At 72.3% G+C, this 56,273-nt stretch carries 51 protein-coding genes (2 of these 51 cut by a window edge); 13 read left to right on the top strand and 38 right to left on the bottom strand.

Annotated elements, in window-relative coordinates:
- Nucleotides 1–1,023, bottom strand: partial view of an LLM class flavin-dependent oxidoreductase gene (locus E5082_RS27345; protein WP_135793927.1) — the 5' portion only. It extends 102 nt beyond the left edge of the window; 1,023 of the gene's 1,125 nt are visible here — the first part of the coding sequence; its start codon is at nt 1,021–1,023; its stop codon lies beyond the left edge, outside the window.
- A gap of 589 nt (nt 1,024–1,612) precedes the next feature.
- Between E5082_RS27345 and E5082_RS27340 the strand changes: the two genes are divergently transcribed.
- Together E5082_RS27340 and E5082_RS27335 are read left to right on the top strand one after the other, a co-directional pair.
- On the top strand, nt 1,613–2,602 hold the full coding sequence (locus tag E5082_RS27340) for an amino acid ABC transporter permease (RefSeq protein ID WP_135793926.1): 990 nt from the start codon (nt 1,613–1,615) through the stop codon (nt 2,600–2,602).
- Nucleotides 2,599–4,569, top strand: coding sequence for an FAD/NAD(P)-binding protein (locus E5082_RS27335; protein ID WP_229918981.1), 1,971 nt, complete (start codon nt 2,599–2,601; stop codon nt 4,567–4,569). Before E5082_RS27340 ends, E5082_RS27335 begins: the two co-directional genes overlap by 4 nt.
- Before the next feature lie 47 nt (nt 4,570–4,616).
- On the opposite strand, the gene E5082_RS27330 is transcribed toward E5082_RS27335, so the two are convergent.
- From E5082_RS27330 to E5082_RS27315, 4 genes are read right to left on the bottom strand one after another with little or no spacing between them, the layout of a single operon-like run.
- A complete protein-coding gene (locus E5082_RS27330) occupies nt 4,617–5,492 on the bottom strand; it encodes a TauD/TfdA dioxygenase family protein (protein ID WP_135793925.1) in 876 nt (291 codons plus the stop codon).
- A 60-nt stretch (nt 5,493–5,552) separates the two neighbouring features.
- Entirely contained in the window at nt 5,553–6,359 is an 807-nt protein-coding gene (locus E5082_RS27325) for an ABC transporter ATP-binding protein (RefSeq protein ID WP_135793924.1), read from the bottom strand.
- Nucleotides 6,346–7,401, bottom strand: a complete 1,056-nt coding sequence (locus E5082_RS27320) for a taurine ABC transporter substrate-binding protein (protein WP_135793923.1) — start codon at nt 7,399–7,401, stop codon at nt 6,346–6,348. The genes E5082_RS27325 and E5082_RS27320 overlap by 14 nt, the downstream gene beginning before the upstream one ends.
- A gap of 38 nt (nt 7,402–7,439) precedes the next feature.
- Nucleotides 7,440–8,216 (bottom strand): ABC transporter permease, encoded by a 777-nt coding sequence (locus tag E5082_RS27315; protein ID WP_135794027.1) that lies wholly within the window; start codon nt 8,214–8,216, stop codon nt 7,440–7,442.
- Between the two features lie 530 nt (nt 8,217–8,746).
- Between E5082_RS27315 and E5082_RS27310 the strand changes: the two genes are divergently transcribed.
- Together E5082_RS27310 and E5082_RS27305 are read left to right on the top strand one after the other, a co-directional pair.
- Complete coding sequence (locus E5082_RS27310) at nt 8,747–10,675, top strand: hypothetical protein (RefSeq protein ID WP_135793922.1); 1,929 nt, start codon at nt 8,747–8,749, stop codon at nt 10,673–10,675.
- Nucleotides 10,676–10,709: 34 nt separating this feature from the next.
- The gene (locus E5082_RS27305) at nt 10,710–11,156 is read left to right on the top strand and encodes an SRPBCC family protein (RefSeq protein ID WP_135793921.1); all 447 of its coding nucleotides are present in this window, start codon (nt 10,710–10,712) and stop codon (nt 11,154–11,156) included.
- 73 nt (nt 11,157–11,229) lie between these two features.
- On the opposite strand, the gene E5082_RS27300 is transcribed toward E5082_RS27305, so the two are convergent.
- The gene (locus E5082_RS27300; RefSeq protein WP_135793920.1) at nt 11,230–12,417 is read right to left on the bottom strand and encodes an MBL fold metallo-hydrolase; all 1,188 of its coding nucleotides are present in this window, start codon (nt 12,415–12,417) and stop codon (nt 11,230–11,232) included.
- Nucleotides 12,418–12,598: 181 nt separating this feature from the next.
- On the bottom strand, nt 12,599–13,384 hold the full coding sequence (locus E5082_RS27295; protein ID WP_135785307.1) for an SGNH/GDSL hydrolase family protein: 786 nt from the start codon (nt 13,382–13,384) through the stop codon (nt 12,599–12,601).
- A gap of 259 nt (nt 13,385–13,643) precedes the next feature.
- Here E5082_RS27295 and E5082_RS27290 point away from each other — a divergent pair, with 259 nt between their 5' ends.
- Nucleotides 13,644–14,441, top strand: coding sequence for a tyrosine-protein phosphatase (locus tag E5082_RS27290; RefSeq protein WP_135793919.1), 798 nt, complete (start codon nt 13,644–13,646; stop codon nt 14,439–14,441).
- A 3-nt stretch (nt 14,442–14,444) separates the two neighbouring features.
- Here E5082_RS27290 and E5082_RS27285 read toward each other — a convergent pair whose 3' ends face one another.
- The 20 genes from E5082_RS27285 to E5082_RS27195 all read right to left on the bottom strand — a co-directional run bounded on the left by E5082_RS27285 (nt 14,445) and on the right by E5082_RS27195 (nt 35,463).
- Nucleotides 14,445–14,567 (bottom strand): DUF6126 family protein, encoded by a 123-nt coding sequence (locus tag E5082_RS27285; protein WP_135793918.1) that lies wholly within the window; start codon nt 14,565–14,567, stop codon nt 14,445–14,447.
- On the bottom strand, nt 14,564–15,187 hold the full coding sequence (locus E5082_RS27280) for a helix-turn-helix domain-containing protein (protein WP_135793917.1): 624 nt from the start codon (nt 15,185–15,187) through the stop codon (nt 14,564–14,566). Before E5082_RS27280 ends, E5082_RS27285 begins: the two co-directional genes overlap by 4 nt.
- Before the next feature lie 82 nt (nt 15,188–15,269).
- Complete coding sequence (locus tag E5082_RS27275) at nt 15,270–16,655, bottom strand: aspartate aminotransferase family protein (protein WP_135793916.1); 1,386 nt, start codon at nt 16,653–16,655, stop codon at nt 15,270–15,272.
- Nucleotides 16,656–18,554, bottom strand: a complete 1,899-nt coding sequence (gene dxs / locus E5082_RS27270) for a 1-deoxy-D-xylulose-5-phosphate synthase (protein WP_135793915.1) — start codon at nt 18,552–18,554, stop codon at nt 16,656–16,658.
- A gap of 34 nt (nt 18,555–18,588) precedes the next feature.
- Nucleotides 18,589–19,722 carry a flavodoxin-dependent (E)-4-hydroxy-3-methylbut-2-enyl-diphosphate synthase gene (ispG, locus tag E5082_RS27265; protein WP_135793914.1) on the bottom strand — a complete coding sequence of 378 codons (1,134 nt, stop codon included), beginning with the start codon at nt 19,720–19,722 and terminating at the stop codon, nt 18,589–18,591.
- Between the two features lie 4 nt (nt 19,723–19,726).
- Nucleotides 19,727–20,749, bottom strand: a complete 1,023-nt coding sequence (gene hpnH / locus E5082_RS27260) for an adenosyl-hopene transferase HpnH (protein WP_135793913.1) — start codon at nt 20,747–20,749, stop codon at nt 19,727–19,729.
- Nucleotides 20,750–20,754: 5 nt separating this feature from the next.
- On the bottom strand, nt 20,755–21,396 hold the full coding sequence (locus E5082_RS27255) for a phosphorylase family protein (protein WP_135793912.1): 642 nt from the start codon (nt 21,394–21,396) through the stop codon (nt 20,755–20,757).
- Nucleotides 21,397–23,427: a squalene--hopene cyclase gene (gene shc, locus E5082_RS27250; protein ID WP_135793911.1), complete on the bottom strand. Its 2,031-nt coding sequence runs from the start codon at nt 23,425–23,427 to the stop codon at nt 21,397–21,399.
- 118 nt (nt 23,428–23,545) lie between these two features.
- Nucleotides 23,546–24,679, bottom strand: coding sequence for a polyprenyl synthetase family protein (locus E5082_RS27245; RefSeq protein WP_135786009.1), 1,134 nt, complete (start codon nt 24,677–24,679; stop codon nt 23,546–23,548).
- Nucleotides 24,679–26,097: a hydroxysqualene dehydroxylase HpnE gene (gene hpnE, locus E5082_RS27240; protein ID WP_135793910.1), complete on the bottom strand. Its 1,419-nt coding sequence runs from the start codon at nt 26,095–26,097 to the stop codon at nt 24,679–24,681. The genes E5082_RS27245 and hpnE overlap by 1 nt, the downstream gene beginning before the upstream one ends.
- On the bottom strand, nt 26,094–26,237 hold the full coding sequence (locus E5082_RS33795) for a DUF6380 family protein (RefSeq protein WP_350883836.1): 144 nt from the start codon (nt 26,235–26,237) through the stop codon (nt 26,094–26,096). Before E5082_RS33795 ends, hpnE begins: the two co-directional genes overlap by 4 nt.
- Nucleotides 26,237–27,187 carry a presqualene diphosphate synthase HpnD gene (gene hpnD, locus E5082_RS27235; RefSeq protein WP_167514153.1) on the bottom strand — a complete coding sequence of 317 codons (951 nt, stop codon included), beginning with the start codon at nt 27,185–27,187 and terminating at the stop codon, nt 26,237–26,239. The genes E5082_RS33795 and hpnD overlap by 1 nt, the downstream gene beginning before the upstream one ends.
- Complete coding sequence (gene hpnC / locus E5082_RS27230; protein ID WP_135793908.1) at nt 27,184–28,080, bottom strand: squalene synthase HpnC; 897 nt, start codon at nt 28,078–28,080, stop codon at nt 27,184–27,186. The genes hpnD and hpnC overlap by 4 nt, the downstream gene beginning before the upstream one ends.
- A gap of 360 nt (nt 28,081–28,440) precedes the next feature.
- Nucleotides 28,441–29,220: an ABC transporter ATP-binding protein gene (locus E5082_RS27225; RefSeq protein ID WP_135786013.1), complete on the bottom strand. Its 780-nt coding sequence runs from the start codon at nt 29,218–29,220 to the stop codon at nt 28,441–28,443.
- Nucleotides 29,213–30,142, bottom strand: a complete 930-nt coding sequence (locus E5082_RS27220) for an ABC transporter permease (RefSeq protein ID WP_135793907.1) — start codon at nt 30,140–30,142, stop codon at nt 29,213–29,215. Before E5082_RS27220 ends, E5082_RS27225 begins: the two co-directional genes overlap by 8 nt.
- A 76-nt stretch (nt 30,143–30,218) precedes the next feature.
- Nucleotides 30,219–31,091 carry a glycosyltransferase family 2 protein gene (locus tag E5082_RS27215; RefSeq protein WP_135793906.1) on the bottom strand — a complete coding sequence of 291 codons (873 nt, stop codon included), beginning with the start codon at nt 31,089–31,091 and terminating at the stop codon, nt 30,219–30,221.
- Nucleotides 31,092–31,096: 5 nt separating this feature from the next.
- Nucleotides 31,097–31,876, bottom strand: a complete 780-nt coding sequence (locus E5082_RS27210; protein ID WP_135793905.1) for a CDP-alcohol phosphatidyltransferase family protein — start codon at nt 31,874–31,876, stop codon at nt 31,097–31,099.
- Nucleotides 31,854–32,915, bottom strand: a complete 1,062-nt coding sequence (locus tag E5082_RS27205; protein WP_135793904.1) for an iron-containing alcohol dehydrogenase family protein — start codon at nt 32,913–32,915, stop codon at nt 31,854–31,856. Before E5082_RS27205 ends, E5082_RS27210 begins: the two co-directional genes overlap by 23 nt.
- Nucleotides 32,903–33,655: a phosphocholine cytidylyltransferase family protein gene (locus tag E5082_RS27200; RefSeq protein WP_135793903.1), complete on the bottom strand. Its 753-nt coding sequence runs from the start codon at nt 33,653–33,655 to the stop codon at nt 32,903–32,905. The genes E5082_RS27205 and E5082_RS27200 overlap by 13 nt, the downstream gene beginning before the upstream one ends.
- Complete coding sequence (locus E5082_RS27195) at nt 33,652–35,463, bottom strand: DUF5941 domain-containing protein (RefSeq protein ID WP_135793902.1); 1,812 nt, start codon at nt 35,461–35,463, stop codon at nt 33,652–33,654. Before E5082_RS27195 ends, E5082_RS27200 begins: the two co-directional genes overlap by 4 nt.
- A gap of 283 nt (nt 35,464–35,746) precedes the next feature.
- Between E5082_RS27195 and galE the strand changes: the two genes are divergently transcribed.
- The 3 genes from galE to idi all read left to right on the top strand — a co-directional run bounded on the left by galE (nt 35,747) and on the right by idi (nt 38,518).
- Nucleotides 35,747–36,718, top strand: coding sequence for a UDP-glucose 4-epimerase GalE (galE, locus tag E5082_RS27190; RefSeq protein WP_135793901.1), 972 nt, complete (start codon nt 35,747–35,749; stop codon nt 36,716–36,718).
- A gap of 160 nt (nt 36,719–36,878) precedes the next feature.
- Nucleotides 36,879–37,820 carry a cation diffusion facilitator family transporter gene (locus E5082_RS27185; protein ID WP_135793900.1) on the top strand — a complete coding sequence of 314 codons (942 nt, stop codon included), beginning with the start codon at nt 36,879–36,881 and terminating at the stop codon, nt 37,818–37,820.
- Between the two features lie 104 nt (nt 37,821–37,924).
- Nucleotides 37,925–38,518, top strand: a complete 594-nt coding sequence (gene idi / locus E5082_RS27180; RefSeq protein ID WP_135793899.1) for an isopentenyl-diphosphate Delta-isomerase — start codon at nt 37,925–37,927, stop codon at nt 38,516–38,518.
- Between the two features lie 13 nt (nt 38,519–38,531).
- On the opposite strand, the gene E5082_RS27175 is transcribed toward idi, so the two are convergent.
- Nucleotides 38,532–39,026: an ATP-binding protein gene (locus E5082_RS27175; RefSeq protein WP_229918986.1), complete on the bottom strand. Its 495-nt coding sequence runs from the start codon at nt 39,024–39,026 to the stop codon at nt 38,532–38,534.
- 280 nt (nt 39,027–39,306) lie between these two features.
- Here E5082_RS27175 and E5082_RS27170 point away from each other — a divergent pair, with 280 nt between their 5' ends.
- The 3 genes from E5082_RS27170 to E5082_RS27160 all read left to right on the top strand — a co-directional run bounded on the left by E5082_RS27170 (nt 39,307) and on the right by E5082_RS27160 (nt 42,773).
- Complete coding sequence (locus E5082_RS27170; RefSeq protein ID WP_135793897.1) at nt 39,307–40,062, top strand: enoyl-CoA hydratase/isomerase family protein; 756 nt, start codon at nt 39,307–39,309, stop codon at nt 40,060–40,062.
- A gap of 80 nt (nt 40,063–40,142) precedes the next feature.
- Nucleotides 40,143–40,262 carry an LPFR motif small protein gene (locus E5082_RS33505; RefSeq protein WP_268255644.1) on the top strand — a complete coding sequence of 40 codons (120 nt, stop codon included), beginning with the start codon at nt 40,143–40,145 and terminating at the stop codon, nt 40,260–40,262.
- 93 nt (nt 40,263–40,355) lie between these two features.
- Nucleotides 40,356–42,773, top strand: a complete 2,418-nt coding sequence (locus E5082_RS27160; RefSeq protein ID WP_135793895.1) for a Tex family protein — start codon at nt 40,356–40,358, stop codon at nt 42,771–42,773.
- 49 nt (nt 42,774–42,822) lie between these two features.
- Here E5082_RS27160 and E5082_RS27155 read toward each other — a convergent pair whose 3' ends face one another.
- From E5082_RS27155 to E5082_RS27140, 4 genes are all read right to left on the bottom strand, one after another.
- Nucleotides 42,823–44,463, bottom strand: coding sequence for an ABC-F family ATP-binding cassette domain-containing protein (locus tag E5082_RS27155; RefSeq protein ID WP_135793894.1), 1,641 nt, complete (start codon nt 44,461–44,463; stop codon nt 42,823–42,825).
- Nucleotides 44,464–44,476: 13 nt separating this feature from the next.
- Nucleotides 44,477–45,499, bottom strand: coding sequence for an oxidoreductase (locus E5082_RS27150; RefSeq protein ID WP_135793893.1), 1,023 nt, complete (start codon nt 45,497–45,499; stop codon nt 44,477–44,479).
- Between the two features lie 132 nt (nt 45,500–45,631).
- Nucleotides 45,632–46,459: an MOSC domain-containing protein gene (locus tag E5082_RS27145; RefSeq protein WP_135793892.1), complete on the bottom strand. Its 828-nt coding sequence runs from the start codon at nt 46,457–46,459 to the stop codon at nt 45,632–45,634.
- A gap of 62 nt (nt 46,460–46,521) precedes the next feature.
- A complete protein-coding gene (locus E5082_RS27140; RefSeq protein ID WP_135793891.1) occupies nt 46,522–48,465 on the bottom strand; it encodes a Xaa-Pro dipeptidyl-peptidase in 1,944 nt (647 codons plus the stop codon).
- Nucleotides 48,466–48,638: 173 nt separating this feature from the next.
- On the opposite strand from E5082_RS27140, the gene E5082_RS27135 reads away from it, so the two are divergent.
- Nucleotides 48,639–50,129, top strand: coding sequence for a M1 family metallopeptidase (locus E5082_RS27135; RefSeq protein WP_135793890.1), 1,491 nt, complete (start codon nt 48,639–48,641; stop codon nt 50,127–50,129).
- A gap of 12 nt (nt 50,130–50,141) precedes the next feature.
- Here E5082_RS27135 and E5082_RS27130 read toward each other — a convergent pair whose 3' ends face one another.
- From E5082_RS27130 to E5082_RS27120, 3 genes are read right to left on the bottom strand one after another with little or no spacing between them, the layout of a single operon-like run.
- Nucleotides 50,142–51,038, bottom strand: coding sequence for a PfkB family carbohydrate kinase (locus tag E5082_RS27130; RefSeq protein ID WP_135793889.1), 897 nt, complete (start codon nt 51,036–51,038; stop codon nt 50,142–50,144).
- Nucleotides 51,035–51,520, bottom strand: a complete 486-nt coding sequence (locus E5082_RS27125) for a macro domain-containing protein (RefSeq protein WP_135793888.1) — start codon at nt 51,518–51,520, stop codon at nt 51,035–51,037. Before E5082_RS27125 ends, E5082_RS27130 begins: the two co-directional genes overlap by 4 nt.
- A 42-nt stretch (nt 51,521–51,562) precedes the next feature.
- Complete coding sequence (locus E5082_RS27120) at nt 51,563–53,029, bottom strand: amino acid permease (RefSeq protein WP_135793887.1); 1,467 nt, start codon at nt 53,027–53,029, stop codon at nt 51,563–51,565.
- Nucleotides 53,030–53,236: 207 nt separating this feature from the next.
- Between E5082_RS27120 and E5082_RS27115 the strand changes: the two genes are divergently transcribed.
- Nucleotides 53,237–53,965 (top strand): MerR family transcriptional regulator, encoded by a 729-nt coding sequence (locus tag E5082_RS27115; protein ID WP_167514152.1) that lies wholly within the window; start codon nt 53,237–53,239, stop codon nt 53,963–53,965.
- 2 nt (nt 53,966–53,967) lie between these two features.
- On the opposite strand, the gene nrfD is transcribed toward E5082_RS27115, so the two are convergent.
- The 3 genes in view from nrfD to fdh are tightly spaced (each overlapping or abutting the next) and all read right to left on the bottom strand, a layout consistent with a single transcriptional unit that may run on beyond the window.
- Nucleotides 53,968–55,026, bottom strand: coding sequence for an NrfD/PsrC family molybdoenzyme membrane anchor subunit (nrfD, locus tag E5082_RS27110; protein ID WP_135793886.1), 1,059 nt, complete (start codon nt 55,024–55,026; stop codon nt 53,968–53,970).
- Entirely contained in the window at nt 55,023–56,042 is a 1,020-nt protein-coding gene (locus E5082_RS27105; protein ID WP_135793885.1) for a 4Fe-4S dicluster domain-containing protein, read from the bottom strand. The genes nrfD and E5082_RS27105 overlap by 4 nt, the downstream gene beginning before the upstream one ends.
- Nucleotides 56,039–56,273 carry the end of a formate dehydrogenase gene (gene fdh, locus E5082_RS27100; RefSeq protein WP_229918982.1) on the bottom strand. 3,056 nt of this gene lie beyond the right edge of the window, so only the last 235 of its 3,291 coding nucleotides appear in the window; its start codon lies beyond the right edge, outside the window — the gene reads right to left on this strand; it ends in the stop codon at nt 56,039–56,041. The genes E5082_RS27105 and fdh overlap by 4 nt, the downstream gene beginning before the upstream one ends.

The raw sequence follows: 56,273 nt of genomic DNA, 5'->3' as shown, positions 1-56,273 counted from the left end.
GATGGCGTCGCCGAGCAGGTCGTAGCCGCGCGCGGAGAGGATGTCGACGCCGAGGTCGTAGTAGTCGAGGAGGGCCTGGGCGACCGTCTCCGGGGTGCCGACCAGGGCGTTGGAGTTGCCCGCGCCGCCGGTGGCGGCGGCGGTCGGGGTCCACAGGGCGCGGTCGTAGCGCTCGCCCGCCTCGGCGATGGCGATCAGGCGCTGCGAGCCGGCGTTCTCGGGGGCGCCGCTGCGGTGGTGGCGGACGAGGCCCGCCTCGCGGCGCTGCTTGATCGCGCCGACCGTGCGGTGTGCCTTCTCCCAGGCCAGTTCCTCGGTGGGGGCGATGATCGGGCGGAAGGCGACCTGGATGCGGGGCACGTCGGTGCGGCCGGCCTCGCGGGCGGCGGCCTTGACCTTCTCGATCTGCGCGGCGGTCTCGGCCAGCGGTTCGCCCCACAGGCAGTAGATGTCGGCCTCGGCACCTCCGGCGGCGTACGCGGCGGGGGAGGAGCCGCCGAACGAGACACCGGGGCGCGGCTGTTGGACGGGGAAGACGTCGCTGACGAAGTCGTGGAACCGGTAGTGCTCGCCCTCGTGGTCGAACGCCTCGTGGGTGGTCCAGATCTTCTTGACGATCCCGATGTACTCGCGGGTGCGGGCGTACCGCTCGTCCTTGGTGAGGGTGTCGCCCTCCCGGCCCTGCTCGTGGTCGTTGCCGCCGGTGATGAAGTGGACGGTGAGCCGGCCGTCGCTGATCTGGTCCAGGGTGGCGAAGGTCTTGGCGGCGAAGGTGGGGTACGAGACGTTGGGCCGGTGGGCGAGCAGGAGCTGCAGCCGGTCGGTGCGGGCGGCGATGTACGCGGCGGCGGGCGCGGGGTCCGGGGAGCCGGAACCGTAGGCGAACAGCACCCGGTCCCAGCCGTGGTCCTCGTGGGCCCGGGCGAGGCGGAGGGTGTAGTCCCGGTCGAAGGCCGCGCCCGAGCGCGGGGTGGTTTCGGAGCCGTCGTTGGTCGCGGCTATGCCGAGGAACTCCACTGGCATGAGTGAGCCTTTCCGGCGATGAAGCGCAGGCGTGCAGGACAGAACAGCCGTGCGTACTAAGTAAGTTGATGAAACGTCAGGACAGTGACGTCAGAAATGCGGCGTGACGACGACGGGCGTCGGGTGAAAGTGGGACGGTGCGGCGGCAGCGCGCGGAAGGGTGGGCATCGGCCCGCGCCGGAGTTGCGCCGGCGGAGGGAAAGGGCCGGTCAGACGGCCCGCTGCCGAGTCAGGCGCAACACGAGGACGACCACACTCGACCGAAGTCGATGTGATCGCGCGTGACCAAGCGCTGCTGGGCATCCATGCGGTCAATTGAGCAGCGCATCTCGCTTTTCGTCAACCCATGACCGCATGTCGGACCACAACCGACGCCGTGTCCGGTGTGGTTGCCACAGGTGTGGTTGACAGACATGTGCGGTACACCCATACGATCGACGGCGGACGGGCCTGACACGCGGCGGGCTCATCCGGTCGCGTTGAGGGACGCGGCACGTGACGACGCAGGCCACCGGCCGCACCGTACGCGAGTACGTGTGCCACCGGGCGGTCGCCCACGTCCGCACCTCCCTCCCCGGAGCGTCTACCGATGGCCACGCCTTCCGATGTCACCTCTCCTTCCCTGCTGAAGCCCCCCGCGGCCGCGCCGCCCTCCGACGACACCGAGCTGCCCCGGATCGTGCCGCGCCGGCACCTCGGCCGCTGGGTCGCCGCGGCCGTCGCACTGCTGGTCCTGGCCATGGTGCTCAACTCCGTGGTGCGCAACGACGCCTTCCAGTGGCGGGTGGTGGGGCAGTACTTCACCACCGCCGCCGTGCTCGACGGGCTGCTGCTCACCCTGTGGCTGACGGCCGCCGTGATGGTGCTGGCGTTCCTGCTCGGCACCGGCATCGCGGTGCTCCGTCTCTCCGCCAACCCTGTGCTGCGCACCCTGAGCTGGGGTTATGTGTGGATCTTCCGCTCGACGCCGCTGCTGGTGCAGTTGCTGTTCTGGTTCAACATCGGCGCGCTGTATCCGACGCTCGGGGTCGGCGTCCCGTTCGGCCCCGAGTTCGTCACGGTCAAGACGGTGAACCTGCTCGGGCCGACCCTGACCGCGCTGATCGGCCTCACGCTGCACGAGACGGCGTACGCGGCCGAGGTGATCCGGGGCGGCATCCTCTCCGTGGACGCCGGGCAGACCGAGGCGGCGCAGGCACTGGGCCTCGGCAGATGGCGCACCCTGCGCCGGATCGTCGTCCCGCAGGCGATGCGCTCCATCGTGCCGACGGCCGGGAACATGCTGATCGGCACCTTGAAGGGCACCAGCATCGTCAGCGTGCTGGCCGTGCATGACCTGCTGTTCTCCGTCCAGTTGATCTACAACCGGACCTACCAGGTCATCCCGCTGCTGCTGGTGGCCACCGTCTGGTACATCGCGGTGACGTCGGTGCTCAGTGTGGGCCAGTACCACGTCGAGCGGTACTACGGCCGGGGCGCCGCCCGCGCCCTTGCGCCCAGTCCGCTCGCCCGGCTCGGCCCCTGGCTGACCGTGCTGCGCGCCCGGACCCGCCGCGCCTCCCCCGGCGGTGACCGGTGAGCACGCGCACCCTGGTGATCGTCGGCGCGGGACCTCGCGCCACCGGGCTGCTGGAGCGCATCGGCGCCAGCGCGCCCGAACTGTGGTCCGGGGCACATGAGTTGCGTGTCCATCTGGTGGACCCGTATCCACCCGGTCCGGGCCGGGTCTGGCGGCACGAGCAGTCGCCGCTGCTGCGGATGAACTCCATGGCCGAGGACGTCACCATGTTCACCGACGAGACCTCCACCGTGGACGGCCCGGTGCGCCCCGGCCCCTCGCTGGCCGAGTGGGCGGCCCAGATCGCCGCCCCGGACGCCCCGCGCTTCACCCCGTACGCGGAACCGGCCGACCCGGAGGTGCTCGCCGAGCTACGCACCCTGGGCCCGGCCGACTTCCCGACCCGTCGTGCCCAAAGCGCTTATCTGGACTGGGTGTTCCGCCGGGCGCTGGCCGATCTGCCGCCCTCGGTGACCGTCGAGTGGCACCGCACCACCGCGACCTCGGTCACCGGCCCGCCCGACGGCCCCCAGGCGGTCCGGCTGGCCGGCCGAAGCGACCCGCTCCGCGCCGACCTGGTGATTCTGACCCAGGGGCATCTTGGCTCCACCCCCGCCCCGGCGCACCGGGTTCACGCGGACTTCGCCCGGCGGCACCGGCGCTTCCATCTGCCGCCCGCCTTCTCCGCCGACGCCGACCTGTCGGGACTGCGGCCGGGCGAGGACGTCGTACTGCGCGGCTTCGGGCTCGCGTTCGTCGACCTGATGGTGCTGCTCACGGAGGGCCGGGGCGGCGCCTACCGGACCGAGCCGGACGGCACGCTGACCTACCTGCCCTCCGGCCGCGAACCCGTGCTGCACGTCGGCTCGCGGCGCGGGGTGCCGTACCACGCCAAGACCGGCTACCAGCTCCAGGGACCCCGGCCGCCGCTCCCCCGGTACTTCGGCCCGGAGGCGGTCGACGCGCTGGCCGCCGGGGACGGCCCGCTGGACCTGCGGCGCGACGTGTGGCCGCTGATGGCCAAGGAGATCGGGTTCGGCCACTACCACGAGCTGTTCCACGCCCACCCCGAGCGCACGGCCATGCCCTGGCCGGAGTTCCTGGCCGCCTATGACCGATTCGGCTGGTACTCGGCCCGGTTGGCCGGGCTGGTCGCCACCGCCGTACCCGACCCGGCCGACCGGCTGGACTTCGAGGCGCTGGACCGGCCGCTGGACGGTCTCGTCTTCGACACCCCGGACGCCTTCCAGGAGCACCTGCGTGCCTACGCCCGTAAGGATCTGGCCCGCCGCGAGGACCCTGAGCACAGCGCCGACCTCGGCGCGTTCCTCGCGCTGCTCTCGATATACGGCCAACTGCCCGGACTGGTGGCCTCCGGCCGGCTGACGGCACGCTCGCTGGCGGACGGCCTGGACGGCTGGTGGCACGGGTTCTTCAGCTTCCTCGCCTCCGGGCCGCCCGGCTTCCGGCTGCGGGAGCTGGACGCGCTGTCCCGCGCCGGTGTGGTGCGCTTCCTCGGCGCCGACATCAGGGTCGGCACGGACGAGGCCACCGGCACCTTCACGGCGACGAGTCCCACGGTGCCGGGTCACACGGTGCACGCGACCGCCCTGATCGAGGCGTATCTGCCGGGTCCGAACCTGGACCGCACCGAGGACCCGCTGCTGCGGCACCTGCACCGTACCGGCGCGCTGGCGGAGGAGGTGGTGGCCGACGGCACGCACCGGCACCGGTCCGGCCGGATCACCGTCTCCCTCGCCGACGGCCGTCTGATCGACCCCGGCCTGGGCCGGCCGCACCCGCGCCGGATCGCCCTGGGCGCCCCGACCGACAGCCGGGCCATCGCCGCCTTCGCCCGCCCCCGCACCGACGCGCCCGCCTTCCGGCAGAACGACACGGTGGCCAGGGCGGTGCTGCGGGCGCTGGACGCCGACCCGTCGGAGCCGTACGTGCCGGGTCCGGTCGACTGCGCGCGGGTCGGGGGCTGATGTACGAGGGGGCTGCCCGGACGATGACCGGGCAGCCCCCTCCGCAGTCACGCCCGCGGCCCCACGGGGATGTCGCCGCGCAGGGTGATCCGGTGCATCACCCGGTGCTGGTCGCCGTAGTCGCGGTTGGCGTAGTGCGAGGTGCTGCGGTTGTCCCACAGGGCCACGTCACCCGGCTGCCAGCGGTGCCGGACCACATGTTCCGGCTTGGTGAGGTGTGCGTAGAGAATGTCCAGCAGACCCCGGCTCTCGTGCTCGGAGACGCCGACGATGTGCGAGGTGAAGCCGGGGTTCACGAACAGCCCCCTGCGCCCGCTCTCCGGGTGCACCCGCACCACCGGATGCTCCACCGGCGTGAGCTGCGTGAACACCTCGCCCTCCCACAGGTTGCCCTTCCCCTGCCGGCGCTGGGCGAGGTAGTAGCCGAACTCGCGGGAGCCGTCGTGCACGGCGGTGAGGGTGTCGATGTGGGCCCGCAGCCCCGGCGACAGCGACTCGTACGCGGCCTGGCTGTCGGCCCAGTTGGTGTCGCCCCCGGTGGGCGGCAGCACCACCGCGCGCAGCACGGAGATGGCGGGCGGGCGGGCGACGAAGGTGACATCGGTGTGCCACACGTCGGCGAAGCCGTTGTCCTGGCTGTCCAGCGAGTACACCTCGGGCGGCACGTCGCCGGAGTCGTGCACCGGGTGCCCCACTGTGACCTCGCCGAGCCGGCGGCCCAGCTCGATCTGCCCGGCATCGTCGAGCAGATGCTGTCCCCGCACGAAGAGGACCTTGTGGCGCACCAGGGCCTCGCGCAGCGCGAGCACGCCGTCGTCGTCCAGGTGGGCCAGCTCGATGCCGTCGATCTCGGCGCCGATGTTCGGGCCCAGCTCGGTGAGCGGCAGCCGCGTCGCCACGGGCCGGTCGCTGAGGATGCTCATACGGGTGTCCTTTCCGGTACGGCCCCGTCCGGGACCTGGTTTCCTGTCGCGGTACGGCGGTCAGGCCGCGGCGGCGCTCTTCACGGCGTGCGCGACCTCGGCGCGCAGTTCCCCGAACTCCGGTGAGCCGCGCAGCTCTTCGGCGTCCACCTCACCGCGCGGCAGGGTGATCGGCAGGTCGAGCGCGACGGTCCCCGGGCTCCTGGTCAGCACCACGATGCGGGAGCCGAGGAACACGGCCTCCTCGGCCGAGTGCGTCACGAACACCGTGGTGCGCCCTGCCTGGGCGGCCATCCGGCGCACGTCCTCCTGGAGCCGTTCCCGGGTGAGCGCGTCGAGCGCCGCGAACGGTTCGTCGAGCAGCAGCAGCGGGTTGTCGGCGGCGAGCGCGCGGGCGATGGCGACGCGCTGCTGCTGGCCGCCGGAGATCTCCCAGACCCGGCGCGCCTCGGTGCCCTCCAGCCCGACCCGCGCCAGCAGCTCGGCCCGCCGCTCGGGCCATCGGGCGCGCTCGACACCCGCGTACCGGAGGGCCAGGTCGAGGTTGCCGCGCACGGTGCGCCACGGGAAGAGCCTCGGCGTCTGGAACACCACGCCCGCCGTGTCGCCGGGGCGGGGATCGGTGCCGGAGACCTGCACGGTGCCCTCGCTGGGCCGCTCGAACCCGGCGATCAGGCGCAGCAGGGTGCTCTTGCCGCAGCCGGAGGCGCCGACCAGGACGAGGAACTCCCCGGTGGGCACGGTGAGATCGACCGGGCCGACGGCGGTCACGGCACCGTACCGATGGGTGACGTGGTCCAGCCGGACGGCACCGTCCTCGGCTCCCCCTGACTCAACCTGCGCTTCCGCCAGTTCACTTGAGGACATCGGGCAGCCCCTTGAGGTAGAACGCCTTCTCGACGGAGGCCGCGGAGGGCGCCGCGTCGATCTGCTTCTGGCCGGCCAGGAAGCGGCCGGTGTCGCCCACGTAGGTCAGCAGCTTGCCGGGCTTGCCGTCGGTGCCCAGCCAGTCGGCCGAGGTCACCTGCTCCGGGGTGAGGAACACGCCCTGCGCGAGCTGGGCCCGGGCGTCGGCGGCGCTGATGTTCAGCTCGGCCGCGACCGCCTTCACCGCGCCCTCGTGGTCGGACCTCAGCAGCCGCAGCGCCTCCGCCTCGGCCTTGCGCCAGGCGTCGATCGCCTTCGGGTCGCGGGCGATCAGCTCGTCCGAGACGACGGCGAGGTCCAGGGTCGGCTTGCCCGAACCGGCCACCTGCTTGCTGCTGGTGAGCTGCTTGCCCGTCTTGCGCAGCTCGTCCAGCGTGGGCAGCCAGACGTACGCGGCGTCGATGTCGCCCCGCTGCCAGGCGGCGAGGATCGCCTGCGGCTGGAGGTCGATCAGCTTGACGTCGGACGGCTTCAGCCCGGCCTTGTCCAGCGCGGCCAGCAGGCTGTAGTGCGAGGTCGACGCGAACGGCGTGGCGACCGTACGCCCCTTCAGCCCGGCCACGTCCGAGACCCCGGTACTCTTCCGCGCCACCAGCGCCTCGTTCTCCCCCGCCACGTCGAGAATCCAGGCGACCTTGTACGGGATCGGCGACGGGCCGGATATCCCGCGCGCGAACGGGCTCGACCCGAGCGCGGCGATGTCGAGGGACTTGCCGAGGAAAGCCTGGTTGACGCTGGCCCCGGAGTCGAACTTGATCCAGGTGATGGTGTGGTCCGGCAGCGCCTTCTCCAGCAGCTTTCTGTTCTTGACGATCAAGTCGCCGCTGGGAAAGGCGAAGTAGCCGATGCGCAGCCGTTTCCCGGCGCCGGAGGCCGAGGCGGAGCTGTCCGTGGAGCAGCCGGTGACCGCAGCGGTGGCGGCGACGGCGAGCGCACCCGCGAGCAGCTGGCGGCGGGAGGGGCGGTGCGGGGCGTGAGACATGGAAGTGCCGTTTCTTCTAGCGGGAGTCGGTGTGCTTCTCAGGTGCGGCCGCGCCAGGGCACGACGGCCCGCTCCAGGCGCAGCAGCAGGCCGTCGATGATCAGGCCGGAGATGCCGATGGCGATGATGCCGACGAGCACGACCGGGGTGTTGTTGTAGTTGGCGGCGTCCTTGACCATGCCGCCGATGCCGGGCAGCCCGTTGACCAACTCCGCTGCCACCAGGGAGGAGTAGGCGACGCCCACGGCCAGCCGGACGCCGGTCAGCGTCTCCGGCAGGGCCGAAGGGACCACCACGTCCCGTACGACGTCCCAGCGCGAGGCGCCGAGCGCGCGGGCCGCCTCGGTGAGCGCCTTCGGCACGGCGGCCACGGCCGTGGTGGTGGAGACGGCGACCGGCGGGAACGCGGCCACGGCCAGCAGGGTGATCTTCGGCTCCTCGTTGATGCCGAGCCAGATGATCAGCAGGGAGAAGTACGCCAGCGGAGGCAGCGTGCGCAGAAAGGTGATCCAGGGCTCGAACAGCGAGCGCACCCAGCCGACGGTGCCCATCAGCAGGCCGAACACCACTCCGGCCGCGATGCCGATACCGGCGCCGAACGCGATGCGGCGCAGGCTGATGCCCAAGTGCTCGATGAGATAGGTGCCGTTGTAGCCCCGGACACCGTCGTGCGTGGTCGACACGTCGATGAAGGCCCGCCACACCTTGACCGGCGGCGGCACCAGCGTCTCGCTCCAAGTGCCGCTGACCGCGAGGAGTTGCCACAGGAACAGGAACAGGACGAGCGACCCGAGCGGAAGTGCGCTGCGCCTCAGGGCACTTGAGGATCGAGCGGGACGGGGTGCGACGGCGGCCGGGAGCGGGTCGGCCTTCTCCGGGCGCAGGGAAAGGGACACGGGCGGCCTCCATGGGGGCCTCGTAACAGCGGCGTCGTGGATCGGCGGGCACGGCGAAGTGCCGCCTGCACAGCGGGAGATACCGGCCCTGCGAGACACAGCTCGCCCGGAACCGCGCCGGGTTACCTCACCGGGCGGAGCGGACCGTCAGGAACGCGCGGACAACGGGGTCAGCGACAACACGCGGCCGGGCGGCGGCACAGGTCGATGACCAGGCGTCGCACCAGCGGCATGAGATTCATGGGGCCCTTTTCTACCTCAGCCGGGGCTCACCACCAAGAGGTGTCCAGGAAGTGGACCACAGGGTGAGAAGACGGGACCGAGAGAAACGTTCTGCCTGGACGGGGCTGCCCGGACAGGGCGCCGAAGCACGCGGTGACCCGAGCGGCGTTCACTCGTTTGCCGTAGCACCAGCTCCGAACGCCCCCGTCGTCGAAGGCAGTCGCCCGATGGTCCAGTCCTCGCCCAGTCGATCCCCGCACGGTTCGGGCAGCCGCCTGCTGCACGCCGAGCGCCGACTCGCCGAGCGGTACGCCGAGCTGGTCCGCCTCGCCTACCTGGTCCTCCCGGCCTCCCTCGGCCGGCACCGCCGGGTCCTCGCCGCGCACTCGCTGGTGCAGCGCAGCCTGCCCGACGCCGCGCCCGCCGTACCGGCGCCCCGCTCACCGGGGGCCGACCCGGACCGCTCGCTCCGGCTGGCGGTGGTGCGCGGGGCGCTCGCCCAGTGCCGGCGGCCCCGGCTGTGGCCGCAGGGGGTCCGGCCACCCCTGCTGCTGGTGCCCCGGCTGCCCGTGGTGTTCGGGCTGCGGCTGGCGCCACGCTCGGGCGGGGCCGAGGAGATGGCGCTCGGCCAGGCCCTCTCCGACCTCTCCGCCCCGGCCCGCGCCGCCTTCGTCCTTCTCCGCGTGGAGGGCCTCACCGCCGACCATGCGCGCGGGGTGCTGGAGGCGGCCGGGGTCGCGGATGCCCGGGTGGCGGTACGGGAGGCGGCTCGGCTCGACGCCTCGCTCGGAACAGCCGCCGCGGCGGTGCTCACCTCGGACGAGTTCGACGCGTGCACCCCGCGCGCCCGCCCCACCGACCTGGTCCGCCGTCGGCGCCGGGTGCGCGTGGCCACGCTCTCCGTGCTGGCGGGCGCCCTCGCGGCGGGCGGACTGGCCGCCGTCACGCACTGGGCACCGGACACGCGGGACGCCCGGAAGCCCCGGTCCGCCGATCTGATCCGGGTCGATCCCGGTGCGTGGGCGGACACCTCGCGGGTGGACTTCACCGCCTGGCCCGCGCGCGGGGACCGGGTGCGCGACCGCGCGCTGCTGGACCGGGCGCTGGCCGTCTGGGCCGACCCGCCGTCCGGTACGCGGGTGGACCGCGCTCCGGGTACCCCGGCCGATCCCCCGCCGCGCGCACCGCGACTGCTGTACGCCGGGTCGGTGGGCGGGCACGCCGTGGTGATGTTCCACGACGGTCAACGCCTGGTGCGGTACGGCGAGTCGGGCACCGGTGAGCGCCTCGCGCTGGCCCGCGCGGACGACGCCGACGTGACCACGGCCGCGGCTGTGGTGCTGGAGGAGCGGGGCGGCGCGGTGCGGTATCTGCTGGCGCCGTGGGTGGCGGAGTCCTCGGTACGCGACCTGGCCCGTCCGAACGCGCCCGCGCAACCCCTTGCGGTGGCGCGGGACGGGGTGACCGCGCCGGTGCCCCGGTGGACGGGCGGCGGCTGCGGGCATCGTCCGGCGCTGCAGTTGCGGTCGTCCCCGGCGATCGCGGAGCACCACGCGTTCCTGCTGGCCGACCTGGGCGGATTCACGCCCGCGCATCTGACGTACACCCCGCTGCCGGGCCACGGCTCCCCGCCCGCCCGGCAGCCGCGCGAGGCGACCGGCCCGGCCGCGGTGGTGGCCTGGGGGCAGGCGGGCTGTGCCCTGGACCCGGCGGGCGGTTCGGGCGTGCGGGCGGTCAACGCGTGGGACTTCGCCGCGCAGGACCTCCCGGACGGCGGGGGCCACGCCGTGTGGACCTGCGTGCGGGCGGACACGTGGCAGGGGCCGGGCGACATCACCGTCTTCCTGCGCGGGCCGGGCAGGAAAGCGCAGGTGGTGACGCGAGTGCGGTCGACAGCCGCGTGCGGCAGGTTCGGCCGGCACCTGGTGGCCCGGACGCACTGGAAGTCCCCGCGCGGGCACTGGTACGTCCTGGCGGCGGGCAGCCGCGCCGTCACCTCGCTCACCCTCGCCGGTGACGTGCGCGCCACCCGGAGCGGGCACACGCTGGCGGTACGGGCGCCCAAGGACGCCGCCACGCAGGTCCGGGCCGGGCTGGCCTCCGGCGGGAGGCTGCCGGAGGTCGGTTCCGCGCCGTCCGGGGGTACCCGGCCCTAGCGGCGACCCGCTGCCCGACCCCTGGAGATCGACCATGGTCCACGTCCGACGGTCCTTCACCGTCGCCCGCCCCCTGCCCGCCGTGAACGCCTACCTGGCCGACTTCGCGAACGCCGTGGACTGGGACCCCGGCACCCGGGAGTGCGACCGGACGAACGGCACGGGCACCCCCGCCGAGGGCGCCACCTGGCACAACGTCTCCGAATTCAGGGGCCGCAGCACCGAACTCGAGTACCGCCTCGACCACCGCTCCGAAGACCGCCTCACGTTCACCGGCACCAACAAGACCGCCACCTCCACCGACGACATCACCCTCCGCCCCACCCCCGACGGCACCGAGATCACCTACGACGCCACCATCCGGTTCCACGGCCTGGCCCGCCTGGCCGACCCCTTCCTCCGAGGCGAGTTCGAACGCCTCGGCGACGAGATCACCCACACCATGCCGAAGGCCATCGAGTCGGCGGTGCCGCTGAGTTGAGGGGCCACGCCAAAGGGCCCCCTCCGAACGGTTTCTGACGACCGGTCGGAGGGGGCCCGCGTGGACGGCTCTGCTACGAGCCGCTGTAGTCGAGGTCGTCGCTGCGACGCTCTGCGGCCGTCACCGGCTCCGGCTGCTCCCAGGTGTGCGCGATCGGCCCGGACACGGACCGCCACCACGCGTCGGACGGCACCCGCCCGCCCGGCTCGAAGGGCTCGCCGGGGCGGGGAGAGGCCACGACCTGGCCCACGGCCTCGCCCGCCTCCTTCGTCCACTCCCCCGGTTCCGCCCAGGCGTGCATCGCCAGGTTGAAGGTGCCCCAGTGGATGGGGAGGAGGATGCCGCGGGGGGTGCCGGACTGGAGGTCGAGGTGGGCGCGGACGCCTTCCTCGGGGGTCATGTGGATGTCGGGCCAGTAGGGGCTGTAAGCGCCGATCTGGATCATCGTGAGGTCGAACGGGCCGTGGGCCGCGCCGATGTCCTTGAAGCCGTCGAAGTAGCCGGTGTCGCCGCTGTGGTAGACGCGGTGCCGCTCGCCCGCGACGACCCAGGAGGCCCAGAGGGTGTGCTGGGTGTTGCGCAGGCCGCGGCCGCAGAAGTGGCGGGCCGGGGTCGCGGTCAGCGTCACCCCGCCGACCTCGGTCGATTCGTGCCAGTCCAGCTCGCGCAGCCGGTCCGGGGACACCCCCCAGTGTTCGAGGTGCGCGCCCACGCCCAGCGGGACGGCGAACAGGGTGTCGGTGCCGGCCAGGGCCTTGATGGTGGGCAGGTCCAGGTGGTCGTAGTGGTCGTGGGAGATGACCACCACGTCGACCGGGCCGAGCGCGGCCAGCGGGAGCGGGACGGGGTGCAGCCGCTTGGGCCCGGCGAAGGGGAACGGCGAACAGCGCTCACCCCAGACCGGGTCGAACAGCACCCGGCACCCGTCGATCTCCACCAGCGCGCTGGAGTGGCCCAGCCATGTCACCCGCAGGCCGCTGACCGGCGGCTTGGTCAGGTCGGCCACCGCGGTCGGGTGCACCGGGATCGTGCCCTGCGGTGCGCGGACGGGACGGGTGTCCTTGTCGAAGAACGCCTTGGCCAGCTCCAGCGTGGACCCGGAGGGCCGGGTACGGGCCGTGCCGCCGGGGTTCTGGAAGACGCCGTCCTTGAAGTGCGGGGAGCGCTGGATGCGGGCCAGGCGCTCACCGCTCGGTTCCGCGCCGAAGGCTTCGGGCTGTAGCGCGCGGAGCCCGGAGCTCAGGGAACGCAGACCGGACACGGTACCTCCAGGTGGAGTCGCTCAAGGGCTCCATGGTCGACGGCGGCTGCGACGGCCCCAAGCCGCCGCGGGCCGGGCGGCCCGGCCACAAGTCCCAACGCTCACGCGGCCCTCACTGTTCCCGAACAGCGTTCCAGGCCCGCCGCCCCCACGGCGCGGGGGCGGCGGCAACCAGCAGATCTCACGCCACCGAAGCGATCCGCATCCTGATGTCGCTCGGCGACAGCGCGCCCTTCGCCACCACATGGTCCCCGGAGGACTCGCCGCGCAGCCGGCGCCCGATCCACGGCACCAGATGCGTACGGGCCCAGTGCACGTCGTCGCGCCGGATCTCCAGCGTGCCCCGTGGCGGCAGCACCGGCCACTCCTGCTCGGGGTCGGCCGGGATCTCCAGGCCCAGCGCCTGGCCCGCGCGCAGCGCGACGCGAGTGTGGCCCTCGGGCGAGAGGTGCAGCCGGTCACCGTCCCACGCCCGGCGGTCCTGCACGGACTTCAGGGACCACAGGTCGAGCACGGGGCAGTTGTACCGGTCGGCGATGGCCCGTACATGACCGTTGTACGTGGCGATCTTGCCGCGCAGATGCCTGAGCAGCGGGACGCCGCGGGTGTCGAAGCCGGTCGCCACCAGCACGGTGCCGGCGCCCGCGGCGAGCTGGGCCACGGCACGCTCGAAGCGCTCGGCCGTCTCGTCCGGGTCGGTGCCGGGGCGGATGATGTCGTTGCCCCCGGCGCAGATGGAGACGAGGTCCGGGGCGAGCGCCGCCGCCCTGGGCACCTGGTCCGCCGCGATCTGGTCGAGCAGCTTCCCCCGCACGGCGAGGTTGGTGTACCTGAAGTCGCCTTCGGGCCGCCGGTCGGCGAGGAGTACCGCGAGCCGGTCGGCCCAGCCGACGAACGCCCCGTCGGGGCCGGGGTCGCCGACGCCTTCGGTGAAGCTGTCCCCCACCGCCACGTACGACCCGATCACTGTCCTGTTGTCGTTCTCCATATCGTCTGCCACGTCGGACCATGATTCACCTTCGGATGTGACCTACGCGACCGTAAGCAAGGGTTGACGGACGGTGAGATAAGCCACGCCTAAAGAATTTGCCAATCGCGGAATAGCGCTTTCGGCCGCCCTGTTGAACGGGCGATCACGGGGTCGGAGCGGGGGAAACGCGATGTCGTATCGTCGGCGGTGCGCCCGTCGACGAGCCGCGGCGGGGCGGAGCCTTGAAGGAGCACCCGTGACGCAGCAGGTCCCGTCGACCGAGCCCGAGCTGTCCGCCGTCCGCAACTTCCGCGACGTGGGCGGCCTCCCGACGGTGGACGGGCGCCGGGTGCGGCACGGGGTGCTGTTCCGCAGCGGGCACCTCGCGCACGCGACCGAGGAGGACGCGGCCTACCTCTCCTCACTCGGCCTGCACACGGTCTTCGACTTCCGCAACTCGGCCGACCAGCGCCTCGAAGGCCCCGACGTCGAGCTGCCGGGCGTGCGGAACGTGAACCTGCCGCTGAGCGACCCGGCCGACGGCGCCGAGTTCTGGCGGATGGTCCGCGACGGCGATCTGGACCAGTTGCGGGACATCCTGGCCGACGGCAAGGCCGCGGGCCGCATGATCGACTCGTACCGGAGGATCGTCACCGAGCGCACCGCCGAGCACTCCCACGTGCTGCACGCGCTGGCCGAGGACAGCGTGCCCGCGCTGATGCACTGCGCGGCCGGCAAGGACCGCGCGGGCATCTCGGTGGCGGTGACGCTGCTCGCGGTGGGCGTGGAGCGGGACGCGATCACCGCCGACTACCTGGAGTCCAACGCCAAGCACCGCCGCTACAAGGTCCGACGCAACGGCGACCAGGCCAGCGCGTACACGCCCGAGGTGATGGAGCTGCTCAGCCCCCTCTTCGACGCCCGCGCGGAGTACCTGGCGGCGGCCTTCGACAGCATCGAGGACACCTGGGGCGGCGTGGACGCGTACCTGGAGCGGGGGCTGAAGCTCTCGGACTCCGTGCGGGAGCGGCTGCGCGCGCGCCTGGTGGACTGACTCTCAGCCCTTGGCGCCCAGCGAGAACAGCAGGAAGAGGAAGGCGGCCAGGACATGGCCGAGGGCTACGTACACGACGAGCCGGACCCACAGGGAGCGCGGCAGCTTGTCTTCCATGTCACTCATGACAGGTCTCCGGTCGGATGGCCCAGGCACAGGGTGGCCGTGGGGCTCTGGAGCAGGGTGTGGACGAACAGCAGCTCGACGCCGTCGTGGTCGGCGGCGTTGAGGCGGTGCGGGGTCAGCGAGTCGAAGTGGGCGCTGTCTCCGGGAGCGAGCAGGTGCGTGCTGTCCCCGAGGCGCAGCCGCAGCCGGCCGCTGAGGACGTACAGCCACTCCTCGCCGGGGTGGACGCGCACGATGTCGCCCTCGGCGCGGTACGGGACCCGGACGCGCAGGGCCTGCATGCCGCGGCCGGGGGCGCCGGCCTGGAAGTAGGTCCAGCCGGCGGCGCTGGTGGGTTCCATGTCGGCGGCGCGCACGATGGCGTCCCGGTCGGCGGCCGTCTCACCCAGTAGGTCGGAGACCGTCGTACCGTAGATACGGGCGAGGGCCAGGAGCATCGGCAGCGAGGGCTGGCGGTGTCCGGTCTCCAGCCGGGAGAGATGCGCCGGGGAGAGCCCGGCGGCCCCGGCCGCGGCCTCCAGGGTGAGGCCGGCCCGGCGGCGCAGGGCGCGCAGCTGCGGCGCCACGGCGGGCAGGTCGTCGCCCTGGCCCGCCGGGGAGGCCGCTTCGGAGGCGTTCATATCTCTATTGAGCCCCATTTTTGCCTGTGGGGCAATTCTTTTGCCTCGGAGGCAAAAAGCCGGAGAGCCCGGACGAAGAGCCTCAGCGGCCGGCGACCGCCTGCTTGATCAGCGTCCGCCCGAAGTCCCACATCAGGCCGCCCCCGCTGTGCGCGTCGTCCATGACCGCGGTGAAGGAGTCCACGAACCGCTCCACGTCCGCCTCGTCGATCACCAGCGGCGGAATCAGCTTGATCACCTCCAGGTGGTCGCCGGAGACCTGGGTGAGAATCCGGTGCCGCTGGAGCAGCGGGACGACGACCATCTGCGCGAACAGCCCCTTGCGGGCGGCCTGGAGCATGGTCCAGCGGCCGCGCAGCTTCAGCGAGTCGGGGCGGCCGAACTCGATGCCGATCATCAGCCCCCGCCCGCGCACGTCGGCCAGCAGCTCGTACTTGCCGATGAGCGCGGCGAGCCGGGATTTCAGCAGCTCGCCCGTGGTCCGCGCCCGGGTGACGATCTGCTCGTCCTCCATCACGGAGAGCACCGCGAGCCCCGCCGCCATGGCCTGGGCGTTGGAGCCGAAGCTCGCGGAGTGCACCAGGACCCGGTCCATGGACGAGTAGACCTTCTTGAAGATCCAGTCCTTGCCGAGCGTGGCGCTGACCGGGACATAGCCGCCGGAGAGCGCCTTGGCGACGCACACCAGGTCGGGCTCGACGCCGTCCTCGTGCTGGTAGGCGTAGAAGTCGCCGGTGCGGCCGAGCCCGGTCTGCACCTCGTCGGCGATGAGCAGCGCCTTGTGCCGGTGCAACAGCTCCTGCGCGGCGCGGAGATACCCGGTCGGGCTCTCGTGCACCCCCTTGCCCTGGACGGGCTCGACGATGAGGGCGGCGACATCGCCCTTCTTCAGCTCCCGCGCCAGGGCGTCGAGGTCGCCGAGGGGCACGGGGGTGTCGGGGAGCAGCGGGGCGAAGCCGTCGCGGAAGCCGTTCTCGCCGTTGACCGACAGCGAGCCGGTGGTGAGGCCGTGGAAGGCGTGGTCGCAGTAGAGGACGCGGGGGCGGCCGGTGGCGAAGCGGGCGAACTTCAGCGCGGTCTCGACGGCCTCGGTGCCGCTGTTGCCGAAGAACACCCGGTCCAGGTGCGGGCTGTGGGCCAGCAGACGTTCGGCGAGCAGGCCGGGCAGCGGCTGGCAGTCGAAGCGGGTCAGGTCGGCGAGGTTCAGGTCGAGCACGTCGTGCAGGGCCTTGCGGACCACCGGGTGGTGGCGGCCGAGGCCCATCACGCCGAACCCGGCGAGCATGTCGAGATAGTCGTTGCCCTCGGCGTCCCAGAAGTGGGCGCCTTCGGCACGCTCGTAGACCTTGTCGAAGCCGATGGTGTGCAGCATGCGCGGGAGCTGGGGGTTGAGATGGCGCGTGTGCAGGTCGTAGCGCTCCGCCCCGCGCGCGGCGAGGAGGGCTTCGAGGTCGAACTCCGTGCTCATTCAGCTCTCCTGGTTGTGCTGTGCGCCGACGTCCTTGACGGCGAGGCTCGCGCTGATCCGCCCGGCGATCTCCACCGGCGTGAGACCGATGTCGGCCAGCACCTCGCTCCGTTTGGCGTGCGCGAGGAACTGGTCCGGGATGCCGAACCGCCGTACGGGCACGTCCACGTCGGCGTCCCCGAGGGCCAGCGCCACGGCCGAACCCACGCCCGCCGCACGGCTGTTGTCCTCGACGACGGCCACCAGCCGGTGTCCGGCGGCGAGTCGAGGCAGCGCGGGGTCGACGGGCTTGACCCAACGCGGGTCCACCACCGTGCAGTTGGTCCCCCGCGCCCCGAGCAGCGAGGCGACCTGGAGGCAGACCGGCGCCATCACACCGACGGCGACGAGGAGTACGTCCGGCTCGTCGTCCCGGTGGAGCACGTCCATGCCGCCGATGTGATCGAGGGCCGGGATCTCGGGGCCGACGGACTCCTTGGGGAAGCGGACCAGGGTGGGCGCGTCGTCCACGGCGACCGCCTCGCGCAACTGGGCGCGGAGCTGGGCCACGTCACGCGGGGCGGCGATCCTGAGGCCGGGGACGACCTGGAGGATGGACATGTCCCACATGCCGTTGTGCGAGGCGCCGTCGACGCCGGTGACCCCGGCGCGGTCCAGCACGAAGGTCACCCCGCAGCGGTGCAGGGCCACGTCCATCAGCAGTTGGTCGAAGGCGCGGTTGAGGAAGGTCGCGTAGACGGCGACGACCGGGTGCACTCCCCCGGTGGCCAGGCCCGCCGCGGAGACGGCCGCGTGCTGCTCGGCGATCCCGACGTCCCAGACCCGGTCGGGGAACCGCGCGGCGAACGGACCGAGGCCCACCGGGTGCAGCATGGCCGCCGTGATGGCGACGACGTCCTCGCGCTCCTCCCCGATCCGGACCATCTCCTGGCCGAACACCGAGGTCCACGAAGGCCCGCCGACGGGGCTGAGCGGAGCGCAGGTCAGCGGGTCCATCACCCCCACCGTGTGGAAGTGGTCCTCCTCGTGGGCCAGGGCGGGCGGATACCCGCGCCCCTTCTCGGTGAGACAGTGCACCAGCACCGGCCCGTGGAACCGCTTGGCCCGGCGCAGCGCGGACTCGACGGCGCCGATGTCGTGGCCGTCGATGGGGCCCACGTACTTCAGCCCCAGGTCCTCGAACATTCCCTGCGGGGCGAAGGCGTCCTTGAAGCCCTTCTTGGCGCCGTGCGCGGCCTCGTACAGCAGCCCGCCGACGACCGGGGTGCGCTGGAGCGCTTCCTTGCCCCAGGCGAGGACCTGCTCGTAGCCGTCGGTGGTGCGCAGCGTGGCGAGGTGGTTGGCGAGGCCGCCGATCGTGGGCGCGTAGGAGCGCTCGTTGTCGTTGACGACGATGATCAGGGGGCGGTCCTTGGCGGCCGCGATGTTGTTGAGCGCCTCCCAGGCCATGCCCCCGGTCAGCGCGCCGTCCCCGATGACCGCCACGACGTGCCCGCGCTCCCCGAGCACCTGGTGCGCCTTGGCGAGGCCGTCGGCCCAGCCGAGGGAGGTGGAGGCGTGGCTGTTCTCGACGATGTCGTGCTCGGACTCCTCGCGCGAGGGATAGCCGGACAGGCCCCCCTTGCCGCGCAGCTTGGAGAAGTCCTGACGGCCCGTCAGTAACTTGTGCACATAGCTCTGGTGCCCGGTGTCCCACACGATGCGGTCGACCGGCGACTCGAAGACCCGGTGCAGGGCGATGGTCAGTTCCACCACGCCCAGATTGGGGCCGAGGTGCCCCCCGGTCCTCGACACCGCCTCCACCAGGAACTCGCGTACCTCGGCGGACAGTTCACCCAAGTCGTTCTGCGACAACGCCTTCAGGTCGCGTGGTCCCCGGATGCTCTCCAGAATCGTCACGCCGGCCCCCTCTCGGTCCGTGCCGTGCTCTGCCTCAACTCACCTGATCCGCGGCGCCGTTCTCCTCGGCCAGCCGCATGGCCTCCTCGATGAGGGTTTCCACGATCTTCGACTCCGGGACGGTCTTGATGACCTCGCCCTTCACGAAGATCTGCCCCTTGCCGTTGCCGGAGGCCACCCCGAGGTCCGCCTCGCGTGCCTCACCGGGACCGTTCACCACGCAGCCCATGACGGCTACGCGGAGGGGGACCTCCATGCCGGTCAGGCCGGCGGTGACCTCCTCGGCCAGCTTGTAGACATCGACCTGGGCGCGGCCGCAGGACGGGCAGGAAACGATCTCCAGACCGCGCTGCTTCAGGTTCAGCGACTCCAGGATCTGCAGACCCACCTTGACCTCCTCCGCCGGCGGCGCCGACAGGGAGACACGGATGGTGTCGCCGATACCCTCCGAGAGCAGCGCACCGAAGGCGACCGCCGACTTGATCGTGCCCTGGAACGCCGGACCCGCCTCCGTCACACCCAGGTGCAGCGGGTAGTCGCACTGCGCGGCGAGCTGACGGTACGCCTCGATCATCACCACCGGGTCGTTGTGCTTCACCGAGATCTTGATGTCCCGGAAATCGTGCTCCTCGAACAGCGACGCCTCCCACAACGCCGACTCCACCAGCGCCTCCGGAGTGGCCTTGCCGTACTTCTGCAGCAGACGACGGTCCAGCGAACCCGCGTTCACACCGATCCGGATCGGAGTGCCGTGATCCTTCGCCGCCCTGGCGATCTCACGGACCTTGTCGTCGAACTGCTTGATGTTCCCCGGATTCACCCGCACCGCCGCACAACCCGCCTCGATCGCGGCGAACACATACTTCGGCTGGAAGTGAATGTCCGCGATCACCGGGATCTGCGACTTCCGCGCGATCGTCGCCAACGCGTCCGCGTCATCCTGCGTCGGACACGCCACCCGCACGATCTGACAGCCCGACGCCGTCAGCTCCGCGATCTGCTGCAACGTCGACCCGATGTCCGAGGTACGGGTCGTCGTCATCGACTGCACCGACACGGGCGCCCCGCCCCCGACCGCCACCGGCCCCACCTGGATCCGCCGCGACACCCTGCGGGTGGCGACAGGGCGGGCCGGTACGTCGGGGACGCCCAGGGAGACGGCGCTCACGGCCTCACTCCCGGTTTCCGGACACGGTCTCGCGCATGGCCCGCAGCGACTCCTTCAGGGAGCCCATGGTGGCGAGGACGGCGGTCGGCTCGTAGCCGCAGTGCGCCATGCAGTTGGCGCAGCGCGGGTCCTTGCCCCGGCCGTACTTGTCCCAGTCGGTGTCCTCGACCAGCTCGCGGTAGGTCGGCACGTACCCGTCGCTCATCAGATAGCAGGGGCGCTGCCAGCCGAACAGGGAGTAGTTCGGGATGGCCCAGGCGGTGCAGGGGAAGTCGACCTTGCCCTCGAGGAAGTCCAGGAACAGTGGGGAGTGGTTGAGCCGCCACCGCCTCCGGTTGCCGCCGGAGAACGCCTTCTTGAACAGCTCGCGGGTCTGCTCGACGCCGAGGAAGTGCTCCTGGTCGGGCGCCTTCTCGTAGGCGTAGGCGGGCGAGATCATCATCTCGTCCACCTTCAGGTCGTCGTTGAGGAAGTTCAGCACCTCGACGATGGTCTGCGGGGTGTCGGTGTTGAAGAAGGTCGAGTTGGTGGTGACCCGGAAGCCGCGCTGCTTGGCCTCCTTGATCGCCGCCACCGCCTCGTCGAACACGCCCTCCTTGGCCACGGACTCGTCGTGCCGCTCGCGCAGCCCGTCGATGTGCACCGCGAAGGCGAAGTACGGGGACGGGGTGAACTTGTCCATCTTCTTCCGCAGCAGCATGGCGTTGGTGCACAGGAAGACGTATTTGCGCCTGGCGACGAGCTGGCGCACGATCTCGTCGATCTGCGGGTGCATCAGCGGCTCACCGCCCGCGATGGACACCATCGGCGCACCGGACTCCAGCACCGCGCCCACCGCCTGGGCGACCGGCATCCGCTGCTTGAGCACGCCGGCCGGGTGCTGGATCTTCCCGCAGCCCTCGCACTTGAGATTGCAGGCGAACAGCGGTTCCAGCTCGACGATCAGCGGGAACTTGTCCCGTTTGCGGAGCTTCTGTTCGGCCAGGTATGTAGCGACCTTGATGGACTGACGCAACGGCATGGCCATCTGGCTCACCTCCGGGGGAGCGGCAAGGAACGGTGCCATTCGAAAAACGCGGGAAGGACGGAACGGAGAACGCGGAAGGCCGATATTCCACCGCGTACCGTTCCGATCCGGACAAGTTCATGTTCAGGAGCGTCCACGACCACCCGTACGGCCGCAACCGGGCGGTCGCCCGTGCCGACGGCGGTGCGCAGGGTGGCCGCCGATTCCATGTCGACCGCGATCGCGCCGGTCGCCAGCAGAGCGGAGCGCTCCGGGCCCCGGACCACGTGGTCGGAGCCGGTCAGGGGGCCGGTGTGGACGGTGCGGCCGGGGACGGCGCGCCTCAGCTCCTTCACCAGCAGGTCGGTGCCCACGCAGGGGACGGCCCCCCGCGGGTCACGGGTCTCCCCGGCGACCACCAGGTCGCCGGGGTGCATGCCCGGTGCCAGCCCGGCGCAGAAGCCGGTGGCCAGCACGGCGGTGCAGGCCGTCCCCGGCCCGGCCAGCCGCTCGGCGACGGACCGCTCCGCCGCCCTCGGGCCCATACCGGTGCGCAGGACGGTGAACCGCCCCCCGGCCCCGCCCCGGTCGCCGGTGCGCAGGGCGAACCGCTCGATGCCGAGCGCGCAGACGACCAGCAGCGGTGCCGGGGCGGGCCGGGATCTCATTCAGCTCCCTCCGGCCGGGGCGCGGACGCCTCTGCGGGCGGCCAGGGGCGCCTTGTCGAAGGGGTCGCCGTGCAGGTACCGGCCGAGCGCGGTGAGCGGGAACACCTGCCGGTAGAGGTGGTAGTTGATGGAGAAGTCCCAGGGGAAGCCGGTGCCGGTGAAGTACGGCTCGTCCCAGGAGCCGTCGTCCCGCTGGGTGTCGGCCAGCCACCGCACTCCGCGCTCGACGGCCTCGGAGTCCCGCTCCCCCGCCGCGAGCAGCGCCATCAGCGCCCAGGCGGTCTGGGAGGCGGTGGAGGCACCCCGGCCGCTCCATTCCCTGGCGTACTTGTACGAGCGCAGGTCCTCGCCCCAGCCGCCGTCGTCGTTCTGCGCCTGCTGGAGCCAGTGCACCGCGCGACGGATCGCCGGATGGGAGGCGGGCAGTCCGGCCGCGGTCAGGGCGGGCACCACCGAGCCGGTGCCGTACACGTAGTTGACGCCCCACCGGCCGAACCAGGAGCCGTCCGCCTCCTGTTCGGCGAGCAGCCAGGCGATGCCGCGCCGGGTGCGCGGATCGTGGGCGAGCCCCTCGGCCGCCATCATCTCCACGACGTGCGCGGTGACATCGGCGGACGGCGGGTCGATGACCTCGCCGAAGTCGCAGAACGGCAGCCGGTTGGGGAACGGGCTGGTGTTGTCGACGTCGAAGGCGCCCCAGGCGCCGTTCTTCGACTGCATCCCGAAGTTCCAGCGCACCGCCCGCGCGATGGCCCCGTCCACCCGCTCGGGCTGGGGGTGGCTGACCCGGCGCAGGGCGAGGGCGACCTCGGCGGTGTCGTCGATGTCGGGGTAGTTGTCGTTGTGGAACTCGAACGCCCAGCCACCCGGCGGGAGTTCAGGACGCTTGACGGACCAGTCGCCGGGCCGGCGGATCTCCTCGGCCAGCATCCAGTCGGCCGCCTTCAGCAACCGGGGGTGGTCGGCGGGGACTCCGGCGTCGGCCAGCGCGATGACGGCGAGGCAGGTGTCCCACACCGGGGACTGGCACGCCTCGATCATCCGGGAGCCGTCCTCGCGCCAGACGGCGAACCGGTCCAGCGACTCCAGCCCGGCCCGCATCACCGGGTGCCTGAGGTCGTAGCCCATCAGGTGCAGCGCGATGACCGAGTACACGGCCGGCGGCTGGATGCCGCCCCAGCAGCCGTCGTTCTCCTGGCGTTCGACGATCCAGCGGGCGGCGGCGTTCATCGCGGCCCGGCGCACCCGGCGCGGTACGGCCTTGCGCAGCCGGTGCACCACCCGGTCGAGCCGCTCGAAGGCGCCGTCCCAACTGGTCAGCGGAGCAAAGGGCTTGGGCGGGCTGGGATTGGCCGGGTCGGTGTGCAGCTCGTCGAGCGGGAAGGGCGCGGGGCGGACCGGGCGCTTGGCCGAGACGATGGTCAGCGGCACGATGGTCTGCCGGGCCCAGCAGCCGAAGTCATAGATGTTGAGCGGCAGCCAGGTGGGGAACCAGATGAGTTCCGGGGGGAGTTCGGGCAGGTCCTCCCACTTCCACCAGCCGAACAGGGCGAGCCAGATCCGGGTGAAGACACGGGCGGAGGCGATACCGCCCCGCTCGCGCACCCAGGCCGAGGCGCGCGCCATGTGCGGGGCGTCCGGGGCGTCCCCGGCCAGCCGCAGGGCGACGTACGCCTCCACGGTGGCGGACAGGTCGCCCGGGCCGCCGTAGAAGGTGGCCCAGGCGCCGTCCTCGCGCTGCTCGCCCCTGATGAACAGGGCGGCGGCGCGGGTGGTCGCCGCGTCGAGGATGCCGAGGAACTGGCGCAGCATGAGGTCCTCGGCGTCCATGGTGACGTTGGTCTCCAGGTCGCCCTTCCACCAGCCCTCGGGGTCCTGCCGGGCCAGCAGGTACTCGGTGGCGCGCGCGGCGGCGCGTTCGGCGGCCTCGGGTACCCCGGCCGCCAGGGGGTCGGTGCTGTCGGTGTCGCTGGCCGCGGCAGCGCGGGGCGGGAGGGTGGCCCCGGTGCTTCCGTCGGTCGTCGCTGTCATGGCTTCCCCTTTGTGCAGTCGTTCGAGTCGTGCTGCTGTGGGTCCGCCGTCGGCCGGTGTGCCGCTGATCGCGTCGCACCGGCCGGCGACTACGCGAGGGTTATTCGGCCGATAGTGATCATCTCTTCCTGACGACGACGAAGTCGGCGAGCGCCGTGAAGGCGTCCCGCACCCGGTCGGGCATGTCGACGGCGTGCAGGGCCTCGATGGCGACGGTGTGCTGACGCCGCGCCTCGTCCGCCGTCCACTCGCGGCCGCCCGCCTCCTCGATGAGGGCGGCGCGGGCCGCGAACTCCTCCTCGGAGAAGGCGGCGAAGTCGCTGCTCTTGGCGTCGGCGGCGAGGATCTCGCCGAGCCGCTCGGAGGCGGGGCCCCCGGCGGCCAGGGCCGCCACCACGGGCAGGGACTTCTTGCGCTGGCGCAGATCGCTCCAGGTCTGCTTGCCGGTGGACTCCGGGTCGCCCCAGATGCCGAGGAGGTCGTCGACGGCCTGGAAGGCCAGGCCGAGGTGGTAGCCGTAGCGCTCCAGCGCGTCGGCCGTGCGGTCGTCGGCGCCGCCGAGGACCGCGCCGATGGAGGAGGCGCAGGCCAGCAGGGCGCCGGTCTTGTTGCCCTCCATCTCCAGGCACTCCTCGACGCTGACGCGGTCGCGGTGCTCGTAGGAGATGTCCTGGGCCTGGCCGTCGATCAGGGCGCGGGTGGCGGCGGTCAGCCGGCGGGTGGCGCGGCCGGCCTCGACGGTGCCCAGCTCCAGCAGGACCTCGTTGCCGAGGGCGAACAGGGCATCGCCGACCAGGATGGCCTGGGCGGGGCCGTGCACCTTCCAGACGGTGTCGCGGTGGCGGCGCTGCTCGTCGCCGTCCATCAGGTCGTCGTGCAGCAGGGAGAAGTTGTGCACCAGCTCGACGGCGACCGCGCCGGGCACGCCCACCTCGGGGGCGGCGCCCGTGACCTCGGCGGAGAGCACGGCGAGGGCGGGACGCACGGCCTTGCCGCCGTCACCGGCGGCCGGGTTCCCGGCGGCGTCGATCCAGCCGAAGTGGTAGGCGGCGACAGTGTCCATCGGGGGCGCCAGCCGGTCGACGGCGGCGCGCAGCACCGGGGTGGCCAGGGTCCGGCCGCGCTCCAGCAGTGCGGTCACGTCCACGGCGTCGGCGGCTGTCGAGGCCGGGGGCGGCACAGTGGGCACAGTCTCTCCTCTTGTTGCGGTACCGGGGGTGCGGGGCCCCTCCGGGCTGTGCTGATCGAGCATCAGGCCGCCTCCTCGAACTGGAAGAGGCGGCGGGGACGGGGCCGGCCCAGGGCGCCCAGCGCGGCGTCGGCCGCGCTCACGCCGCTGCGGACCGCGCTCTCCATGGTCGCGGGCCAGCCGGTGGCGGTCCACGCGCCGGCCAGGTAGAGGCCGGGAGCCTTGGTGCGGGCGCCGGGGCGCAGCCGCCCGACGCCGGGGGTGGGGGCGAACGTGGCGGTGCGCTCGCGGGTGACGAAGAAGTCCCGTACCCGCGCGGTACGGGCGCCGGGGATCAGCCGTTCCAGCTCGGGCAGGTAGCGCTCGCGCAGGTGGGCGACGGGGGCGTCGATGTCGTCGTGCGCGGCCGACTGGGACAGTGCCAGGTACTGGCCCTCGCGCAGCCCGGAGGCGGCGGTGCGGTCGAACACCCACTGCACGGGCGTGCCGAGCGCGGTGAGGAAGGGCCGGGCGAGCACCGGCCGGTCGTACACCACGTGCACGTTGAGGATCGGCGCGGTGCCGATGCGCAGCAGCCGCCCGGGGTCGTCGAGCGCGCCGGCCGGCAGCAGGTCGTGAGTCTCGCGCTGGGGTACGGCGAGGACGACGGCGTCGGTGTCGATCGTCTCGCCGGGGGTCCGGACGCTCCAGCGTCCGTCCGCGTGCCGGGAGAGGGAGGTGACGCGGGTGCGCAGCTCGGTGCGGACGCCCGCGGAGTCGAGGGCCTTGCGGGCCAGCCGGTCGTGCAGGTCGCCCAGCGGGACGTGCGCCCAGCCGATGTCGGCCGCGCCCGGCTCGGACAGCAGCCCGGTCCTGAACACCATCGCGGCCAGTCCGAGCGAGGCGTCGCCCGCGACCGCGTTGAGGGTGGCGACCCCGACCAGGTCCCACAGCGCCTCGATGGCGCGCGCCGACTGGCCGTGCCGGGCCAGCCAGGAGCCGAAGTCCTGGTCGTCCAGCGCCGGGTCGGCGGGGTCGAGCCCCTTGAGCGCGAGCGCGGCCCGCCCCACGGAGACCCGCTCGGCGAGCGAGAGGTGCGGGTACGCGGCCAGGCTCCGCCCCAGGTGCAGCGGTACGGGCAGCGGGTCTCGCCGGAGCCGGCCGAGCCGCCGCCCCTCGGGCTTGTCGACGTCGACCACGGGCACGTCGAGCCGGTTCTGCAGCGGGGCCAGCGCGGCGCCCTCGATCCGGTCGAGGAACCAGCGGTAGGCGGTGCAGCAGCGCAGGTAGACGTGCTGGCCGTTGTCCACGGTCAGGTCGCCGCGCTGGAAGGAGAAGGCGAGCCCGCCGAGCCGGGGCCTGCCTTCGAGCAGGGTGACGCGCACGCCCGCGTCGGCGAGCGCGAGGGCCGCGGTGACCCCGGCGAGACCGCCGCCGACCACGACGGCGTCCCGGCCGGTGCCGCCGGTGTGCGCCCGGGCCGGGCGTGGGGCCTCGCTCATGCCGCGTCCTTCCGTGCGTGCCACGCGTGCCGGCCGAACCGTGCACGTCCGGCCGTCGCAGTCAGGGACGCCGCGCCGCGGGCGAGGGTTGCCCGCGGCGGCCGGGCCGCCGAAGCCACCTCCTGGGCCTCGGCCGTCATCAGGCGCGCCCCCTGAGCGTGTGCCGCGAGACGTGCCGGGTGTCGAAGCCGGACAGGCCGCGCACGGCGACGTACGCCTTCTCGCGGCCGGGCAGGGAGACGCGGCCGCGCAGCACGGCCTCCGGGTCGCGCTCGATCCGGTCCAGCAGACGGCGGTAGATCCCGGCCATGGCGGCGACACAGGCGCCGCTGCGGCGGTCCAGCATGGGCAGCAGCCGGTAGCCCTCGGCGAACAGGGCGCGGGCGCGGCGGACCTCGAAGTGCACCAGGCCCGCGAAGTCGGAGCCCTCGGGCGGGGTGGGTCCGGCGAACCCGGCCGAGCAGCCGAACTTGGCCAGGTCGTCGGCGGGCAGGTAGGTGCGGCCGCCCTCGGCGTCCTCGCGGACGTCGCGCAGGATGTTGGTGAGCTGGAGGGCGAGCCCCAGCGTGTCGGCGTACTCGGGGGCACGCTCGACGCCGCGTGCGCCGGGCTCGGTGCCGAAGATGCCCAGCGAGAGGCGTCCGATGGCACCGGCCACACACCGGCAGTAGACCTTGAGGTCGTCCCAGGTCTCGTAGGTCGCGCCGCGCACGTCCATCTGGACGCCGTCGATCAGCTCGTCCAGGCCGCCGAGCGGGATCGGGAAGACCCCGGAGGCGTGGGCGAGGGCGACAGCCACCGGGTCGGTGTCGTCCTCCTCGACCGCGCCCGCCCGGACCCGGCCGAGCAGCGCCCGGGTGTCCTCCAGGCGCTCCACCTTCACCGCGCCGGGCAGCTCGCCGTCGCCGATGTCGTCGACGCGCCGTGAGAAGGCGTAGAGCGCCGACATCGCGCGGCGCTCGGGCGTCGGCAGCAGCCGGATGCCGTAGGCGAAGTTGCGGGCCTGCTGGCCGGTGACCGTCTCGCAGTAGCGATAGGCGGCGAGTACCGGTGCGGACACGGCTTGCGAAGCCTCCACTGCCCGGATCACCCCTCTCCTCGCAGGGTCGTGCCCGCCTCACGCAGCAACTGGAGCTTGCCGGGCTTGGGCGGGCCGGGAAGTACGTCGAAATCGGCGGCGGCGATCGCCCGGACCGCCGCCTTTCCTCCCGCCACGAATCCCGCGAGCAGCAGCTTCAGTCTGCCGTGGACGCTACCCACGAGGGGGGCGCCTTCATTCAGCAGATCGCGTGCGCGTCGGGCTTCGAACGCGACCAGGGCGCGTACGGACGCGCCGGCGCTCGGGGCGGCGAGGTCGCTCTCCTGGACGTGGAAACGCTTCATGTCCTGAGCGGGCAGGTAGATGCGGTCGCGGCCGAGGTCCTCGGCGACGTCCTGGAGGTGCTCGACGATCTGCAGCCCCGTGCACACGGCGTCCGAGCGGCGGATGCGCTCGGGGGTCTCGGTGCCGGTGACGGCGAGCACCAGGCGACCGACCGGGTTGGCGGAGAGTTCGCAGTAGGCGCGCAGATCGTCGTAGGTCTCGTACCGGGTGACGAGCTGGTCCTGGCGGTTGGCGGCGATCAGGCCGAGGAAGGGCTCGGGGGTGAGGCCGCGGCGGCGCACGGTGGGCTGGAGACGGCGCAGCAGGGGGTGGTGCGGGGTGCCGTCGAAGACCCGGCGGAGGTCGGCCTCGAAGGCGTCGAGCAGGGCGAGCCGGTCGTCGGCCCGCTCCGGGGGGACGCCGAGGACGCGGGCGTCGGCGCCGCCGGGGGCCAGGTCGCCGTCGCCGATGTCGTCGACCAGGCGGGCGAAGCCGTAGACGGCCATGAGGTCGGTGCGCCAGGCGCGGGGCAGGAAGAAGGGGGCCACGGGGAAGTTCTCGCGCGCGGCCTTGTCCAGCGTGGCGCGTTCCAGTGCCGTCGCCGTGTCGGTTCCCGTCACTGCGCGCTGCCCGGTGCAAGGACGGCGCGGCTCGCGGTGAGCTGGGGAGTTTCCGTAGCCATTGCCGTCACATCTCCCGTTCTACACTGCCGACCCGATACACACTATTTCGGACACGCCGCCGACCCTCCGGGGGGCGTCCCGGCGGAGGGTGTCGCGCATTATCGCCCCGATTGCCGGTTTCCGGCACCGGTACAGCTTACGTTGTACAACGCGCCAGGGTCCCCCGGGGTGTCCGGCGCATCACAACAACACACCTATGGGTGCCAAGATTCCTACGCCCCACCGGAGTTGACGCATCCTTTGCAGACGCCGGGCCCCGCCGGGGAATGTCCGGCAGGGCCCTGACGGAAAGTCGGGCTACTTGCCCGTGAACTTCTCGTACTCCTTGAGGACCTCTTCGGTTGGTCCGTCCATGCGGAGTTCGCCGCGTTCCAGCCACAGGACGCGGTCGCAGGTGTCGCGGATGGACTTGTTGTTGTGGCTCACCAGGAAGACCGTGCCGGCCTCCTTGCGCAGTTCCCGGATGCGTTCCTCGGAGCGCTTCTGGAAGGCGCGGTCACCGGTGGCCAGCGCCTCGTCGATCATGAGGACGTCGTGGTCCTTGGCGGCGGCGATGGAGAACCGCAGCCGGGCCGCCATGCCGGAGGAGTACGTGCGCATCGGCAGCGTGATGAAGTCGCCCTTGTCGTTGATGCCCGAGAAGTCGACGATCCGCTGGTAGCGCTCCTTGATCTGCTCGCGGGACATCCCCATGGCGAGACCGCCCAGGATGACGTTCCGCTCGCCGGTCAGGTCGCTCATCAGCGCCGCGTTGACGCCCAGCAGCGAGGGCTGGCCGTCGGTGTAGACCTTGCCCTTCTCCGCCGGGAGCAGGCCGGCGATGGCTCGTAGCAGGGTGGACTTGCCGGAGCCGTTGGAGCCGATGAGGCCGATGGCCTCGCCCCGGTAGGCGGTGAAGGACACCCCGCGCACGGCGTGCACCTTGCGCACCCCGCGCGGCTCGCCCCGCTTGATGATGCGGCTCAGGGCGGCGGTGGCGCTGCCCTTGCCGGTCTTGGCGCCGTTGACCCGATAGACGATGTGCAGCTCGTCCGCGATGACGGTGGGCCGGCGGTCGCCGGTGTTCTGCTCAGCCACGGCCGTACCGCTCCTCAGCCTTCCAGAAGTACACGAAGCCGCCGCAGAAGACGACCACGGCCCAGCCGAGGGCCAAGGCCCACACGTGCGGGGGCAGGTTCGAGGCGCCGTAGCCGTCGATCAGGGCGTAGCGCATCAGGTCCATGTAGACGGCCGCCGGGTTCGCCTGGAGCGCCCGGACGATCCAGTCGGGCCTGCCCGCCAGCATGTGGTTGATGGAGAACATCACGCCGGACGCGTACATCCAGGTCCGCAGCATGAACGGCATCAGCTGGGCGAGATCCGGCGTCTTGGCGCCCATGCGGGCCACGATCATCGCGAGCCCGGTGTTGAACAGGAACTGCAGCACCAGCGCCGGGAGGATCAGCAGCCACGACAGCCGCGGATAGTTGCCGAACCCGATCACCACCAGGAACACGACGATCATCGAGAACAGCAGCTGCTGGAGCTGCTGGAGGGAGAACGAGATCGGCAGCGACGCGCGCGGGAAGTGCAGGGCTCGCACCAGGCCGAGGTTGCCGGAGATCGCGCGGACGCCCGACATCAGCGAGCTCTGCGTGAAGGTGAACACGAACACGCCCGTGACCAGGAAGGGCACGTAGGTGTCGTGCGACATGCCCCGGCTGGCGTCGAGGATCAGCCCGAAGATCGCGTAGTACACGGCCGCGTTGAGCAGTGGGGTGGCCACCTGCCAGAGCTGGCCCAGCTTGGCCTGGCTGTACTGGGCCGTCAGCTTCGCCTGGGAGAAGGCGAGGATGAAGTGGCGGCGGCTCCAGAGCTGCCGGACGTACTCGACGAGCGAGGGGCGGGCACCGCTCACCGCGAGCCCGTACTTGGCGGCGAGGTCTGCCGCCGGCAGGCTCTCGTCGGGCGACGGGGCCGCGGTCACCGCGACACCGCCGTCATGGGTTCTCTCACTCACAGGGGGAAACTTTCGTCTTCGAGTACATCGTCCGGTTCGCCTGCGCGGGGCCGCTCGCCCGCCCCACCCGAGCTTCTCAGATCACCGGGGGACGGCCCAGCCGGGTCAGCCGCCACACCGTACGCCAGCGCATCGGGCGGCGGGGACCGCAGGGGGTGGCCCAGCCCTCCCTGAACCCGCCGAACCACGCCTTCAGCGCCGGTCCGGAGGGGCGGCGGGCCAGCGTGAGCAGCAGCCAGACGCCAAGGTAGACCGGGACGAGCGGCAGCGGAAGGTTGCGCCGGGCCAGCCAGACGCGGTTCCGAGCCACCATGCGGTGGTACACCGCGTGCCGCGAGGGCGCGGTCGTCGGGTGGTACAGCACCATGTCCGACCGGTAGTCGATCATCCAGCCGGCGTCCAGCGCACGCCAGGCGAGGTCGGTCTCCTCGTGGGCGTAGAAGAACTCGTCCGGCAGCCCGCCGACCTCGCCGAGCACCTTGGTGCGGACGGCGTTGGCACCGCCGAGGAAGGTGGTCACGCGGGAGGAGCGCATCGGGTCCGAGGCGCGCAGCCGGGGCACGTGCCGGCGCTGGGTCTCGCCGGTCTCCGGGTCGGCGATGCGGAAGCTGATGATGCCCAGCTCCGGGTCAGCGGCGAACGCGGCCCGGCACAGCTCGGCGGTGTCCTGCCGGGCGAGCAGACCGTCGTCGTCCAGGAACAGCAGGATGTCGACGTCACTGCCACCGGGGCCGAACGCCTCGATGCCGACGTTGCGGCCGCCGGGGATGCCGAGGTTCTCGGGCAGCTCGACGGTGCGCACGCCCTCGGGCACATCGGGCACCGGCGAGCCGTTGCCGACGACGACCACGGAGACCTTGTCGCCGTCCTGCTTGGCCACGGAGTCGATGAGCGCCCGCAGTTCCTCGGGGCGGTTGCCCATGGTGATGATGACCGCGCCGACCTTCATGCCGTTCACCTCAGCCTGCTCGACGCGAGAATGGACACCAGGTGCAGCAGGGTCTGGAGCAGCGCGATGCCCGCCAGCACGGCGGTGCCGAGCCGGGTGAAGAACAGGTCGCCGCGTACCTGGTCCACGATGGCCAGCACCAGGATCAGCAGCGACGCCTCGATACCGAGGATCAGCCGGTGGAACCTGAGGGCCGCGGCGGCGCGCCGGGCCAGTGCCATCCCGGAGGAACGCGGCTCGGCGGCCGCCTCCTTCACCGGAGGCAGCCCGGTCTGGTGCCGGGCGACCCCGACGAGGTCGGTCTCCGCCTTGATCAGGATCGCGCCCAGCGCCGCCAGTGTGCCGAGGAACGCCCACAGCCAGTCGATACGGCCGCTGCCGAACAGGTCGGCGGCGCGCAGCCCGAGGCCGACCAGCACGGCCGCGTCGGTCAGGTAGGCGCCGACGCGGTCGAGGTAGACCCCGCCCAGCGAGTACTGCTTGCGCCAGCGGGCGATCTCGCCGTCGACGCAGTCCAGCAGCAGATAGAGCTGGGTGGCGACGATGCCGAGCACGGCGCCCGGGATCCCCGGCACCAGCAGGGCCGGGGCCGCGAGCACACCGCAGACGGTCATCAGGTACGTGAGCTGGTTGGGCGAGATCCTGGTGTTCACCAGGTAACGGTCGATGCGCAGGGACACCTCGCGCATGTAGAGGCGTCCCGCCCAGTGCTCACCGCTGCGCCGGTCCTTCACCCCCACGGGGTGGACGACCGGACGGAGTTCAGCTACCGATGGCCTTGACATAGTCGGCGTAGATGTCCTTGATCTGCTCAGTCTTGAGGTCGAGGTGTTCCAGGATCGTGTAGCGGCCGGGCCGGGTCTCCGGGGCGAACTCCACGACGCGGACGAACTCGTCCACGGTGAAGCCGATGTCCTCGGCCAGTACCGGCAGGCCGTGGCGGCGCAGTACGCCGGCCATGTGCGCCGACTCCTCGTGCGCCCCGCGCAGGTACATGGCGAAGGCGGCGCCGAGGCCGCACTGCTCGCCGTGGCTGGCGGCGCGCTGCGGGAAGAGCAGGTCGAAGGCGTGGTTGATCTCGTGGCAGGCGCCCGAGGACGGCCGCGAGTCACCGGAGACCGACATGGCGATGCCGGACAGCACCAGCGCCTCGGCCAGGACCTGGAGGAAGTCGTTGTCCTCGATCCCGCCGGGGTGCCGGAGCACGGCCTCGCCCGCCTGGCGGGCCATGGCGGCGGCGAGACCGTCGATCTTCTCGCCGTTGACCCGGTTGGCCAGCTCCCAGTCCGCGATGGCGGACACGTTGGACACCGCGTCGCCGATGCCGGAGCGAACGAAGCGCGTCGGGGCGGCCCGGATGACGTCCAGGTCGATCAGGACGGCGATCGGGTTCGGCACCCCGTAGGAACCCCGGCCCGCGTCGTTGTCCAGGGTGGCGACCGGCGAGCACAGGCCGTCGTGCGCGAGGTTCGTCGGCACGGCGACCAGCGGCAGGCCGACCCGCGCGGCGGCGTACTTGGCACAGTCGATGATCTTGCCGCCGCCGAGGCCGACCAGCGCGTCGAAGTGCCCGGCGCGGATGTCGTCCGCGAGCCGCACGGCGTCGTCCAGCGTGCCGCCGCCGACCTCGTACCAGGTCGCGCCCGGCAGTTGGGGCGCGACCCGCTCGCGCAGCCGGGCGCCGGAGCCGCCGCTGACGGCGACGGCCAGGCGGCCGGAGTGCGAGATGCGCTCGTCGGCGAGCACGGTGGCCAGGTCGGCGAGGGCACCCGGGCGGATGTCGACGACGACCGGCGAGGGGATGAGCCTCGTCAGTACTGGCACGCGATCTTCCGTCCCTTGGCGAGGTCGTCGTGGTTGTCGATCTCGACCCAGGAGACGTCACCGATGGGCTGGACGTCGATCCGGAAGCCGCGGTCGACCAGCTCCTGGTAACCGTCCTCGTAGTAGAGCTGCGGGTCCCGCTCGAAGGTGGCGCGCAGCGCGTCGGCCAGCTCCTCGGCCGCGTCGCCCTCGATGAGGGTCACACCGATGTACTCGCCCGTCGCCTCGGCGGGGTCCATCAGCTTGGTGATCCTCCGGACGCCCTTGGCGGGGTCCACGACGACCTTCATCTCCTCGTCAGCCAGGGACTTCACCGTGTCCAGCGCGAGGATGATCTTCTTGCCGTCACCACGGGCCGCGAGCAGCGTCTTCTCGACCGAGACCGGGTGCACGGTGTCGCCGTTGGCGAGGATCACGCCGTCCTTCAGCGCGTCCCGGCCGCACCACAGGGAGTAGGCGTTGTTCCACTCCTCGGCCTTGTCGTTGTCGATCAGCGTGATCTTCAGGCCGTACTTCGCCTCGAGGGCCGCCCGGCGCTCGTACACGGCTTCCTTGCGGTAGCCGACGATGACACCGACCTCGGTGAGACCGACCTCGGCGAAGTTGCCGAGGGTGAGGTCGAGAACGGTGAGCGACTCCTCGTCACCCTCCGGGCCCACCGGCACCAGGGCCTTGGGCAGGGTGTCGGTGTAGGGGCGCAGACGCCGTCCGGCGCCGGCCGCCAGCACGAGGCCGATCATGCGGTTTCTCCTTCGTCGTGGACGGCGGGCGCCCCAGCGGACACCCAGAAGCGGATGCTCTCGACGAGCACCAGCAGAGCGACGCACACGGCGATGACCGTGAGCGCGACGGTGAACTGGGAGGCGGTCAGCAGCGCGGCAAGCACGGTGACGAGCAGCGTGCGCCCCTCCTGCCCCCCGATGGCGCGCACCAGCCAGGCCGGCGGCGCTCCGGCGTCGCCGCGGATGCGGTACACCGTGTCGTAGTGATGGTAGGCGACCGCCGCGACCAGCCCGAACGCCGCCGGGAGGGCGCCGTGGACATCGGCGCGGGCGGCCAGCGCGAGCACCGTGCCGTACTCGGCGGCGCGGAAGAACGGCGGGACGAGCCAGTCCAGCGAGCCCTTCAGCGGGCGGGCCGTGGCGAGCGCCGAGGTGAGGACGTAGACCACCGCGCCCACGACCGGCAGCCAACCGCCGAAGCCGGTCAGCGCCGAGCAGGCGACCACGGCGGCGCCGCCGAGGAAGGCGACGGCCGGGACGGCGAGGCCGGGCAGGCCCCGCTTGAGCACGCGGGCCAGGGCACCGGCGAGCGGGCCGGTGTCCGCGAGGTCGGCGAGCGCGCGGGCGGCGCGGTCGGTGCGGCGGGCCTTGCGGGTCAGCGAGCGCAGCACGCGCCCTGCCGTCGTGTACATCGCGGCGAGGGCGCAGCCGATCAGCAGCACGTAGAAGGTGACGCGGGGGGTGGTGACCGCGGTGAGGACGGCGATCATGGCCCAGCGTTCGCCGATGGGCAGGACGATCATCCGGCGGACCCAGACCGTCCAGCCGACGCTGTCCAGCTTGTCGGATAGGGCGGCGGTGGGGCTGGTGTTGGCGGTGGCGTCGTGGTTGGCCTCGTTGAAGGAGAAGTCCACGACGTGCCGGCAGGTCTGGAGGATCATCGCGCCGAGCGCGAGGGCCCAGACGTCGTCGCCGCCACGGGCCGCGCCGAGCGCGAGTCCGGCGTAGTAGGCGTACTCCTTGGCCCGGTCGAAGGTGGCGTCCAGCCAGGCGCCGAGCGTGGAGTACTGGAGGGAGTAGCGGGCGAGCTGGCCGTCGGTGCAGTCCAGCACGAAGGAGGCGATCAGCAGCACGCCGGCCGCGATGAAGCCGGGGCGCGTACCGGTGGCCGCGCAGCCCGCCGCTATCAGGGCGGTGAGCAGGGAGGCGGTGGTGACCTGGTTGGGGGTGAGGCCCCGGCGGGCGCACCAGCGCGCGAGGTAGCGCGAGTACGGGCTGATGCAGAAGGTGGTGAAGAAGCCGTCGCGGGACTTCACCGCCGACTTCAGACGGATGTCCTCCTCGTCGACGGCGAGGACGGCCTGCCGGGCCTCGTTGCGGGCCTGCGGGTCGGCGGGGACGGCGGCGACCAGGCTGCCCAGCTCGGGGCGGTGCACCGGGGTGCCGTCGGCGGCGAGGGCGGTGACCAGGCGGTCGGGCAGGCTGTCGACGGCGACCGCGGTGCCGCCGCCGGCCTCGTCCTGGGTCTGGTCCTGCCCCTCCAGGGCCCGGCTCAGCGTCTGCCGGGCGGCGCCCTGGGCGGTGACGGCGCCGGGGACGGCGGCGAGCGGGAAGCGGGGGTCCGTGAGGCCGAGGCGCAGGGCGTGCGGGTGGCCGACGAAGCGGGCGTCGACCAGGGCCACGCGCCCGTCGGCGGGGGCGGCCGCGATCAGGTGCCGGGCCTCGGCGGTGTCGGCGGCCATGCGCACGTCGAAGCCGAGGGACCGCAGATCGCCTTCGAGGGACGATCCGGGGACCGGCTGACCGGTGACGATGGCGGTCGGCAACCGAATTCACTCCCTGGGTCCGGCGCGGCGGCGCCGGTCTGCTGCGTGATTGGGGGCGCCCCTCGCCTGCGGCTCGCCGGGGCGGCATGTCGGCAGAGGCTATCGGATGGACCGGTGTACCCGTTCACCGGGCGTTCAGGCCCGGTCCACCGGGGCCGCGCCCGCCTGTGCCGCGATCATCATCGGGGATCGGGGGGCCCGCCCACAAACCGCGCCCCGGCGGGCGGCGCGCAATACGGGGCATCGGGGACGCCCGGCGGGGCCCGGCGTAGGGTCTGCGGGCATGACGTGGTTGATCACCGGCGGAGCCGGATACATCGGGGCCCATGTGGCGCGGGCCATGCACGGCGCCGGGGAGGACGTGGTCGTCCTGGACGACCTGTCGGCGGCGGTGCCCGAGCGGCTGCCGGGGGACATCCCGCTGGTCGAGGGCTCGACGCTGGACGGGGACCTGCTGAAGCGGGTGTTCGCCGAGCACGGGGTGACCGGTGTGGTGCATCTCGCGGCACGCAAGCAGGTCGGGGAGTCGGTGGCGGAGCCCGTCCGCTACTACCGGGAGAACATCGGCGGCCTGGCGACCCTGCTGGACGCGATGGCGGACGCGGGCGTCCGGCGGCTGGTCTTCTCCTCCTCGGCGGCCGTGTACGGCAACCCGGACGTGGACCTGATCACCGAGGACACCCCCTGTGCCCCGGTGAACCCCTACGGCGAGACCAAGCTGGCCGGTGAGTGGCTGGTCCGCGCGGCCGGACAGGCGCATGGCATCTCCACGGTGTGCCTGCGCTACTTCAACGTGGCGGGCGCGGCCGCGCCGGAGCTGGCCGACACCGGGGTGTTCAACATCGTGCCGATGGTCTTCGACCGGCTGACGCGTGACGAGGCGCCACGGATCTTCGGCGCCGACTATCCGACGCCGGACGGCACCTGTGTCCGCGACTACATCCACGTCGCCGATCTCGCCGAGGCCCACCTCGCGGCGGCCCGGCGCCTGTCCGAGGACGCGCCGGCCGGTGATCTGACGCTGAACGTCGGCCGGGGCGAGGGGGTGTCGGTGCGCGAGCTGATCACGCTGATCGGCGAGGTCACCGGGGACCGGCGGGAGCCGGTGGTCGAGGACCGGCGGCCGGGGGACGCGCCGCGCGCGGTGGCCTCCGCCGAGCGGGCGGCGGCCGAACTGGGCTGGCGCGCCCGGCTCGGGGTGCCGGAGATGGTCGCCTCGGCGTGGACGGGCTGGCAGCACCACCGCGGCCTCTGAGGGCTGCCGTACGGCTCTGACCTGCGGATCGTTTCCGCAGGTCAGAGCATATGACAACGGTGTTCAGTGCCGCGTTGCCCGCGGGCCGCCGACCGTAGTTGACTGTGAGCCGGTGCGTTCGTTTGCGAGCCGGCGCGCGGCGCTGAAGGGCGGTTCTCTCATGGGGGCAGGGCACGACCACGGGCATGCGCACAGCCATGTGCCGTCCACCGGTACGGCCGCGGCCGCGTACCGGGGCAGGCTGCGCGCGGCGCTGGGCATCACGCTCGCCATCATGGTGGTCGAGATCGTCGGCGGTCTGGTCGCGGACTCCCTGGCGCTGATCGCGGACGCCGCCCACATGGCGACCGACGCGGTGGGCCTGGTCATGGCGCTGCTGGCGATCCACTTCGCGGCCCGGCCGCCGAGCACCCACCGCACCTTCGGCTTCGCCCGCGCCGAGATCCTGGCCGCGCTCGCCAACTGTGTGCTGCTGCTCGGGGTGGGCGGCTATGTGCTGGTCGAGGCGGTGCAGCGGTTCCTGCGGCCGGCCGAGACGCACGGCGGGCTGATGGTGGTGTTCGGCGCGATCGGCCTGGTGGCGAACTCCGTCTCGCTCCTGCTGCTGATGCGTGGGCAGAAGGAGAGCCTCAATGTGCGCGGTGCCTTCCTGGAGGTCGCCGCGGACGCGCTGGGCTCGGTCGCGGTGATCGTCTCGGCCGCCGTGATCCTGGCCACCGGCTGGCAGGCCGCCGACCCGGTCGCCTCGCTGCTCATCGGGCTGATGATCGTGCCGAGGACGCTGCGGCTGCTGCGCGAGACGCTGGACGTGCTGCTGGAGGCGGCGCCCAAGGATGTCGACATGACCGAGGTACGGGCACACATCCTGGCGCTGGACGGTGTGGAGGACGTACATGATCTGCATGCCTGGACGATCACCTCGGGCATGCCTGTGCTCTCCGCACATGTGGTGGTGAGCACGGATGTGCTGAACGCCATCGGCCACGAGAAGATACTGCACGAGCTGCAGGGCTGTCTGGGCGACCACTTCGACGTGGAGCACTGCACCTTCCAGCTGGAGCCGGGCGGGCACGCGGAGCACGAGGCGCACCTCTGTCACTGAGGTACTCGTCCGGGTTCAGGACATGCGGACGTGCCGCGAAGTGCCGGGAGTGCCGGTTTCGTACGGCAGACTTGGGGGTGCGAAGACCGACGCGAAGGATGGGTATGCCGATCACACCAGCCACCGAGGCCCACAGCTCGTCGAACGGCACCGCGGAGCCGATCTTGCTGGAACTCGTGGACGAGAACGGCGTGACGACCGGCACCGCGGAGAAGCTGACCGCCCACCAGCCGCCGGGGCAGCTCCACCGGGCGTTCTCGGTGTTCCTCTTCGACGAGCGGGGCCGCCTGCTGCTCCAGCAGCGGGCGCTCGGCAAGTACCACTCCCCCGGTGTCTGGTCGAACACCTGCTGCGGTCACCCCTACCCCGGTGAGGCGCCGTTCGCGGCGGCGGCCCGGCGTACCCACGAGGAGCTGGGGGTCTCGCCCTCGCTGCTGGCCCAGGCGGGCACCGTGCGCTACAACCACCCGGACCCGGCGTCGGGCCTGGTGGAGCAGGAGTACAACCACCTCTTCGTCGGGCTGGTGCAGCAGGCGCCGGCGCCGGACCCGGAGGAGGTGGGCGGGATCGCCTTCGTGACGGCGGCCGAGCTGGCGGAGCGGCACGCGCGGGAGCCGTTCTCCGCGTGGTTCATGACGGTGCTGGACGCGGCGCGTCCGGCGATCAAGGAGCTGACGGGGTCGGCCGCGGGCTGGTAGGCCCGCGGGACCCTCATCCGGACAGCGCGGGTTTGAGCGGCAGGGCGGCCCAGATCACCTTGCCGCCGCTCGCCGTGTGCTCCACGTCGACCGCGCCGCCCGCCTCGCGCGCGACCTCGCGCACCAGCAGCAGCCCCCTGCCGCCGGTCTGGCCATGGTCGGCCTCCAGCGCGGTCGGACGGTAGGGGTGGTTGTCCTCCACCGAGACCCGGACCCACTCGGCGCCGACGGCCACCTCCACCCCGAGCGTCGGCGAGAGCAGCGCGGCGTGCTTGACCGCGTTCGTGACCAGCTCGGAGACGATCAGCAGCAGCCCGTCCACCACTTCGTCCGCGACCGGTACGCCCTGGCGCAGCAGCAGATCCCGTACGGCGTGCCGCGCCTGCGGGACCGAGGCTTCCACGGCGGGGGCGGTGAACCGCCACACTCCTTCGTACGGCAGGGGTTCGGGCGGGCGCTCGGCGCCCTCCGCGGGGCGCGGCACACCCCCGCGCCCGTGGTTGTCCATCGTCCGGTCGCCACCCTCGCGCTCGATTGTCACCACACGTCGAGTGTTGGTAACGGCGGGGTGCGCTCCGGAGGACTGAACACAAGTCAGCGGGTATCGAACGGTTCCGACCACATCCGTACGGGGCGGTCGTGCGGATGACCGTATCTGTCACCCCGGCGTCCGGTTCGAGAACTATTCAGGTTGTACGGGTTCGTCAGATCTGTACTCGGGTGGTGCGAGGGGTGGTGCGAGCCAACTCACGCGCCCATGACCGGTGTCCGCGGATAGCATCCGCCGCATGGAGCCCGAGCTGTCGCACGCCGTCGCCGACCGCGTCGCCACCGTCGTCATCCGCCACCCGGCCAAGCGCAACGCCATGACGGCGGCGATGTGGCGGGCGCTGCCCCCGCTGCTGGCGGAGCTGGCCGCCGATCCCGGGGTGCGCGCGCTGGTGCTCACCGGGGAGGGCGGGACCTTCTGCGCGGGCGCGGACATCTCCACGCTGCGGGGTTCGCCCGCCGAGGCGCAGGGCCTCGCGGTGGCCGCCGAGGAGGCGCTGGCCGCGTTCCCCAAGCCGACGCTCGCCGCGGTCAAGGGCCACTGCGTGGGCGGCGGAGCCCAGCTCGCGGCCGCCTGCGACCTCCGGCTGGCGGAGGAGGGCGCGCTGTTCGGCGTGACCCCGGCGCGGCTCGGCATCGTCTACCCCGCCTCCTCCACCCGGCGCCTCGTCTCCCTGGTCGGCCCGGCCACCGCCAAGCACCTGCTGTTCTCGGCCGAACTGATCGGCACCGACCGCGCGCTGCGCACCGGCCTGGTGGACGAGGTGCTCCCCGAGGGCGAGCTGGACAAGCGCGTCGCCGCACTCACCGCCACCCTGGCCACCCGCTCCCTGCTCACCCAGGCCGCCGCCAAGGAGTACGCCGACGGCCGCACCGACCGCGACCTCCACTGGACCGCCCAGTCCCTCGCCTCCACCGACACCGAGGAGGGCGTGACCGCCTTCCTGGAACGCCGCGACCCCCGCTTCACCTGGAGCGTGCCCACGACCGGGTGATCCGGTGGGGGCGTGCTGAGCCGCTCGTGGGGTACCCGGTGCGCACCGGGCAACCCGCCGGGTGGATTGGAGTTTCTCTCATGTTCCGTGCCATCGCCGATGTCCTGCGTCAGATAGGCGGGGCCATCGCCACTGTCGTCACCCTGCCCTTCCGGGCGGTCGCCCGGCTGTTCGGCGGGGCCTCCAGCGGCCGGGCCTGACGGAGGGCGCCCGGTGCGCCCTGTCGTCCGCATCCCCGTGCCACCTGCCACAATTGCCGCGCAACGTTCAGCGTCTGAAGGCGGTACGGGATCGTGACGACACCCCTCACAGGGTCCATCGAAAGCAGGATCGCCGGGGAACTCGGCGTACGGGAGCGGCAGGTGAAGGCCGCGGTGGAGCTGCTGGACGGCGGTTCGACGGTGCCCTTCATCGCCCGCTACCGCAAGGAGGCGACCGAACTCCTCGACGACGCGCAGCTTCGCACCATCGAGGAGCGGCTGCGCTATCTGCGTGAGCTGGAGGAGCGCCGGAGCGCGATCCTGGAGTCGGTGCGCGAGCAGGGCAAGCTCACCGACGAGCTTCAGGAACGCATCCGGGGCGCCGAGACCAAGGCGCGCCTGGAGGACATCTACCTCCCGTACAAGCCGAAACGGCGCACCAAGGCGCAGATCGCGCGGGAGGCCGGTCTGGAGCCGCTGGCCGAGGGGCTGTTGAGCGACCCGTCGGTGGAACCGGCGGCCGCCGCGGCCGCGTTCGTGGACGCGGACAAGGGTGTCGCGGACGCGCAGGCCGCGCTGGAGGGCGCGCGGGCAATCCTGACGGAGCGGTTCTCCGAGGACGCCGACCTGATCGGTGAGCTGCGCGAGCGGATGTGGACGCGCGGCCGGCTGGCCGCCAGGGTGCGGGACGGCAAGGAGGAGGCGGGCGCCAAGTTCGCCGACTACTTCGACTTCACCGAGCCGTTCACCGCGCTCCCCTCGCACCGGATTCTGGCGATGCTGCGCGGCGAGAAGGAGGAGGTCCTCGACCTCGTCCTGGAGCCGGAGGAGCCGACGGAGGGCCGGTCTTCGTACGAGGGCATCATCGCGAACCGGTTCGGCATCGCGGACCGGGGCCGTCCCGGCGACAAGTGGCTCGCCGACACGGTCCGCTGGGCCTGGCGCACCCGTGTGCTGGTGCACCTCGGCATCGACCTCAGGCTGCGGCTGCGTACGGCCGCCGAGGACGAGGCGGTCGACGTGTTCGCCGCCAACCTGCGCGACCTGCTGCTGGCCGCCCCGGCCGGCACCCGCGCCACGCTGGGCCTGGACCCCGGTTTCCGTACCGGGGTCAAGGTGGCCGTGGTCGACGCGACCGGCAAGGCCGTCGCCACCGATGTGATCTACCCGCACGTGCCCGCCAACAAGTGGGACGAGGCGATCGCCAAGCTGGCCCGGCTGGCCAAGGAGCACAAGGTCGACCTGGTCGCCATCGGCAACGGCACCGCCTCCCGTGAGACGGACAGGCTGGCGACCGAACTCATCGCCAGGCACCCGGAGCTGAACCTCACCAAGGTGATGGTCTCCGAGGCGGGCGCCTCGGTGTACTCGGCGTCGGAGTACGCCTCCCGTGAACTGCCCGGCATGGACGTGTCGTTGCGCGGCGCGGTCTCCATCGCCAGGCGTCTGCAGGACCCGCTGGCCGAGCTGGTGAAGATCGACCCCAAGTCGATCGGCGTCGGCCAGTACCAGCACGACCTCTCCGAGGTGAAGCTGTCCCGTTCGCTGGACGCGGTGGTCGAGGACTGTGTGAACGGCGTCGGTGTGGACGTCAACACCGCGTCCGTGCCGCTGCTCTCCCGGGTGTCCGGCATCTCCGCCACGCTGGCCGAGAACATCGTGACGCACCGCGACGAGCACGGCCCGTTCACCTCGCGCGCGGAGCTGAAGAAGGTGTCCCGGCTGGGCCCGAAGGCGTACGAGCAGTGCGCGGGCTTCCTGCGCATCCGGGGCGGCAGCGACCCGCTGGACTCCTCCAGCGTGCACCCGGAGGCGTACCCCGTGGTGCGGCGGATGGTGAAGACCACCGGGCAGGATGTGGCCTCGCTGGTCGGCAACACCGGGGTGCTGCGCTCGCTGCGGGCCGCCGACTTCGTGGACGACACCTTCGGCCTGCCGACCGTGTCCGACATCCTGAAGGAGCTGGAGAAGCCGGGGCGCGACCCGCGTCCGGCGTTCAGGACGGCCACCTTCAAGGAGGGCGTGGAGAAGATCTCCGACCTGTCCGCCGGGATGGTGCTGGAGGGCGTGGTGACGAACGTGGCCGCCTTCGGCGCGTTCGTGGACATCGGCGTCCACCAGGACGGCCTGGTGCACGTGTCCGCGATGTCCAAGACGTTCGTCAAGGACCCGCGGGACGTCGCCAAGCCGGGTGACATCGTCAAGGTGAAGGTCCTGGACGTGGACATCCCGCGCAAACGGATCGCGCTGACGCTGCGGCTGGACGACGAGGCGGCTCCGCAGGAGCGGGGTCCCCGCCAGCAGCGGGGCGGCGGCGCTCGCCCGCCCCAGCAGCGGCAGGGGCAGGACTCTCAGGGCCGGCGTCAGGGCGGCGGCCAGGGCGGTCAGGGCCGTGGGAGTGGTGGCGGCAAGGACCGGGGCGGCCGTCCCGCCCCCGCGCCGGCCAACAGCGCCATGGCGGACGCCCTGCGCCGCGCCGGTCTGGTCGACCCGAACAAGGGCCGCCGCTGACCCCTGCCCCGCCTCCGGCCCGGCCTCGATGCCAGGCCGGGGGCGGGGTTCAGCGTTCGGTCACCTTGCCGTCCGCGACCTCCAGGCGGCGGGTCACCTTGATCGCGTCCAGCATGCGCCGGTCGTGGGTGACCAGCAGGAGCGTGCCCTCGTAGGCGTCGAGCGCCGACTCCAGCTGCTCGATGGCGGGCAGGTCGAGGTGGTTGGTCGGTTCGTCCAGCACCAGCAGGTTGACGCCCCGGCCCTGGAGCAGCGCGAGGGCGGCGCGGGTGCGCTCGCCGGGCGAGAGGGACGCGGCCGTACGCAGTACGTGGTCCGACTTCAGGCCGAACTTGGCCAGCAGGGTGCGTACTTCGACCGGCTCGGTGTCCGGGACGGCCGCCTGGAAGGCGTCGAGCAGCAACTCGGAGCCGTGGAACAGCCGGCGGGCCTGGTCGACCTCGCCGACCAGCACCCCGGAGCCCAGCGTGGCGTCGCCGGAGTCCAGCGGGACCCTGCCGAGCAGCGCGCCGAGCAGCGTGGACTTGCCCGCGCCGTTGGCTCCGGTGACCGCGATCCGGTCGGCCCAGTCGATCTGGAGCGAGACCGGGCCGAAGGTGAAGTCACCGCGCCGGACCTCGGCGTCCCGGAGGGTCGCCACCACGGCGCCGGAGCGCGGGGCGGCGGCGATCTCCATGCGCAGCTCCCACTCCTTGCGGGGCTCCTCCACCACGTCCAGGCGCTCGATCATCCGCTGGGTCTGCCGGGCCTTGGCGGCCTGCTTCTCGCTGGCCTCGCTGCGGAACTTGCGGCCGATCTTGTCGTTGTCGCTGCCCGCCTTGCGCCGGGCGTTCTTCACGCCCTTGTCCATCCAGGAGCGCTGCGTCTGCGCCCGGTCCTGGAGGGCGGCGCGTTTGTCCGCGTACTCCTCGTAGTCCTCGCGGGCGTGCCTGCGGGCCACGTCCCGCTCCTCCAGATAGGCCGCGTAGCCGCCGCCGTAGAGGTTGATCTGCCGCTGGGCCAGGTCGAGTTCGAGGACCTTGGTGACGGTGCGGGTGAGGAACTCGCGGTCGTGGCTGACGACGACGGTGCCGGCGCGCAGGCCGGTGACGAAGCGTTCCAGCCGCTCCAGGCCGTCGAGGTCGAGGTCGTTGGTGGGCTCGTCCAGCAGGAAGACGTCGTAGCGGGAGAGCAGCAGCGACGCGAGTCCGGCGCGGGCCGCCTGGCCGCCGGACAGCGAGGTCATGGGCCGGTCGAGGCCGACGGCGAGGCCGAGGGTGCCGGTCACGTCCTCGGCGCGTTCGTCCAGGTCGGCGCCGCCGAGGCCCAGCCAGCGGTCCAGCGCGGTGGCGTACGCGTCGTCGGCGCCGGGCGCGCCGTCGACCAGGGCCTGGGTGGCCTCGTCCATGGTGCGCTGGGCCTCGGCGACGCCGGTGCGGCGGGCCAGGAACTCGCCGACCGTCTCGCCCGGCCTGCGCTCCGGCTCCTGCGGGAGGTGGCCGACGGTCGCGGTCGGCGGGGAGAGCCGCAGCTCGCCCTCCTCGGGCGCGGTGAGCCCGGCGAGGATCTTGAGCAGCGTGGACTTGCCCGCGCCGTTGGCGCCGACCAGCCCGATCACGTCTCCGGGCGCGACGACGAGGTCGAGCCCGGAGAAGAGGGAGCGGTCGCCGTGGCCGGCGGCGAGGTTCTTGGCGACGAGGGTGGCAGTCATCAGGACGCCGATTTTAGTCGCGGGCCGACGCCCCCCTGACCGCTGCCACCAGTACCCCGCCGGAGGTGCGGGCCACCAGGTACGCCTCGCCCCTGACCGTCCTCGGGTCGAGCGGCAGCCGGTGGTGGCCGGGGCCGAGCACGGCGTCCAGCACGGTCCGGACATGGGTGCGGCGGAGCCGGTCGACGCGGTACGCCGTGAGCTGGACGCGGCCCGGCGCGGTCACGTCGATCTCGACGGCGTACGGGGTCGCGGTCAGCGCGGTGAGGCGGCGGCGGTCGTCCGGGGCGCGGTCGAGGGCCTGCTGGAGCTGGGCGACGAGGACCGGGACGACCGGCGCGGGCGCCTCGACGAGGGCGGTGCCGGTGCGGGCGAACGTCTCACGCAGGGCCGCCCGTTGGGTCGCTGAGACGGTCAACGCCGCCCCGTACTGCCTGAGTTCCCTGGCGGGGACGTCGGTGGCGTCCGGGGTGATGTCGGCGCCGATGCCGATGCCGCGCAGGGCTGCCGCGAGCTTGGCGAGGAGGCCGGCGCGGGGGCCGATGAGCAGCACCCGGCGCGAGGGGGCAGCAGTGGTGCCGTCCAGCAGGGCGGTGAGAGCGGCCCGGTAGGCGGGGCCGTGGAAGTGGAAGGGGCCGGTGCCGTGGTAGCCGTCGCGGTCGAGGTCGACGTGTTCGCCGGTCTGCCAGGCGAAGTCCCGCCACCGGTAGTCGTCGCCGTCCCGCTCGATGACGACGGTGACGGCGCCGCAGCCCAGGTCGGCACACTCCGGGCAGCCGTAGAGCACGAACCGGCCGCCGGGCAGCGGGGGTTCGTCCTCCTGCAGCAGGGCGCGCACCTGGGTGTCGAGGACGGCGGGCGGGAGGTCGGAGGCGAGCGGCGACACGGCGTCGAGGTCGGCGAGCCGGAACAGCAGCGGGCTGCCGTCGACGACGAAGTCCACGAAGTCGCGGTGGACCTGGTAGCCGCCGTCGGCGAGCACGGCGCCGACACGGGTCGCCGGTTCCAGTCCGAAGGTGGCGTAGACGGGTGACATGAGATGAGTATTCCCACGTCCGGCCCGTACAGCGGTCCGCACAGGCGCTCGCTTCCCCGCCCCGGCCTGCCCACCGGCCCTGTCCGGCGGCGGGCGTACGCGTGGTCGAGGGCGTACGGGCCGTACGGCGGCTTACCGCTCCGACTCCCCCCACTCCCCGACGACCACCTCGTCCCCCACGGACACCTTGCCGGGGCGCAGCACCGCGTACTTGGCCCCGAAGACGACCCCGCCCCGCGCCGCGCGGCGGTAGCCGGCGAGGGTGCGCAGCGGCTCGGGGCCCGAGCGGGCGGCGGTCTCCTGGTCGACCGTGGTGACGGCGCAGCGGACGGCGAGCTTGGTGTAGCCGAGTTCGGCCGCGCCGAGGGTGAGGTGGTGGGCGCGGTCCTCGGTGTGCGGCTCGGGCCAGCCGTCGACGACGATGTTGGGGCGGAAGCGGTTCATCGGCAGCGGGCCGGCGCCGCGTTCCCCGAGCTTCTCGTTCAGCAGGTCGAGCGTGGCGCGGGAGAGGAGGTGCACGGCGGAGCTGTCGGCGTACCCGGAGGTGCCCGGCGTCCTGCCGTCGGTGACCCGGTCGTGGTCGGGCGGTACGCGGACCAGCCGGCTGGGCGCGCCGAGCACCGACGACAGCCAGCCGGCCACGGTGTCGCCCTGGTCGATCCCCCGGTACGGGGCGCCGAACAGCTCGACGGGCCGGGCGGGACCGGACGCGTCGACGGTGACGACCAGCGGCTCGAAGTCGTCCGACCGGAGGGTGAGTTGCGTCCCGTCGAGCGTGACGTCCGGCCGGATCAGCGTCAGCCGGGGGTCGCTCCGCTGGGTACGGAACACGCCCTCCTCGCTGACGACCATGAAGCTGCGGTCGTGCGCGAGCCCGGCGGGCGTCAGCCGCGCCTGGTCGACGGGGACGCCGGCGCAGCCCTTGACGGGGTAGTACGTCAGCGCGGTGACGACAGGCATGAGCACTCCGACCGTGGATCTGGGCGAGGGTGCAATCGTCGCACCCTCGCCCGGTGCGGTGTCTACCTGTCCGCGTCCGCGGTGCAGCCGTCGCCGTGGCCCGTCAGGCAGCGCGGGGTGCCGACGACGGTGAGGGTGCGCCCGGCGAGCGGTGCGATGGTGGCGCGGTCCAGGGCGGCCGGGCCGCCGCTCAGCGGGATGCGGGCGGTCGTACGGGCGAGGTCGAGGGTGAGGGTGGGGCGGGTGGCGGGCGGTTCGATGAGGTCCTTGTCCGTGCCCGCGACGACCAGGGCCAGCCGGTGTCCCCTGGGCACGACGTGGTCGGTGGCGGCGAGGTCGAGGGTCATCGTGTAGGCGTGGCCGGGGGTGAGCGGGGTGCCCTTGGCGGGCGAGGCGTGGTGGCCGAGGTCGGCCCAGCCCCGGCTGACGACGGTGGCGCCCACGTCGGCCGTCCTGGCCGCGGTGGCCTTGAAGCAGGCGCTGTCCCCGGCCGTGCTCGCGCCGAAGCAGGTGCGCTCGGTGAGGGTGGTGATGCCCTCGCCGCCGTCGGCGTAGTCGCGGATGGTGTCCGGGCCGAGGTCGACCAGGACGGCGGACAGGTGGGCCGAGGCGGTGCTCGGGGTGGCGGTCACGGTCACCCGTGAGGAGCCGGAGATCCGCAGCGGGGCGGTGAGGGCCGGGGTGATGAAGGCGGCCTTGTCGGGCGTCGATCGGGTGAGGTCGGCCGCCCAGTCGGTCTCGCTGCGGCTCGGGTCGTCGGTGAAGGTCTCGGTGCCGGTGGCGCGGCCCGGGCCCAGGGTGCCGACGCCGGGCGTGGTGCCGCGGGCCGGGTACAGGGTGGTGGTCCGGGTGTCGCGCGGGGGCCAGACGGCGGAGGTGGTCCACTGGTCGGGGTGGCGCTCGATGTCGGCCATGGGCTCGCGGTCGATGCCGTTGTCGTAGCCGAGGAGTTCGTGGTCGAACCAGCGGTGCAGGGTGTCGACCCAGGCGCCGCGCCGGTAGTCGAAGGGGTCGACGTGGCCGGTCTGGGACAGCCAGATCTTGCGCTCGACGCCGTGCTTCGCCAGCGCGTCCCACCACTGGCCGACGTGCTTGGTGCGGACGTTGAGGTCCTGCATGCCGTGCACCAGGAACACGCTGGCGCGGACCTTCCGCGCGTCCTTCACGTAGTCCCGCTCCGTCCACAGCCGGGTCCAGTCGCCCGAGTCGGGGCTGCCGTCGGCGAGTTTCCTCTGTACGGCTGCGCAGTGGGCCTGTCCGCTCTCCACGTACCCCGCGAGTTCGTCGGGGCCGCCGTCGTAGAGCTGGGCGCCCTGGGCGAAGTAGTAGTCGTACCAGGAGGAGATGCCGCTGATCGGCACGATGGTCTTGAGGTTCTTCACGCCGGTGGCGGCGACGCCGTTGGCGATGGTGGCGTCCCAGCTCTTGCCGATCATGCCGGTGGCGCCGTTGGTCCAGCTCGCCTTCACCTGCGTGCCGCCGGTGCGGCTGGTGTAGGCGCGGGCCCGGCCGCCGAGCCAGTCCACGACGGCCTTGGCGGAGCCGATGTCGGAGCGGCCGCCGACGTCCACGCAGCCGTCGCTGCGGTTGGTGCCGGCGAGGTCGACGCCGACGAACGCGTAGCCGCGCGGCACGAAGTAGTTGTCGTAGAAGAGCGGCATCTGCACGACGTGGCCCTGCGCGTCGTACGTCTTGAGCTGGCTCTCGTTGCCGCGGCCGCAGCAGGAGTAGTAGGGGCTGGCGTCCATGACGACGGGCACCTTGCGGCCCTGCCGGGCGGGTTCGGCGGGGCGGACGATGTCGGCGGCGACGCGGTCGGTGCGGCCGTCGCCGTCCTCGTCCAGGCCGGTGTCCACCCAGACGGACTCGCGGACGGCGTCGGCGTACGAGTAGACGGGCCTGCTCTCGCGCGGTGCCGCCTGGACGGCGGCGGGGGCGAGGAGGACGGCCGTCAGGGCACCGACGGCCAGGACCGCGAGGGTTCTCCAGATCGAGCGAATCGGCATGGGCGGACGCTACCTCCGTCAACACCCGTACAGAAGAGGGCCTTTCGGCGGTCACCGGGACGCGTGACGGCTGAATGGCGATCGTGTGACAGCAGGGGCCGTGGACACGCCAGAAGCGGCCGGCACTGAATAGGCTCCGAACAGACTTCCTGTCCAGAAGACTTGGAGCTGACGTGCACCGCAGAATCCTCGCGCCGAGCGCCCTGGCGGCGGCCTCCCTCCTGCTGGCGATCCCGGCATCGGCCGCGTCGTCCGCCCCCGGCGCGCCGGGCATCGGCGACGCCTACTATCCGAAGTACGGCAATGGCGGCTACGACGTCTCGCACTACGACCTGAGGCTCCAGTACCAGCCGAAGACGGACGAGCTGCAGGGCACCGCGACCATCCTGGCCAGGACCACGCAGGACCTGTCCAGCTTCGACCTGGACTTCCTGCTGGACGTCAGCGAGGTGCGGGTCAACGGCATCAAGGCCACGTTCACCACGTCCGGCGAGCACGAGCTGGTGGTCACGCCGAAGACCCCGCTGGCCAAGGGCACGCAGGTCACCGTGGTCGTCCGGTACAGCGGGGTGCCCTCCACGAAGAGCGCCTACGGCTTCAACACCTGGCACCGCACCCCGGACGGCGCCGTCGCGGCGGACGAACCCGAGGCGGCCTGGTGGTGGTTCCCCAGTAATGACCACCCCAGCGACAAGGCCACCTACGACGTGTCGGTGGCGGTGCCGGACGGCACCCAGGCGATCTCCAACGGCACGCTGGCGTCGACCAGTTCGAAGCTGGGCTGGACCCGCTACAACTGGCGCCAGGACAAGCCGCAGGCGACCTATCTGGCCACTCTCGCGCTCGGCCGCTTCGACATCACCACGTCCACCTCCGAGGGCGGGGTGCCGGTGGTCAACGCGTACAGCAAGGACCTCGGCGCGAACGACGGGGCGGCGCGGGCGAGCGTGGAGCGCACCGGTGAGCTGGTGGACTGGCTGAGCGGCTACTTCGGGCCGTATCCGTTCTCCTCGGCGGGCGGTTACGTCCCCAACACCACCACCGGGTACGCGCTGGAGACGCAGACCCGCGTCTACTACAGCCCCAAGCAGTTCGCGGCCGGCTCCAACACCTCGGTGGTCGTGCACGAGCTGGCCCACCAGTGGTACGGCGACGACGTGTCGCTCAAGGGCTGGAAGGACATCTGGATCAACGAGGGCTTCGCCCGGTACGCGCAGTGGCTCTGGTCCGAGCACGAGGGCGAGGGCACCACGCGCGAGCTGGCGGACTACGTGTACGCCTCACACCCGGCCGAGGACCCGTTCTGGACCGTCAAGCCCGGTGACCCCGGCCCGGACGCGCAGTTCGACCTCGCGGTCTACGACAGGGGCGCGCTGGCGGTGCAGGCGCTGCGCGAGGAGATCGGGGACGACGCGTTCTTCGCCGTGCTGAAGGGCTGGCCGAAGGAGCACGCCTACGGCAACGCCTCGGTGGCCGACTTCCAGAAGTACGCCGAGCAGGTGTCCGGCAAGCCGCTGGCCGCGCTCTTCGACACCTGGCTGTTCCAGCCGTCGAAGCCGGACGCGCGGGGCTCGGACTCGTCGGCCCGGCCGCTGGCGGCGAAGGTCGCGGAGCCGAAGTCGTGGAAGAAGATCGAGGCCACGAACGACGTGCACGCGCACTGAGCCCCCTCTGCCCTAGGCCGTGACGGCTCCCTCCCCGAGGAGGCCGTCACGGCCTATCGCGTCGGTGCGGGTGGCCGGGACGGTGCAGGCGTACGCGCCCGCTGTCGCGCCGAAGCGGGCGCAGCGCCGGGGGTCGGCTCCGGCGAGGCGGCCGTAGAGGAAGGCGGCGGCGAAGGCGTCGCCCGCGCCGTTGGAGTCGACCACCGGGGCGGGCGGGGTCGCGGGCGGGACGTGGGTCAGCTCGCCGTAGGCCAGCAGATGGGCGCCCTCGGCACCCGCCGTGGCGACGACCACCTGGGCCCGGCCGCGCTCCGATATCCGGCGCATGGTGCGCTCGGGGTCGGTGAGGGCGGCGGCGGAGAGGAAGACCACGTCGGCGGCGAGGGCGTACGGCTCGTGGTACGGGTTCTCGCCGTCCCAGTCGTGCAGGTCGGTGGAGAGCGGCACGCCCGTCTCCCGGAGCAGCGGCAGGGCCTCGGCGCAGGGCTGGGTGATGGTCACGTGGACGTGCCGGGCGGCTGCCGCGAGGGGGCGCAGCACCTCGTCGGGGAAGCGGTCGCCGGGGCGGGCACGGCTGGTGTCGTACAGGGAGAGGCGGCGGCCGTCGGGGCCGACCAGGTTGACGGCGCGCTTGGTGCCGGCGGGCTGGGGCAGCGCGGTCAGGGCGATGCCGTGGTCCCGGTGCAGTGCCCGGACGAGGTCGCCCTCGGGGTCGTCGCCGATCAGGTCGAGGTGGTGGACGTCGAGGCCCAGGGCGGCAAGTCCCAGCGCGACGAAGTCGCCGGTCTGCCCGGCGCGGGTGTGCACCCCGGTGTCGATGGGATAGCTGTCGGCGAAGGGCAGCGGCAGCTCGGGTACGCGGACGATGGTGTCCACCCCGGCACCGCCCAGCACCAGCACGTCCGTCATGCGCCCTCCCCGTGGTCGTACACGGTGACCGGGATGCCCCGCCCCGCCAGCCGCCCGGCGACGAGCGGCTCCACGAGCGGCCACTCGCCACCCGCCAGCCCGCAGCCTATGCGGGGCATGTGCACCGAGGCACCGAGTTCGATCACTTGGCCGGCGAGCCGGCCGAGCGCGGTGTCGATCGCCTCGTACCGCACCGGGACGCCCTTGCCGCGCCCCTTGATGCCGTGCTGGCCGATCATGTTGGCCACCCACAGGAGCGGGCCGACCTCGACGAGCTGGACGGCGCCCAGCCCGAAGTCGTTCGCCGCCCGCCCCCGGTACCAGGCGCGGTAGGCCGCCTCCGGCTCCGGCCAGCGCTTGGACAGCGCGGAGACGAAGCCCCTCCCCCAGCCGCCGATGTCGTTGCAGACATGGGCGATCACGCGAGCGCCCTCCGCGCATGGCGCGGTGGCGTCACCCCGGACATAGCTGATCTCCGACATGACGCCACCGTAGGGGCTGCCACTGACAGTGGCCGTGATCTGCTACTTCGTGAGGTCGGTCAGCTCCCGCTCGGCATTCGCGGTGACGCGGCGGCGGACGCCGAACCAGCCGGCGACCAGCAGGACCGCGATCAGCGGGATCAGGTACAGGGTGCGGCGGCCCACCTCGGGGTCGTTCCACATCATGCCGAGACAGGCCAGCAGGAAGGCGATGGTGACGATCTCGGTGACCGGGCTGAACTTGAGCTGGAAGCGCGGCCGGGTGACCAGGCCCGCGCGGGCCCGGCGGACGAAGATCATGTGGCAGACCATGATGATCACCCAGGTGCTGATGATGCCGAGGGAGGCCACGTTCAGCACGATCTCGAACGCCTGGCTGGGCACGAGGTAGTTCAGGCCGACGCCGAGCACGCAGACCGCGCAGGTCAGCAGGATGCCGCCGTAGGGCACCTGGCTGCGGTTCATCCGGGCGGTGAACTTCGGCGCGGAGCCGGCCGTGGCCATCGAGCGCAGGATGCGGCCGGTGGAGTACAGGCCGGAGTTCAGCGAGGACATGGCGGCGGTGAGCACCACCAGGTTCATCACGTCGCCGGCCGCCGGGATGCCGACCTTGGACAGGACGGTCACGAACGGACTCTGGTCGGCGGAGTACACCGAGCCGGGCAGCAGGAGGGCGAGCAGCACGACGGAGCCGACGTAGAACACGCCGACGCGCCACATGATCGAGTTCACCGCGCGCGGGACGACCTTCTCGGGCTCGGCGGTCTCACCGGCGGCGACGCCGACCAGCTCGAGCGCGGCGTACGCGAAGATCACGCCCTGCATCACGAGGACGACGGGCATCATGCCGTGCGGGAAGATCCCGCCGTGGTCGGTGATGAGGCTGACGCCGGGCTGGTGGCCGCCCACGTCGTGCTGGGTGGCCAGCAGGAAGATGCCGATGAGCATGAAGCCCACCAGGGTGGCGACCTTGATGATCGCGAACCAGAACTCCATCTCGCCGAAGATCTTCACCGAGATCAGGTTCACGGCGAGCACCACGGCCAGCGCGACGAGTGCCAGCACCCACTGCGGTATGGACGTGAACATGCTCCAGTAGTGCGTGTAGAGCGCGATCGCGGTGATGTCGGCGATACCGGTGGTCGACCAGTTCAGGAAGTACATCCAGCCGGCGACATAGGCGCCCTTCTCGCCGAGGAACTCGCGCGCGTACGACACGAAGGACCCGGAGGAGGGGCGGTACAGGACCAGCTCGCCCAGCGCCCGGACCACGAAGAAGGCGAAGACTCCGCAGACCAGGTAGGCCAGGGCGAGCGCGGGGCCCGCGTTGTGCAGGCGGCCGCCCGCTCCGAGGAACAGGCCGGTGCCGATGGCGCCGCCGATGGCGATCATGTTGACGTGGCGGGCCTTGAGGTCCTTGCTGTAACCGGCGTCGCCCGCGTCCGCGGGCGTCTGGGCCGCTTGCGTGGTGGCAGCGGCCGGGGCCGAGTCGACGGCGTCCTTGCTCACGGGTCGTTCCACTCTCTGGTACTCCCGGACCACGAGGGGCCGGTTCCTTACAGGGCGGCCCGCCCACACGATCGTGTCGCGGTACAGACCAAGGCAGCAGCTTCCCAGAGAGATCACCCGATATGCGATGGTCCACGTCACAGAGCGGCACTTCTCACATGACCTTCGCGGGTTTCACACTCCTGCTGCGACAGCGATACTGCTGCGATGACGACCGAGGCCGAGGACCCCACCCTCACCATCGACGAGCTGGCCGCGCGGTCCGGCGTCACCGTGCGCACGGTGCGCTTCTACGGCACCCGCGGACTGCTCCCGCCGCCCGAGATAGGCCCCCGCCGGGTCGGCCGGTACGGCCGTGAGCATCTGGCCCGGCTCGCGCTGATCGAGGAGCTGCGGCTGCAGGGGATGACGCTGGCGGCGATCGAGCGGTACATCAGCCGGCTCCCGGCCGGCCTCACCGCCCAGGACCTCGCGGTGCACCGGGCGGTCGTCTCCTCCTGGGCCCCGGAAGCGGTGGAGACGGTCGGCCGCGCCGAGCTGGACCGCCGCGCGGGGCGCCGGCTGACGGAGGAGGACGTACGGCGCCTGACGGCGATGGACGTCCTGGCCCCCGCCGAGCCGGACGGTGCCTACCGCGTCGACTCCGGTCTGCTGCGCCTCGCCGTACAGCTCCTGGACCTCCCGTTCTCCCAGGAAGTCATCCTCGCCGCCCGCACCACCCTCCTCGATCACTCCCGCGCCGCCGCCCGCGAGCTCTCGACCCTCCTGCGCGACGCGGTCCCCGAACACACCCCGAGGGACGTCCGCACCCTCTCCGCCCACATGCAGCCCCTGGTCGTCCAGGCCCTCCTGACCACGTTCCAGCGGTCACTGCGGCAGGAGGTCAGGGAGTGGCTGGGGGACGCCGAGGAGCGCGGCCCCGAGGACCAGGTGTAACGTCATTCGGCCTGGTCACCATGGCGGTGCTGCCCGTCACGGGCGTTCAGACGTGCACGTTGGGGAACCACGACGTAGGCCGGGTCCTTGGTCGAGGCGACGCCCGCGTCGAAGGTGCCGAACCGCTGAAGGGCGCTGCCGGCCAACAGGGCGAGCCCGGCGGCGGCAGCGGCGGGGCGGCTGCGGCGGGCGACGGTGGCGGCGGCCAGAGCACCGGCGAGGGTGAGGTATTCGGATGCCCGGCGGAGCCGGTGGGCCCGGCCTCTGGTGTAGGCCGTGGTCTCCAGGGCCGGTCGGCGTTCGATCAGCCGGGCGGCGACGAGTTCCGCACCGGCCCCGAGGGCCGCGAGCCGTCGGGCAGGGCCCGCCTCGTGCACGGGGGCCAGCAGCATTCCGAGCCCCGCGCCGCTCGCCGCCGCGGACCCCGTGAACAGGAAGGGCAGCTCCCGACGTGCCTCGTGCCAGGCGGGCACAGCCGTCTGGGAGAGCAGCACCGCGGTGTAGGACGCCAGAGCGGGGGCGACCGCGGCCGAGGACAGTCCTGCCAGCCGGCCGACCCGAGCCGGCAGGCGGCCGGGCAGCATGGCACGCAGGGAGCCCGGCAGCAGCTCGGTCATGGCGGCCAGGCCGCTGCCGGGTCCGTAGGCGACAAGGATCCATGTGCCGACGGACATCGGTGAACTGGGCTTGGCCACCCGCAGCATGTGGTGGAAGCGTTCGGGACGACCGAGGTCTGCGATCAACAGGTAGCTGCTGGCCAGCAGGGCACCGAAGCCGCCCAGGCGCCCGGCGCGGCACAGGGCCGGACGGCCGGTCAGGTCGGCGCCGGCGGAAAGCAGGGCGGCACCGGCCGACACGCCGCCGGTGAACAGGTAGGCCGGCACCTTCCACTCCCACACCGGCGGTTTCAGTACCGGCCGCCCGTAATAGGAGCGGAACTCCGAGTCCGCTACGACGCCCTGGTCGTCGTGCCGGTCGCGGCCCGCGCCGAACGTGGGCGCATGCAGGTCGGCGGCGCCCGCGTCGCTGCGCGGCTCGCGCAGGGGCTCGTCGTCGGTCATCGGCGACCCTCCCTGATGAAGACGGCGGCGGTGGCCGCGAGCAGAGCGGAGGCTGCCACCGCGGCGTGCTTCCACATGGACGGCAGGTCACGCGTGGGCACGACGGGGTCCGGCGGCAGTCCGTAGACCTCCGGTTCGTCGAGCAGCAGGAAGAAGGCGCCGTCGCCGCCCACTCCGTCCTCGGGATCGCGCCCGTACAGCCGTGCCTCGCCCACGCCCGCCTCGTGCAGCTGCTCCAGTCGCCGGTCGGCCCGCTCCCGCAGTTCGTCCAGCGGCCCGAACTGGATGGAGTCGGTCGGGCAGGCCTTGGCGCAGGCGGGTTCGAGGCCGCCGCGCAGGCGGTCGTGGCACAGGGTGCACTTCCAGGCCCGGCCGTCGTCGGGCCGCCGGTCGATGACCCCGTAGGGACAGCCGGACACGCAGTAGCCGCAGCCGTTGCAGATGTCGGGCTGCACCACCACGGTGCCGAACTCGGTGCGGAAGAGCGCTCCGGTGGGGCAGACGTCGAGGCATCCGGCATGGGTGCAGTGCTTGCACACGTCGGAGGACATCAGCCAGCGGAAGTCGGTACGGGTCTCCGAGCCGGTACCGGCGCCGGGCAGCTCGAAGGAGGGGAAGCCCAGGTCGACGGGCTCGGTGCCCAGTTCACCTCCGCCCCGGGGCGCGTCCCGCAGGCCGTCCGCGACGACCTCGGCGGTGTGCTCGGCGGCCGAGGGCCCGGTGGGCAGGTCGGACAGGCCGGGGTCCTGTCGTCCCAGTGGGCGTTCCTGCTCGATGAAGGCGACGTGCCGCCAGGAACTCGCGCCGAGCATCCCGGTGTTGTCGAAGGACATGCCCAGCAGGTCGAGGCCGTCCTCCGGGACGTCGTTCCACTCCTTGCAGGCGACTTCGCACGCCTTGCAGCCGATGCACACGGAGGTGTCGGTGAAGAAGCCGACCCTGGGCGGGTGCTCTTGGTGGCCGGCGTCCGCAGCGGGGTCCTCGAGCGGGCCGTACAGGCTGTGCTCGTCCGTCATGGGGAATCCTCCCCCCGGTGGGGCTCGGTGTGGGTGGGCCTGTGGTCGTCGCCCGTCGTCGCGATGCGGGTGCCGGTTTGCGGTGTGATCCCGGCCCGGCGGCGGTAGTCCTGGACGTATTCGAGGAGGGCGGGTCCCCTGGGCCGTCGTCCGGGCCGGATGTCGCACGTCAGGACCTTGCTCTCCTGGATCAGCACGTTCGGCTCGGCCACCACTCCGATCAGGTCGTTG

Origin of the sequence: Streptomyces griseoluteus, from assembly GCF_004784465.1 — a bacterium.
Taxonomy (GTDB): Bacteria; Actinomycetota; Actinomycetes; order Streptomycetales; family Streptomycetaceae; genus Streptomyces; species Streptomyces griseoluteus.
Note: the sequence above shows the minus strand (reverse complement) of the source record. Positions and strands in the feature narration are given on the sequence as shown.

What these genes read in the sequence shown, in the direction of transcription:
- E5082_RS27340 (WP_135793926.1), top strand. Translation starts at nt 1,613, where the DNA reads ATGGCCACGCCTTCCGATGTCACCTCTCCTTCCCTGCTGAAGCCCCCC.
- E5082_RS27330 (WP_135793925.1), bottom strand. Translation starts at nt 5,492, where the DNA reads ATGAGCATCCTCAGCGACCGGCCCGTGGCGACGCGGCTGCCGCTCACC.
- E5082_RS27325 (WP_135793924.1), bottom strand. Translation starts at nt 6,359, where the DNA reads ATGTCCTCAAGTGAACTGGCGGAAGCGCAGGTTGAGTCAGGGGGAGCC.
- E5082_RS27320 (WP_135793923.1), bottom strand. Translation starts at nt 7,401, where the DNA reads ATGTCTCACGCCCCGCACCGCCCCTCCCGCCGCCAGCTGCTCGCGGGT.
- E5082_RS27310 (WP_135793922.1), top strand. Translation starts at nt 8,747, where the DNA reads ATGGTCCAGTCCTCGCCCAGTCGATCCCCGCACGGTTCGGGCAGCCGC.
- E5082_RS27305 (WP_135793921.1), top strand. Translation starts at nt 10,710, where the DNA reads ATGGTCCACGTCCGACGGTCCTTCACCGTCGCCCGCCCCCTGCCCGCC.
- E5082_RS27285 (WP_135793918.1), bottom strand. Translation starts at nt 14,567, where the DNA reads ATGAGTGACATGGAAGACAAGCTGCCGCGCTCCCTGTGGGTCCGGCTC.
- E5082_RS27280 (WP_135793917.1), bottom strand. Translation starts at nt 15,187, where the DNA reads ATGAACGCCTCCGAAGCGGCCTCCCCGGCGGGCCAGGGCGACGACCTG.
- E5082_RS27275 (WP_135793916.1), bottom strand. Translation starts at nt 16,655, where the DNA reads ATGAGCACGGAGTTCGACCTCGAAGCCCTCCTCGCCGCGCGCGGGGCG.
- hpnH (WP_135793913.1), bottom strand. Translation starts at nt 20,749, where the DNA reads ATGGCCATGCCGTTGCGTCAGTCCATCAAGGTCGCTACATACCTGGCC.
- E5082_RS27255 (WP_135793912.1), bottom strand. Translation starts at nt 21,396, where the DNA reads ATGAGATCCCGGCCCGCCCCGGCACCGCTGCTGGTCGTCTGCGCGCTC.
- shc (WP_135793911.1), bottom strand. Translation starts at nt 23,427, where the DNA reads ATGACAGCGACGACCGACGGAAGCACCGGGGCCACCCTCCCGCCCCGC.
- E5082_RS27245 (WP_135786009.1), bottom strand. Translation starts at nt 24,679, where the DNA reads ATGCTCGATCAGCACAGCCCGGAGGGGCCCCGCACCCCCGGTACCGCA.
- hpnE (WP_135793910.1), bottom strand. Translation starts at nt 26,097, where the DNA reads ATGAGCGAGGCCCCACGCCCGGCCCGGGCGCACACCGGCGGCACCGGC.
- E5082_RS33795 (WP_350883836.1), bottom strand. Translation starts at nt 26,237, where the DNA reads ATGACGGCCGAGGCCCAGGAGGTGGCTTCGGCGGCCCGGCCGCCGCGG.
- E5082_RS27215 (WP_135793906.1), bottom strand. Translation starts at nt 31,091, where the DNA reads ATGAAGGTCGGCGCGGTCATCATCACCATGGGCAACCGCCCCGAGGAA.
- E5082_RS27210 (WP_135793905.1), bottom strand. Translation starts at nt 31,876, where the DNA reads ATGTCAAGGCCATCGGTAGCTGAACTCCGTCCGGTCGTCCACCCCGTG.
- E5082_RS27200 (WP_135793903.1), bottom strand. Translation starts at nt 33,655, where the DNA reads ATGATCGGCCTCGTGCTGGCGGCCGGCGCCGGACGGCGTCTGCGCCCC.
- galE (WP_135793901.1), top strand. Translation starts at nt 35,747, where the DNA reads ATGACGTGGTTGATCACCGGCGGAGCCGGATACATCGGGGCCCATGTG.
- E5082_RS27185 (WP_135793900.1), top strand. Translation starts at nt 36,879, where the DNA reads ATGGGGGCAGGGCACGACCACGGGCATGCGCACAGCCATGTGCCGTCC.
- idi (WP_135793899.1), top strand. Translation starts at nt 37,925, where the DNA reads ATGCCGATCACACCAGCCACCGAGGCCCACAGCTCGTCGAACGGCACC.
- E5082_RS27175 (WP_229918986.1), bottom strand. Translation starts at nt 39,026, where the DNA reads ATGGACAACCACGGGCGCGGGGGTGTGCCGCGCCCCGCGGAGGGCGCC.
- E5082_RS27170 (WP_135793897.1), top strand. Translation starts at nt 39,307, where the DNA reads ATGGAGCCCGAGCTGTCGCACGCCGTCGCCGACCGCGTCGCCACCGTC.
- E5082_RS33505 (WP_268255644.1), top strand. Translation starts at nt 40,143, where the DNA reads ATGTTCCGTGCCATCGCCGATGTCCTGCGTCAGATAGGCGGGGCCATC.
- E5082_RS27155 (WP_135793894.1), bottom strand. Translation starts at nt 44,463, where the DNA reads ATGACTGCCACCCTCGTCGCCAAGAACCTCGCCGCCGGCCACGGCGAC.
- E5082_RS27150 (WP_135793893.1), bottom strand. Translation starts at nt 45,499, where the DNA reads ATGTCACCCGTCTACGCCACCTTCGGACTGGAACCGGCGACCCGTGTC.
- E5082_RS27145 (WP_135793892.1), bottom strand. Translation starts at nt 46,459, where the DNA reads ATGCCTGTCGTCACCGCGCTGACGTACTACCCCGTCAAGGGCTGCGCC.
- E5082_RS27140 (WP_135793891.1), bottom strand. Translation starts at nt 48,465, where the DNA reads ATGCCGATTCGCTCGATCTGGAGAACCCTCGCGGTCCTGGCCGTCGGT.
- E5082_RS27130 (WP_135793889.1), bottom strand. Translation starts at nt 51,038, where the DNA reads ATGACGGACGTGCTGGTGCTGGGCGGTGCCGGGGTGGACACCATCGTC.
- E5082_RS27125 (WP_135793888.1), bottom strand. Translation starts at nt 51,520, where the DNA reads ATGTCGGAGATCAGCTATGTCCGGGGTGACGCCACCGCGCCATGCGCG.
- E5082_RS27115 (WP_167514152.1), top strand. Translation starts at nt 53,237, where the DNA reads ATGACGACCGAGGCCGAGGACCCCACCCTCACCATCGACGAGCTGGCC.
- nrfD (WP_135793886.1), bottom strand. Translation starts at nt 55,026, where the DNA reads ATGACCGACGACGAGCCCCTGCGCGAGCCGCGCAGCGACGCGGGCGCC.
- E5082_RS27105 (WP_135793885.1), bottom strand. Translation starts at nt 56,042, where the DNA reads ATGACGGACGAGCACAGCCTGTACGGCCCGCTCGAGGACCCCGCTGCG.